The sequence below is a fragment of the Pseudomonas syringae KCTC 12500 genome (genome assembly GCF_000507185.2).
Lineage (GTDB): Bacteria > Pseudomonadota > Gammaproteobacteria > Pseudomonadales > Pseudomonadaceae > Aquipseudomonas > Aquipseudomonas syringae.
This window is the reverse complement of the sequence record NZ_AYTM02000002.1, coordinates 4081444-4138015: the sequence shown is the minus strand read 5'-3', so window position 1 is coordinate 4138015 and position 56572 is coordinate 4081444. Positions and strand designations below refer to the sequence as shown.

The 56572-nt window shown below is 57.5% G+C and carries 55 protein-coding genes, 3 tRNA genes and 2 pseudogenes (1 of these 60 cut by a window edge); 22 read left to right on the top strand and 38 right to left on the bottom strand.

The features are described from left to right. Nucleotides 1-299: 299 nt before the first annotated feature. Nucleotides 300-1154, top strand: coding sequence for an oxidoreductase (locus V476_RS18855; RefSeq protein ID WP_024960235.1), 855 nt, complete (start codon nt 300-302; stop codon nt 1152-1154). A 73-nt stretch (nt 1155-1227) separates the two neighbouring features. Here V476_RS18855 and V476_RS18850 read toward each other — a convergent pair whose 3' ends face one another. The 4 genes from V476_RS18850 to V476_RS27500 form a co-directional block, all read right to left on the bottom strand. Then, entirely contained in the window at nt 1228-2553 is a 1326-nt protein-coding gene (locus V476_RS18850) for a hypothetical protein (protein WP_024960236.1), read from the bottom strand. A gap of 115 nt (nt 2554-2668) precedes the next feature. Further along, on the bottom strand, nt 2669-3250 hold the full coding sequence (locus tag V476_RS18845; protein WP_024960237.1) for a DedA family protein: 582 nt from the start codon (nt 3248-3250) through the stop codon (nt 2669-2671). Nucleotides 3251-3304: 54 nt separating this feature from the next. Next, a complete protein-coding gene (locus tag V476_RS18840; RefSeq protein WP_003345526.1) occupies nt 3305-3571 on the bottom strand; it encodes a cupin domain-containing protein in 267 nt (88 codons plus the stop codon). 243 nt (nt 3572-3814) lie between these two features. Next, nucleotides 3815-4486, bottom strand: a complete 672-nt coding sequence (locus V476_RS27500; RefSeq protein WP_024960238.1) for a Crp/Fnr family transcriptional regulator — start codon at nt 4484-4486, stop codon at nt 3815-3817. 93 nt (nt 4487-4579) lie between these two features. On the opposite strand from V476_RS27500, the gene V476_RS18830 reads away from it, so the two are divergent. After that, nucleotides 4580-5263: a hypothetical protein gene (locus tag V476_RS18830; RefSeq protein ID WP_024648310.1), complete on the top strand. Its 684-nt coding sequence runs from the start codon at nt 4580-4582 to the stop codon at nt 5261-5263. Between the two features lie 68 nt (nt 5264-5331). On the opposite strand, the gene V476_RS29410 is transcribed toward V476_RS18830, so the two are convergent. The 19 genes and pseudogenes from V476_RS29410 to V476_RS18740 form a co-directional block, all read right to left on the bottom strand. Then, on the bottom strand, nt 5332-6162 hold the full coding sequence (locus V476_RS29410) for a methyl-accepting chemotaxis protein (RefSeq protein ID WP_371834348.1): 831 nt from the start codon (nt 6160-6162) through the stop codon (nt 5332-5334). Between the two features lie 27 nt (nt 6163-6189). Further along, a pseudogene (locus tag V476_RS29405) lies at nt 6190-7152 on the bottom strand (methyl-accepting chemotaxis protein); the annotation flags it as partial. A 958-nt stretch (nt 7153-8110) separates the two neighbouring features. Then, nucleotides 8111-8186, bottom strand: a tRNA-Lys gene (locus V476_RS18820). 63 nt (nt 8187-8249) lie between these two features. Then, on the bottom strand, nt 8250-8939 hold the full coding sequence (gene queC / locus V476_RS18815; protein ID WP_003422119.1) for a 7-cyano-7-deazaguanine synthase QueC: 690 nt from the start codon (nt 8937-8939) through the stop codon (nt 8250-8252). Between the two features lies 1 nt (nt 8940). Next, nucleotides 8941-9588 carry a 7-carboxy-7-deazaguanine synthase QueE gene (queE, locus tag V476_RS18810; protein ID WP_011267001.1) on the bottom strand — a complete coding sequence of 216 codons (648 nt, stop codon included), beginning with the start codon at nt 9586-9588 and terminating at the stop codon, nt 8941-8943. 171 nt (nt 9589-9759) lie between these two features. After that, nucleotides 9760-10578 (bottom strand): tol-pal system protein YbgF, encoded by an 819-nt coding sequence (gene ybgF / locus V476_RS18805; protein ID WP_004418664.1) that lies wholly within the window; start codon nt 10576-10578, stop codon nt 9760-9762. A gap of 6 nt (nt 10579-10584) precedes the next feature. Further along, complete coding sequence (gene pal, locus V476_RS18800) at nt 10585-11088, bottom strand: peptidoglycan-associated lipoprotein Pal (RefSeq protein ID WP_003314369.1); 504 nt, start codon at nt 11086-11088, stop codon at nt 10585-10587. A 52-nt stretch (nt 11089-11140) separates the two neighbouring features. Beyond that, nucleotides 11141-12391: a Tol-Pal system beta propeller repeat protein TolB gene (gene tolB, locus V476_RS18795; protein WP_217997604.1), complete on the bottom strand. Its 1251-nt coding sequence runs from the start codon at nt 12389-12391 to the stop codon at nt 11141-11143. Between the two features lie 47 nt (nt 12392-12438). Next, the gene (tolA, locus tag V476_RS18790) at nt 12439-13509 is read right to left on the bottom strand and encodes a cell envelope integrity protein TolA (protein WP_003314366.1); all 1071 of its coding nucleotides are present in this window, start codon (nt 13507-13509) and stop codon (nt 12439-12441) included. Further along, a complete protein-coding gene (tolR, locus tag V476_RS18785) occupies nt 13509-13973 on the bottom strand; it encodes a protein TolR (RefSeq protein ID WP_002554654.1) in 465 nt (154 codons plus the stop codon). Before tolR ends, tolA begins: the two co-directional genes overlap by 1 nt. Nucleotides 13974-13987: 14 nt before the next feature. After that, nucleotides 13988-14683: a protein TolQ gene (gene tolQ / locus V476_RS18780; RefSeq protein ID WP_002554655.1), complete on the bottom strand. Its 696-nt coding sequence runs from the start codon at nt 14681-14683 to the stop codon at nt 13988-13990. Further along, entirely contained in the window at nt 14673-15140 is a 468-nt protein-coding gene (ybgC, locus tag V476_RS18775; protein ID WP_024960241.1) for a tol-pal system-associated acyl-CoA thioesterase, read from the bottom strand. The genes tolQ and ybgC overlap by 11 nt, the downstream gene beginning before the upstream one ends. 134 nt (nt 15141-15274) lie before the next feature. Further along, complete coding sequence (gene ruvB / locus V476_RS18770; RefSeq protein WP_003409396.1) at nt 15275-16336, bottom strand: Holliday junction branch migration DNA helicase RuvB; 1062 nt, start codon at nt 16334-16336, stop codon at nt 15275-15277. Continuing rightward, nucleotides 16337-16945 carry a Holliday junction branch migration protein RuvA gene (gene ruvA, locus V476_RS18765; protein WP_003364731.1) on the bottom strand — a complete coding sequence of 203 codons (609 nt, stop codon included), beginning with the start codon at nt 16943-16945 and terminating at the stop codon, nt 16337-16339. Nucleotides 16946-17031: 86 nt separating this feature from the next. After that, on the bottom strand, nt 17032-17556 hold the full coding sequence (gene ruvC, locus V476_RS18760; RefSeq protein WP_003314361.1) for a crossover junction endodeoxyribonuclease RuvC: 525 nt from the start codon (nt 17554-17556) through the stop codon (nt 17032-17034). Between the two features lie 130 nt (nt 17557-17686). Next, nucleotides 17687-18433 (bottom strand): YebC/PmpR family DNA-binding transcriptional regulator, encoded by a 747-nt coding sequence (locus V476_RS18755; protein WP_003339485.1) that lies wholly within the window; start codon nt 18431-18433, stop codon nt 17687-17689. A 116-nt stretch (nt 18434-18549) separates the two neighbouring features. Beyond that, the gene (aspS, locus tag V476_RS18750) at nt 18550-20325 is read right to left on the bottom strand and encodes an aspartate--tRNA ligase (protein WP_002554661.1); all 1776 of its coding nucleotides are present in this window, start codon (nt 20323-20325) and stop codon (nt 18550-18552) included. Nucleotides 20326-20617: 292 nt separating this feature from the next. After that, nucleotides 20618-20962, bottom strand: a complete 345-nt coding sequence (locus V476_RS18745) for a ribbon-helix-helix domain-containing protein (protein WP_003314357.1) — start codon at nt 20960-20962, stop codon at nt 20618-20620. A 341-nt stretch (nt 20963-21303) separates the two neighbouring features. Further along, nucleotides 21304-21777 (bottom strand): Dps family protein, encoded by a 474-nt coding sequence (locus V476_RS18740; protein ID WP_003314356.1) that lies wholly within the window; start codon nt 21775-21777, stop codon nt 21304-21306. A gap of 481 nt (nt 21778-22258) precedes the next feature. Between V476_RS18740 and V476_RS29095 the strand changes: the two genes are divergently transcribed. Continuing rightward, nucleotides 22259-22867, top strand: a complete 609-nt coding sequence (locus V476_RS29095; protein ID WP_024960242.1) for a cold-shock protein — start codon at nt 22259-22261, stop codon at nt 22865-22867. A gap of 65 nt (nt 22868-22932) precedes the next feature. On the opposite strand, the gene V476_RS18730 is transcribed toward V476_RS29095, so the two are convergent. Next, entirely contained in the window at nt 22933-23139 is a 207-nt protein-coding gene (locus V476_RS18730; RefSeq protein WP_003304583.1) for a SlyX family protein, read from the bottom strand. Continuing rightward, the gene (locus V476_RS18725) at nt 23136-23567 is read right to left on the bottom strand and encodes an HIT family protein (protein WP_016567431.1); all 432 of its coding nucleotides are present in this window, start codon (nt 23565-23567) and stop codon (nt 23136-23138) included. Before V476_RS18725 ends, V476_RS18730 begins: the two co-directional genes overlap by 4 nt. A 413-nt stretch (nt 23568-23980) precedes the next feature. Between V476_RS18725 and V476_RS27485 the strand changes: the two genes are divergently transcribed. The 4 genes from V476_RS27485 to V476_RS18710 all read left to right on the top strand — a co-directional run bounded on the left by V476_RS27485 (nt 23981) and on the right by V476_RS18710 (nt 28680). After that, nucleotides 23981-24280, top strand: a complete 300-nt coding sequence (locus tag V476_RS27485; protein ID WP_162839170.1) for a hypothetical protein — start codon at nt 23981-23983, stop codon at nt 24278-24280. Between the two features lie 144 nt (nt 24281-24424). Further along, nucleotides 24425-25771, top strand: a complete 1347-nt coding sequence (locus V476_RS18720) for an OprD family porin (protein WP_024639923.1) — start codon at nt 24425-24427, stop codon at nt 25769-25771. A 171-nt stretch (nt 25772-25942) separates the two neighbouring features. Continuing rightward, nucleotides 25943-27658, top strand: a complete 1716-nt coding sequence (locus V476_RS18715; RefSeq protein ID WP_016567429.1) for a proline--tRNA ligase — start codon at nt 25943-25945, stop codon at nt 27656-27658. A 65-nt stretch (nt 27659-27723) separates the two neighbouring features. Then, nucleotides 27724-28680 (top strand): lipoprotein, encoded by a 957-nt coding sequence (locus V476_RS18710; protein ID WP_003390980.1) that lies wholly within the window; start codon nt 27724-27726, stop codon nt 28678-28680. 48 nt (nt 28681-28728) lie between these two features. On the opposite strand, the gene dinB is transcribed toward V476_RS18710, so the two are convergent. After that, nucleotides 28729-29790, bottom strand: a complete 1062-nt coding sequence (gene dinB, locus V476_RS18705) for a DNA polymerase IV (protein WP_003364753.1) — start codon at nt 29788-29790, stop codon at nt 28729-28731. 261 nt (nt 29791-30051) lie between these two features. Here dinB and V476_RS18700 point away from each other — a divergent pair. The 4 genes and pseudogenes from V476_RS18700 to V476_RS18680 all read left to right on the top strand — a co-directional run bounded on the left by V476_RS18700 (nt 30052) and on the right by V476_RS18680 (nt 34833). Further along, nucleotides 30052-30128, top strand: a tRNA-Met gene (locus tag V476_RS18700). A gap of 302 nt (nt 30129-30430) precedes the next feature. Further along, nucleotides 30431-30507 (top strand) — tRNA-Met (locus V476_RS18690). A gap of 374 nt (nt 30508-30881) precedes the next feature. Next, a pseudogene (gene mprF, locus V476_RS18685) lies at nt 30882-33499 on the top strand (bifunctional lysylphosphatidylglycerol flippase/synthetase MprF). Continuing rightward, the gene (locus tag V476_RS18680; protein ID WP_024664742.1) at nt 33499-34833 is read left to right on the top strand and encodes a virulence factor family protein; all 1335 of its coding nucleotides are present in this window, start codon (nt 33499-33501) and stop codon (nt 34831-34833) included. The pseudogene mprF and the gene V476_RS18680 overlap by 1 nt, the downstream one beginning before the upstream one ends. Before the next feature lie 86 nt (nt 34834-34919). Here the strand turns inward: V476_RS18680 and V476_RS18675 are convergent, their stop codons facing one another. Further along, nucleotides 34920-36815 (bottom strand): potassium transporter Kup, encoded by a 1896-nt coding sequence (locus V476_RS18675; RefSeq protein WP_003390988.1) that lies wholly within the window; start codon nt 36813-36815, stop codon nt 34920-34922. A 333-nt stretch (nt 36816-37148) separates the two neighbouring features. On the opposite strand from V476_RS18675, the gene V476_RS18670 reads away from it, so the two are divergent. From V476_RS18670 to tsaA, 6 genes are all read left to right on the top strand, one after another. Further along, a complete protein-coding gene (locus V476_RS18670) occupies nt 37149-38240 on the top strand; it encodes a catalase family protein (protein WP_003390991.1) in 1092 nt (363 codons plus the stop codon). Nucleotides 38241-38551: 311 nt separating this feature from the next. Further along, on the top strand, nt 38552-39895 hold the full coding sequence (gene rimO / locus V476_RS18665; RefSeq protein ID WP_017278892.1) for a 30S ribosomal protein S12 methylthiotransferase RimO: 1344 nt from the start codon (nt 38552-38554) through the stop codon (nt 39893-39895). 102 nt (nt 39896-39997) lie between these two features. Next, the gene (locus tag V476_RS18660) at nt 39998-40438 is read left to right on the top strand and encodes a GNAT family N-acetyltransferase (RefSeq protein WP_003390997.1); all 441 of its coding nucleotides are present in this window, start codon (nt 39998-40000) and stop codon (nt 40436-40438) included. 92 nt (nt 40439-40530) lie between these two features. Then, nucleotides 40531-41241 carry an rRNA pseudouridine synthase gene (locus V476_RS18655; RefSeq protein WP_003339519.1) on the top strand — a complete coding sequence of 237 codons (711 nt, stop codon included), beginning with the start codon at nt 40531-40533 and terminating at the stop codon, nt 41239-41241. 79 nt (nt 41242-41320) lie between these two features. Continuing rightward, nucleotides 41321-41782, top strand: coding sequence for a YehS family protein (locus V476_RS18650; RefSeq protein WP_024960243.1), 462 nt, complete (start codon nt 41321-41323; stop codon nt 41780-41782). Between the two features lie 10 nt (nt 41783-41792). Beyond that, the gene (tsaA, locus tag V476_RS18645) at nt 41793-42485 is read left to right on the top strand and encodes a tRNA (N6-threonylcarbamoyladenosine(37)-N6)-methyltransferase TrmO (RefSeq protein ID WP_024960244.1); all 693 of its coding nucleotides are present in this window, start codon (nt 41793-41795) and stop codon (nt 42483-42485) included. Nucleotides 42486-42581: 96 nt separating this feature from the next. Here tsaA and fpr read toward each other — a convergent pair whose 3' ends face one another. Further along, nucleotides 42582-43361, bottom strand: coding sequence for a ferredoxin-NADP reductase (gene fpr, locus V476_RS18640; protein WP_002554680.1), 780 nt, complete (start codon nt 43359-43361; stop codon nt 42582-42584). 123 nt (nt 43362-43484) lie between these two features. Between fpr and V476_RS18635 the strand changes: the two genes are divergently transcribed. Continuing rightward, nucleotides 43485-44411, top strand: coding sequence for a LysR family transcriptional regulator (locus tag V476_RS18635; RefSeq protein ID WP_003339525.1), 927 nt, complete (start codon nt 43485-43487; stop codon nt 44409-44411). Between the two features lie 19 nt (nt 44412-44430). Here the strand turns inward: V476_RS18635 and V476_RS18630 are convergent, their stop codons facing one another. The 4 genes from V476_RS18630 to V476_RS18620 all read right to left on the bottom strand — a co-directional run bounded on the left by V476_RS18630 (nt 44431) and on the right by V476_RS18620 (nt 46482). Then, nucleotides 44431-44796 (bottom strand): diacylglycerol kinase, encoded by a 366-nt coding sequence (locus tag V476_RS18630; protein ID WP_003314336.1) that lies wholly within the window; start codon nt 44794-44796, stop codon nt 44431-44433. A gap of 83 nt (nt 44797-44879) precedes the next feature. After that, a complete protein-coding gene (gene erdR, locus V476_RS18625) occupies nt 44880-45527 on the bottom strand; it encodes a response regulator transcription factor ErdR (protein WP_024960245.1) in 648 nt (215 codons plus the stop codon). 15 nt (nt 45528-45542) lie between these two features. Further along, nucleotides 45543-45725, bottom strand: coding sequence for a hypothetical protein (locus V476_RS28630; RefSeq protein ID WP_004418676.1), 183 nt, complete (start codon nt 45723-45725; stop codon nt 45543-45545). Nucleotides 45726-45771: 46 nt separating this feature from the next. After that, nucleotides 45772-46482, bottom strand: coding sequence for a tRNA-uridine aminocarboxypropyltransferase (locus V476_RS18620; RefSeq protein WP_024960246.1), 711 nt, complete (start codon nt 46480-46482; stop codon nt 45772-45774). Nucleotides 46483-46736: 254 nt separating this feature from the next. Here V476_RS18620 and V476_RS18615 point away from each other — a divergent pair, with 254 nt between their 5' ends. Both V476_RS18615 and V476_RS18610 read left to right on the top strand, forming a co-directional pair. Then, nucleotides 46737-47153: a quorum-sensing-regulated virulence factor family protein gene (locus V476_RS18615; protein ID WP_003314332.1), complete on the top strand. Its 417-nt coding sequence runs from the start codon at nt 46737-46739 to the stop codon at nt 47151-47153. Between the two features lie 193 nt (nt 47154-47346). Further along, on the top strand, nt 47347-48459 hold the full coding sequence (locus tag V476_RS18610) for an LOG family protein (RefSeq protein WP_024960247.1): 1113 nt from the start codon (nt 47347-47349) through the stop codon (nt 48457-48459). Nucleotides 48460-48472: 13 nt separating this feature from the next. Here V476_RS18610 and recX read toward each other — a convergent pair whose 3' ends face one another. The 4 genes from recX to V476_RS28295 all read right to left on the bottom strand — a co-directional run bounded on the left by recX (nt 48473) and on the right by V476_RS28295 (nt 50938). After that, a complete protein-coding gene (recX, locus tag V476_RS18605; RefSeq protein ID WP_003339537.1) occupies nt 48473-48940 on the bottom strand; it encodes a recombination regulator RecX in 468 nt (155 codons plus the stop codon). A gap of 5 nt (nt 48941-48945) precedes the next feature. After that, complete coding sequence (gene recA / locus V476_RS18600) at nt 48946-50010, bottom strand: recombinase RecA (RefSeq protein WP_002554688.1); 1065 nt, start codon at nt 50008-50010, stop codon at nt 48946-48948. Between the two features lie 93 nt (nt 50011-50103). Further along, nucleotides 50104-50604 (bottom strand): CinA family protein, encoded by a 501-nt coding sequence (locus tag V476_RS18595; protein ID WP_024650261.1) that lies wholly within the window; start codon nt 50602-50604, stop codon nt 50104-50106. A 91-nt stretch (nt 50605-50695) separates the two neighbouring features. Further along, complete coding sequence (locus V476_RS28295; RefSeq protein WP_154232064.1) at nt 50696-50938, bottom strand: damage-inducible protein CinA; 243 nt, start codon at nt 50936-50938, stop codon at nt 50696-50698. A 153-nt stretch (nt 50939-51091) separates the two neighbouring features. On the opposite strand from V476_RS28295, the gene mutS reads away from it, so the two are divergent. Next, complete coding sequence (mutS, locus tag V476_RS18590; protein WP_161420914.1) at nt 51092-53659, top strand: DNA mismatch repair protein MutS; 2568 nt, start codon at nt 51092-51094, stop codon at nt 53657-53659. Between the two features lie 259 nt (nt 53660-53918). After that, a complete protein-coding gene (fdxA, locus tag V476_RS18585) occupies nt 53919-54242 on the top strand; it encodes a ferredoxin FdxA (protein WP_003339547.1) in 324 nt (107 codons plus the stop codon). A 544-nt stretch (nt 54243-54786) separates the two neighbouring features. On the opposite strand, the gene rpoS is transcribed toward fdxA, so the two are convergent. Beyond that, a complete protein-coding gene (rpoS, locus tag V476_RS18580) occupies nt 54787-55794 on the bottom strand; it encodes an RNA polymerase sigma factor RpoS (RefSeq protein ID WP_003314325.1) in 1008 nt (335 codons plus the stop codon). Nucleotides 55795-55897: 103 nt separating this feature from the next. Continuing rightward, nucleotides 55898-56572, bottom strand: partial view of a peptidoglycan DD-metalloendopeptidase family protein gene (locus tag V476_RS18575; protein ID WP_003391034.1) — the 3' portion only. Its footprint extends 192 nt past the window's final position; only the last 675 of its 867 coding nucleotides appear in the window; its start codon lies off the right edge, out of view — the gene reads right to left on this strand; it ends in the stop codon at nt 55898-55900.

The following is a 56572-nucleotide window of genomic DNA, read 5'->3' as shown; positions in this document are numbered from 1 at the left end:
TGCGCGAAAGGCAAGTTTACACCCGAAATACAGGCAATAAAAAAAGCCTGACAGAGGCTGCGCCATCTGCACAAAGGCTTATGGCTGATATCCGGTGGATATCGGCCAGACTTCTTAAGGCGCGCCGATTCTAGCGCCAAAAAACTGATTTAACAGCTGTTTCTGGCTCAGCAGGCAGCGATGAGAAGCGTTCCTGAAAACCCGCTTGCCGAGGCGTGATTCCGACCGGCGACTCAATGAAACGACACCTGTTATGCCCTGTCACAAGCATCAGTCCCCCTTATGAAGGAGAAAATGACATGGCAAGCGAATCGACCAATACCCCGGTGTGGCTCATCACCGGCTGCTCAACCGGCTTCGGCCGCGAACTGGCCAAACTCGTCATCGCTCGCGGCTGGCGTCTCGTCGCAACGGCCAGGGACAAGTCGCGAGTCGCTGACCTGGCCGAGGGCACGCAAGGCCAGGTCCTGGCTGTCGACCTCGACGTCAGCAAGGCAGACCAGATAGAAGCCGCCGTGGCCGCCGCGAAGTCGCAGTTCGGCAAAATCGACGTGCTGGTCAACAACGCAGGTTACGGTTATCAGAGCTCGATCGAAGAAGGCGAAGACGCTGAAATCCGTGCCCAGTTCGATGCCAACGTGTTTGGTCTGTTCGCCATCACCCGCGCCGTGCTGCCGATCATGCGTGAGCAACGCAGCGGCCACATCATCAATATCACTTCGGTTGCCGGCCTGATCGGCTTTCCAGGATCAGGCTACTACGCAGCCTCCAAGCACGCCGTCGAAGGTTTTTCCGACGCGCTGCTCGCGGAGGTCAAGCCACTGGGGATTTCCGTCACGTGCGTAGAGCCGGGGCCGTTTCGCACCGACTGGGCGGGACGCTCACTACGCCAGACGCCATCGCGTATCGACGACTACAAGGACACTGCCACCAAGCGCCTGCAGTCGACCAGGCAATCGAGCGGCAATCAGGCCGGGGATCCGGTACGCGCCGCAGAGGCGATGATCGCCCTGACCCAAAAAGCCGATGCGCCGCGTCATCTTGTATTGGGCAGCTGGGGATATGACGCCGTGGTGGCTGATCGTCAGGCACGCTTGAAGCAGATCGAGCAGGTTCGCGACATCAGCATCGGCGCGGACTTTCCGAAAGAGTGAGGTGCTGAGCACTGCACGGCTGCCAGGCAGGGACGATGATGCTGTCAGGCACGCATCGCCCGCCCGCCCGTTCTCAAACTTTGGTCCAGGCCCTTAAATCGCCAGCCCGCAGTTGAGAATTGATGTCCTGCAACTGATGCAAAGGAAGTGCTCCCAGAGGCTTCCCCTTTGCCTGCTCGGCCACTTGAGCTGCCAGGTTTTGCCGAAATGCCTGTATTTGTTGCGCGTCCAGATACTGAGCTTTTTCGCTTTTTTGGCCTTTAACACGCACGACTATATTGGCAGCCAATTCAAAGCCCTTGACTGCGCACCCCAGGCACAATGTGGCGAAATCACCCAGGCTACGCACCTCCACTTCTTTCAGTTTTCCACCATTCTCCGGACTTCCGGCAAGTGGGTGCTCGGTATCCTGATAAGCGTGCTGTGTGGTTTTTGAGCGTAATTTGATTTCATGCGTAGACAGGTTGTTGATTTTCTCGAAACCGAACACCAGTGGAACAATAGCTCCCCTGTTCAACAAACCCAGGTAGGGGGCCTTGCCATTTTCCAGAGAACGCTGCAGTTCACTCGCTGCCTGATGATAAAAGCGATTCAGCTCTTCGCCCCGTAACTTCTTTACCTGCCCATCGACTCTCAACTCAATCGAGCCCGGTAACTTCAGTGTGTCCAGATGCTCGCCCAGTGGGGCATTGATGAATGGGAGCCCGCCTAATTTATTGATATACCCGGCATGCAGTAAACGCTGCAGCCACGCAGCACCTTCGATATGCAGCGTCTCTGGGCTGCTCACTTCAATCGATGGCGCGAGTTCATTGGTGGAGAGCGATCTGCCGTTGTCCAGCGCATGCAGGATCACTTGTGCCATGCGGTGTTGCTGAGCGCGCGAGTACGCGTTGCTGGGATGCATCCCCTCACCTTTCGCATAGACTCGGGGCTTGCTGCGCAAGTCTGCACGAGTGGTTTCAGCGCTCGCACTTTCCCGCGTTCGATCAGAGAAAAACACCTTGCCTTCAAGAGACTGGGTTCCACCCTTTGCATCATTGACACCGCCCCTGAGCGCTCCCGATTGCAGGATTTCCAGACCCCAGGGCGTTCCGTGCAGAGCCTCGGGCTTGGTATAGCCCAGTGGCGCGGTGGGGTTGAGTGACTGCAGTAATGCCATGCGCAGACTGGAACGGCTGCGCTCGTCGATATCGCGCATGGTGTCGAGGACGTCCAGAGGCGAGTGCCCTTGTGCGTCCAGTTTATTGGCGCGCGCGCCCTCATTGCGCAGGCGTGCTACGGCCTTGCTGTCGCGACTGACCACTGCAGAATGCAGCGCAGTGCCAGACGATGGCGCTTGAGTTGCTGTCGAATGAGCGGGCGGGATGAAAGACGGAGAATTACGAATCGGGTTCATGGCGGGTCTCATGGCTAAACCCCATTGGTGGACCCGACGCAGACCGCGGTTCCAATACAGGCAAGCCTCTGTCCGTCACTGAAGGGTGTCTTGCTGTTACGCCGACTCCACCACCTCAATCATGCGTCGCCCTGGATCGGCGGCGCAGATACCGCACCAACGCCGCAACAGTCACCAGTGCTACCACCGCGAGGAAGATCGGCAGTCGATAGGGCTTCAGGTCGCCGAATAAATGCTGTAACGCTTCTCCGGCCCAATAGCCGGCGCAGACGAACAGGGTCGCCCAGACTGCCGCGCTCAGCACATTGATCAGCGCGAAACGCCAAGGCGACAGGCGACTTGCACCTATCACCATAGGCCCCACCAGGCGCATGCCGTAGAGAAAGCGAACAGCGAATACCGAGGTCGTGGGGTAACGCTGGATAAGACCCTTGACCCGCTTAATGGCAGATTGGTGACGCTTGAGCTTGGGCAGCAGACGCTCCCCGGAATAACGCCCGGTCCAGAATAGCAACTGATCGCCGAGCATACCGCCCAACGTGGCCAAGCCGATCACTTGCAGCAACTGCAGAGCACCTTGGTGCGCCGCCATACCGCCAAGGATCAACACTGTTTCGCCTTCCAGCAAACAGCCCAGGAAAATCACCCAATAGCCGTAGGCGGCGATCAGCGCGTTGAGGTCGAGATGTTCGAACATGGTCTTTCCTGTACGTCTGACATCACTTGAATCCAGGCTGAAATGCCAGCTTCGTCACTTTCTTCCCACCAGGTACCGTACGCCATGCTCACCAAACACTTCCGAATGGGGTTGGTTACATTCCAGGTGAAAAATATCTCCTGAGTTGTAGGTGAAATCGCCATCGGATTTACGGATGACCAGACTACCGTGCAGAACCAGCGCCATCGCCTCGAAGTTATGGGCGTGCGAATCGAGCGTACCAAACGCTTCGCGCTCAACTTCAACAACGGTGCCGAACCCTTCGGCAGCAAGCAGTTGCAAAAAAGCCTCTTTTTCCATTTCCACTTTTCCTGAATCTTTTGATGGGGTGGTGAACCCAATTGGCACCCGGAATGGCGGCGCCGTGACCACCCACTACGACAATGAATACAGCCTCGCAACATTCAAAAACGCCGCCTCTATAGATCACTCCTTGAGAGCAACATTCAATAAGTTTTCCAGCGCTTGGAACGCGTGCCTAAGATCAGCCCAACCTGCCCTGTCGCTGGGGTAATCCGCCGGTAATTAGTCTTTGCCGCCAGGCTAATCCCCTCGTGCTGCATTGCTGAGTTTTTGCAGATCGAGAATTGTGACGGCACCGTATCGAACGACCAACAGGCCTTCGGCTTCCCACATTTTCAGCTGGCGGTTGACGCTCTGACGAGAAACACCCAGTTGTTGGGCGATATTTTCCTGGCTTATCTTCAGGTATGCCGCTTCTTCGATACCTGGACGTTTGACCAAGGCAATGAGTCGGTTAGCCAATCTGACAGGCAGAGGATTCAGGATCGTGTTCCCGGCCCACTCGAGCGCCATTCGAAATCTGCCACACACCAAACGAGTAATGGCTAGCAGAACATCCGGTCGGTGCTCAATGATTTGCCAGAATGCGCTTGCCGGAAGAACTGCAATACGCGCTTGCGAGGCGGCTCGAACGTCATACGTCCTGGGTAAGCCATCTAAAAGTGGCACTTCTCCGAACCAATCTCCGGACACCAGTTGAGTAAGAAAGAGTTGGCGTCCGTTAACGCCCAGGCTACTCACTCGCAAAGTGCCTTGAATCAGACGAAACATTCCCAGTGGTTCAGAGCCTTGAGGGAAGACTGCCTCTGATTTTACCAACGTCCTGACCCGCGAGGCCTCAAGCAAAATCGCGTCCACATCCGGGGGGAGGGAAAAGGATGAGGGAATAGCTTTAGCAGACAACTCAGACATTGCCAAAACCCGACAATCTTGGTTTGAAGGCTCGGATAGTATCAGACGCATCTGGCCTGTAGACGACAGGCATACCTGAATCAGGAACGTAGAATGTACGTAGGTCACTTCGCCATAGGCCTGGCAATCAAGGCACGCTATCCAAGGATCCCCGCGCTCCCCATCATGATGGGAGTCGGCTTCCTGGATCTGCTGGATGGGATATTCATCATTCTTGGCTTCAACACCGTCACCCCGAATTTAAACAGCGGGCCGTATCTGTTCTTTGATCTGACCTTTATCGACTGGGATCACTCATTGCTTGCCGCTGTGTTCTGGTCAGTGCTTTGGGGACTGCTTTTCGTAAAGCATCGACCAGTAGCCATTGTGGCAGCGCTGGCAGCTTTCTCTCACTTCATCGCCGACTGGCCGATGCACAACAGCGATCTGGCGCTTTATCCCCGCGCAGTTGAGCATTACGGTTATGGCCTATGGGGCAAGCTGGGGACTGCCTCCTGGATTCTCGAAGGCGCTTTTTCAGCCGTGCTGGCAGCCTATGCATGGCGGCTAAGTAGGCAACGTGGCGTGAGTTTGACCTGGCCTTGTGTGGTGCTGCTTGTCTTGTTCTTGCAGCTATCCCCGTTCGCTTCGCCCATGAAGTTTGTTGCCACTCTCGATGAACCTCTGACGCATATACTTCACGGGGTTCTGGTCTCGTCAGGCTTCCTGATTCCAGGGCTGCTGATGTCATGGTTGTTGAATAGAAGTGAGCGTTTACGAGGACAGCGGGGGCAATGAAGCGGTCGTTGGGTCATTGAATTTGAGGCCTGACCCAAGCTGCAAACACATTGGGCCAGACCTTCAGGCTAGACTTTAAATCGGTTGGTCATCTCCTGCAGCCTGGCGCTGACTCTGGCCAATTCAACACTTGATGTCGCTGTCTCTTCACTGGCGGAAGCCGTTTGGTCTGAAATGTCCCTGACATTTGTGACGCCCCTGCCTATTTCTTCACCGACGTTAGTTTGCTGCTCAGTAGCAACGGCGATCTGTTCGTTCATCACCTCAATCTCATGAACAGATGCGGTAATACTCTGCAGCACCTCACTGGCTTGCGTGGACAGTTCGACACTGCTGTCCGTCAGTGCCAGATTTTGCTCTAGAACCTGGCCCATATGATCGGTACTGGTTTGCAGTTCGTTTATAAGCAGCGCGATCTCGTCTGTCGACGTGCGGGTGCGCACGGCCAGGCCTCTTACCTCGTCCGCGACGACAGCGAAACCACGTCCTGCCTCCCCGGCACGCGCAGCTTCAATGGCCGCGTTCAACGCCAGAAGGTTCGTCTGATCAGCCACCGTCTTTATCACATCCAGTACGCCACCGATGCTCTGAGTATTCCCTCTAAGCGCCGCCATCGCCGTCCTGGTCATGTTCATCTCACGCGCCAGGGTCTCTATCTGGGTGCGAGTCCTGTCAACGACTTGCCCACCTTTTTGGGCCAGCTGACTGGCGATTTGCGCAGTATTTACGGCTTGAGCTGCATTACGAGATACCTCATGAGTAGTGGCTGTCATCTGCTGCATCGCAGTGGCAATCTGCTCAGTCTCCAGTTTCTGCGCGTTCACGCCCGCACTGGTCTGCTCCGTTACGGCTGAAAGCTGCTCTGCCGCGCTTGCCACCTGCACGATTCCGTCTTTCATTTCCCCAATCAAGCTTCGAAGCCCGGACGTCATGCGCAACATGCTGCCCTGCAACGCGCCAAGTTCATCGTTTCGAGTCACTTCTGTTCTGTACGTAAAGTCTCCCTCTGCAACGACTTCAACGATTTCAACAGTCTCTTTGAGAGGATGAACAATTGATCGGGTGATCAACCAGGCAGCAAGAACACCCAACAGGGCAGAGAGGGCCAGCCAGAGCAAAATCTTCTCCTGTGCTTTCTCTGCATCGGAGGCACGAAGCTCGTTCTGGATAGCGGTCATCTTGTCCGTAATGCCAAGAATGGTAGCGATCGACGTTGTGATACCGCCTTGAGCCTCATCAACTTTGGCTTGAGCGGCGACTAATGTTTCCAGTTGCCCGCTATAGGTGGCCATTCCTGCGGCCAACGCTTGAACGTCAGCACTGGGCAAACGGGTATTTTTGAGCATGTCGATACTGGCCACGACCTGCGCTATCGCCTGACGAACAGTGTCTTCCCCGCTTTTACTCGGGGATGCCGTATAAGAGCGAAACGCGGTACGCATCTTCTGGACCGAGATAAACAGTGCCGGCAGTTTCTGACGATCCGCTGCATTCCCGCTCTCGTCGTTGGCAGCGTCTGCGATCTTCAGCAACAAACCGTTAATCGTTTCGCCCGAAGCGCCGGCCAGTGTCCGCAGTTGCTCACGCTCTCGAGTAGCCTCGACTGATCGAGTATAGAACCCACGGTAAAGCTGCATCGTCGTTTGGGCTTCTTTGAGCAGCGCGATGTTATTGGCTGTTTTGAAACGTGGCGAGATGCTCACCAGCTGACGCTCCGTCCGCTCGAGTGCCTCCAACCACTTTGAAGCCTGTGCATCATCCGCTTTTAAAAAATAAACCAAACGCTCGATACGCATGTCTCGTGCGATTGAACTGAACTGAGCAATGTCTCCAGACAAATCAGCTCGACGCTTCAATGTATCGGTGGCGTCCTTTCCCGTGTAAGCCATTAACAGAATCATTAAAATCAACAGTCCGAAACCCACCAATAGCTTCGCCCGAACCGTCATATTACTTAACACACCAGATGTTGCGCTGGACATATATCTTTACTCATTGATTTTTTTGAAAACAAAAGTCCGCCGGACAGGTAGCGGAACATAGAGTCCGATACGCATCAGGATGAATTGATAATGTGAACCTGCTGAAACCCTCGACACGCTCGGTAAAAAGGTCACGTCACAGATCTGAACTCACTGCGGCGTCATCCGGAGGGCCATTGAAGTACTTGAGTAAATACTCGAACTGTAGGTGTTTTCTGGACAAAGAGGTGCCGAGGCAGGATAAACCTGTTCATAACCGAGGATCTCGAATTAAAGATGAAAGGCCGGTCCATGGCTATAAGCCATTATGTCGTCACACTTTTCATTTTCTATAATTTTTTTGAGGCATGTCGACGAACGGACGAATAAAATTCGTCTCGGCACATGCATCTCAATGCTGAAAGCCACAGCTCATGATAATAATGAGTTACACAGAGAGGCAGCGACAATTAACTTTATTATCAAACAAACAGTTTGCATTATTGCCATCGCTGGCGCACTCATTTTAAAAAGACGTAAGGAACGCTGCTGTCGTTTGGCACGCTCGCCGTTGGCTTTGGCAAGACTATCAGCGCCCACGACACCAAAGCTCGGGCATTGAGTTTGATATCGGAGGGATCAGAAACGGCAATTGACATCACCGCTTGCCGGCGCATGTTTCGCGACAGGTGGCTGCGTTTCTGAACGGGTCTCACGCTTGAACGGCCTTACCTGCCTTCCGCTTCGAAAGACCTGTCAGGCGCTTTACAGATCGCTGCATCAACCCCATGACGGAAGCACAGAGTAGCTATCCGAACATGACAATCCGCAACGCAAAAAAAAACCTGGAAATCCGCATTTTCATGGGCCTTCCAGATTTTCGAAATGGTGGGTCGTGTGGGATTCGAACCTACGACCAATTGGTTAAAAGCCAACTGCTCTACCAACTGAGCTAACGACCCTCTGTTGTGTGGCGCGTATATTACTGATTTTTATCAGTAATTCAACACCTTTTTTAAAAAACTTTAAAAATAACGAGTCGGGTCTGCGATACCGGCTGCAGTAAAGCCCTCTGCGCGCAAGCGACAGCTGTCGCATTTGCCACAGGCACGGCCGTGGTCGTCAGCCTGGTAGCAGGAGACCGTCAGCGAGTAATCGACTCCCAACGCAGTGCCTGCCTTGACGATGTCCGACTTGCTCAGATTCTGCAGCGGCGCTCTGATAGTGAAGCCCTGCCCTTCCACACCGGCCTTGGTAGCCAGATTGGCCATGCGCTCGAATGACTCTACAAACTCGGGGCGGCAATCCGGGTAGCCCGAGTAATCCACGGCATTGACGCCAATGAAGATATCCCGCGCCCCCAGGACCTCTGCCCAGCCAAGGGCGAGCGAGAGGAAGACGGTGTTGCGTGCCGGTACGTAGGTGACCGGAATGCCTTCAGAAGGCGACTCAGGCACGGCAATGGAGCTGTCGGTCAATGCCGAGCCGCCAATACCGTTGAGGTTCAGGCCGATGACCTTGTGCTCCACGGCACCGAGATCACCAGCAACGCGTGCAGCGGCATCCAGCTCGGCGCGATGACGCTGGCCGTAATCGAAGCTCATGGTGTAACAGACGTAACCCTCGGCACGGGCCATGGCTACGACGGTCGCAGAGTCCAGACCACCTGACAGGAGGATCACGGCTCTTTTTTCAGTCTTGGTCAATTCACTCATATCAGCGCCCCGGCTCGTCATCCCAAAGAATTTTATGCAGCTGCATCTGCAGGCGTACCGGCAGGTTGTCAGCCACGATCCAGTCCGCCAGATCGCGACCCTTGAGCTCGTGGTGACTGGCCGAGAACAGAACTTCGCCCGCACGACGATCGAGGCCGTACTGAATCAGCTTGGAAACGGCCCAGTCGTAATCCTCACGCGAGCAGATCACGAATTTGACCTGATCGTTGGCCGTCAGCAGTTCCATGTTCTCGTAACGATTACGCGAGACCTCTTTTGACCCTGGGGTCTTGAGGTCGACTACGCGACTGACACGAGGATCCACCGCCGAGATATCCAAAGCACCACTGGTTTCCAGAGACACTTCATAGCCCGCGTCGCAAAGACGCTTCAGCAATGCAATGGCATTGGGCTGGGCGAGCGGCTCGCCGCCGGTGACGCAAACGTACCGAGGGCGATAGGAAGCCACTTGCCCAAGAATGTCGTCCAGCGTCTGAATGGTGCCGCCGCTGAACGCGTAGGCACTGTCGCAGTACTGACAGCGCAACGGGCAGCCGGTAAGGCGAACAAATACGGTGGGCAGGCCAGCCGTACGGGTTTCACCCTGCAACGAGTGAAAGATTTCGGTGATGCGTAATGTGTCTTGCATATCAGCCACGGGCGTAACAGCTAAACAGGCCGTCCGCCTCCGTCAGGCACTTCAAGGGACTCGGCAATCGCGGAATCCAGAAAAGCGTAAGGTGTACCGGAATTTCGGGTGCGAGATTCTAACGAAAAAAGCCGCGACTAGCGCGGCTTTCTTGATCAGCGGGTCAGAACATCAAAGGCGCTGGAGATCTCGTTGCGCCAATTGTGCAGCTGAAGTGCCCGGATACTGGGCAACGACCTGCTGCAATATGCCTTTTACCTTATCGGTATGACCCAGACGGCGTTCGACATCAGCCAGCTTGTACAGCGAATCAGGCACCTTGGCATGCTTGGGATACTGCTGACTGACTTTGGCGAACGCCTGACCAGCGCCCTGAAGGTCGCCTTTGGCCAGGTTTACTTCACCCAGCCAGTATTGGGCGTTGCCCGCATACGAGCTGTTTGGGTATTTGCGCAGGAAAGCGGTGAAGGCCTGACTGGCCTTGTCGAAATCCTTTGCCTTGATCAAATCGAAGGCTGCTTCGTAATAAAGCTTTTCCTTCGCCGGATCAGGAGGCTCAGTGCCTGCTGCCGGTGCCTGCTGAGCCGCTGAGGCCGAAGGCGTCCCGCCGGCGTCGATAGCGCCACCAGCAGGTTGGGAATTATTGGTAGCCGGAGCGGCTGCGCCACTGGCTATACGTTGATCGAGTTCCTGATAACGCTCCAGAGCTTCCTGCTTCATGCGCTGGATGTCATTTTGCTGGACCTCGACAACACCGCGCAAACGCGCGATTTCGTCCTGCATTTGCTGCAACTGCATGAACAGCTGACCTTGTGCCGAGGCAGGGGCCGTAACCCCTCCCCCGGCATAGGCGCCGGACGTGCCATAACCCGCTGGCGGATAACTGCTGCTGCCAGAGCCAGAATTGTTATCGACCACAGGTGCCGCACCCAACGCTGAAAGCGGAAGGGCGAGGGCCAAAACGGTTAGAGCACGTCGGCACGTTCGCATGTCAAATTACTTACGCAGTTCGACGCGACGGTTTTGAGCCCAGGACTGCTCGTCGTTGCCGGTAGCAACTGGACGCTCTTCGCCGTAGGAAACCAGTTCCAGCTGAGCTGGGGAAACACCTTGCAGTACCAGGTAGCGCTGAACGGCTTTCGCACGACGCTCGCCCAGTGCCATGTTGTACTCGCGAGTACCACGTTCGTCGGTGTTGCCTTCCAGAACAACGCGAGCGCCGTTAGCTTTCAGGTCTTTGGCGTGCACGTCCAGGGAGCGCATGGCTTCTGGCTTCAGGTCCGAACTGTCGTATTCGAAGTAGAAGGTGGTGATTGCGCGCAGAGCAGCTTCTTCGCTCAGGGAGCCGTCAACAGCACCCGAGTTGGCGCCGTAACCAGCGTTAGGATCAACAGCAGCACCGCCTGCACCGGCATTGTCGCCGCCTTTGGACGAGCAACCTACAGCTACAGCCATGGCCAGAGCCAGCGCAGCAAATTTACCAAACTTCAGCATTTCCATCTTGAAACTCCTAATGAACCCCAGTGTGTTAAGCAAATCGTGTAGCGCCGCGTCAGTTCAGGTAAGGGGACCAGGAAGGTTCTCTGACTTCGCCTTGAGCGGTAGGAAGCGGGAGCCTTACGCGTCCGTTAATGGACACGAGCATCAAGACTCCCCGGCCCTGCTGGCGGGTGGCGTAGATTACCATGGTGCCGTTGGGCGCAACAGTAGGCGACTCATCAAGGTTGCTATCTGTGAGGATTTTTACGCTACCGCGGGCCAAATCCTGCACTGCTACCTTGAAATTAGTGAAGCCGTCCTGCCGGTGAATCATTACCAGCGTCTTTTCATCGGCTGACAATTTCGGGTTGGCGTTGTAGTTACCCACGAACGTTACACGTTCGGCACCGCCGCCATTGATATTGGTCTTGTAGATCTGTGGCTTGCCGCCACGGTCCGACGTGAAGTATAGCGTAGACCCGTCCTTGCCGAAGAAAGGTTCAGTATCAATCGAAGAATCGTTGGTGACGCGGCTCAATTGACGCGACGCCAGATTGATCACATAGATCTCCGGGTTGCCATCCTTGGACAGCACGAACGCCAGCTTGCTGCCATCCGGCGACCAGGCAGGCGCGCCGTTCAGACCTTCGAAGTTGGTGATCTGTTCGCGACGACCGGTGTCGATGTGCTGAACAAAGATGCGTGGACGCTTCTGTTCGAACGAGACATACGCAATACGCTTGCCGTCCGGCGCAAAACGCGGCGACAGGATTGGCTCACGGGATTGCAACAGGGTTACCGCACGAGCACCGTCGTAATCCGAACGCTGCAGGGTGTAACGCGTGTTGTTCTCCGAGAAGCGTTCGGCCGTCACGTAAAGCATACGAGTGGAAAACGCACCCTTGATACCGGTGAGCTTCTCGAACGACTGGTCTGCAATGTAGTGCGCCATGTCGCGCAGCTGATCATTGGTACCCGACACGTTGCCGGTCAGCACTTGCTGCTCGGTGGCCACGTTGAACAGTGCGTACTGGATCTGCAGACGTCCGCCAGCAGGCGTGATGTTGCCGACCATGACGTACTGGGCACCCAGCGCTTTCCAGTCACGGAAAATGACTTCACTGGCCTGGGTCGGCAAGCTGATCATGTTCTGCTTCGGGATCGGCGCGTAGTAGCCGGAGTTGCGCAGATCGTTGCTTATGATTTCGGCCATGTCCTCAGGCAGGACGTTACCGACCTGCCATCCGAAAGGCACAACAGCGATGGGCGCTGCACGGTCACTGCCGCTGGTGACCAGAATGTTCTTTTCTTCTGCCGACACCATTGCGGATGCGAAACAGAGAACGACCAGCAGTCCTCGAAAAAGGTTGATCACAAGGCTAGATCTCCAGGTGTGAATGTCATCTTGAATGAACGATAGGGCGCGAAGTCAGCCGGCTTCAGACCCTGCATTTCTGTCAAACGTCCAATGTTCTTCACCGCAGCAACCGCAGAGCTGTCAAACGGTCCGTCGCCACTGGATTTGGCAATCGATACAGAGGCAATCGTACCGTCGGGCAACATCCCGATCTGCAACGTTACCGACATGTTGTTACGTGCCGATGGTGGACGACTCCAGCCTTCGGAAGCCCTGACACGAATCAGGTCATCGAAACTGCCAGCCGTTTCATCGCCCCGCTCGTCAGCCAAAGCCTGTTGCCGCTCCGGTTTGTCGGACAGCAAATCGGCCAGTGCCTGCGCCTTCTTGTCTTCAGCGGATTTGCGAGCTGCTTCCTGCGCCTTCTTGGCGGAATCGGCAGCGGCTTTTTTCTTCGCGTCCTCGGCAGCCTTTTTCTTGGCGTCTTCTGCGGCCTTTTTCTTGGCCTCATCAGCAGCCTGTTTCTTGGCTTCCTCGGCAGCAGCTTTCTTGGCGTCTTCTTCGGCTTTTTTCTTCGCCTCTTCTTCGGCCTTTTTCTTGGCTATATCAGCCTGTTGCTTATCTTCAAGCTTTTTGGCGTCGGCAACCTTCTTGGCTTCATCGGCTTTCTTGGCATCGTCAGCCTTTTTGGCCTCCTCTGCTTTCTGTTCGGCCTTTTTGGCTTCGTCGGCAGCTTTCTGCTCTTCGGCTTTTTGAGCAGACTCTTCTTTCTTTTGTTCCGCAGCTTTTACAGCTTCCTGTTTTTGCTGCTCGATCTTTTTCTGCTCCAGCTGTTCGACTTCTGTTTGTCGCGCAGCGGTTTTCTTCGCCTCACCGGCAATCTTCTGGTTGGTCTGGGTAGTGGCCTGGCTCTTGGACTTGAGCTGATAGAGCGTTGCCTGAACGATAGGCTTGGCTTCGGGCAGATCCGGAGTCATGGCAAAGCTGACGAACAGCATGCCGAAAATCAGAATATGCAATGCCACGGCCCAGACACTGGGCCAGAAGTAGCTTTCCGAGGCGGACGGCTCTCGAATCGGCTGCATCAGGGTGCCTCGGTAATCAAGCCAACATTCCCGACCCCAGCCTTCTGCAGCCCGCCCATCGTGCCCATGACCGAGCCGTAATCGACGGTCTTGTCACCACGAATGAAAACCTGCGTCTGCTTGCCTGCGTCACGACCGGCGGCGACGATCTTGGTCACTGCGGCGGTCAGCTGTGGCAGGGTCATTGCCTTGTCCATCTGCTTGTCGGTATCGACTTCGCTGCCAAGGTTCCAGTAATAGGTCTTGTCAGCCTTGATCGAAATGGTCAGGACCTGATTGTTGTTGTCTTGCGGCAAAGCCTCGCTGGAGACCTTGGGCAAGTCGACTTTCACGCCCTGGTTGATCATGGGAGCCGTGACCATGAAAATCACGAGCAACACCAGCATCACGTCGATGTAGGGCACTACGTTCATTTCGGCGACCGGCTTGCGTTTTCTGCGACGATCTCGAGCGATTAAAGCCATGGGGAATTACCTGCTCACTCTTCGCTGGTGTGCACTTTACGGTGCAGGATGGCCTGGAACTCGTCAGCAAACGTGTAATAACGGCTGATCAAGGTCTCACTGCGTGCGGCGAAACGGTTGTAGGCAATAACGGCCGGAATGGCTGCAAACAGGCCGATGGCCGTTGCAATCAGTGCTTCGGCAATGCCCGGTGCCACGGTAGCCAGCGTTGCCTGCTGCGCAGTCGCCAGACCGCGGAAGGAGTTCATGATCCCCCAGACAGTACCGAACAGACCGACATAAGGACTGGTAGAACCGACGGTCGCCAGATACGGCAGACCAGCTTCGAGTTTCTCTTCCTCGCGGGAGATGGCAACACGCATGGCGCGCGCCACACCTTCCATGACCGCATCAGGATCGACGCCGGACTGCTGACGCAGACGCGAGAACTCCTTGAAACCGGCACGGAAGATCTGCTCGACGCCCGAGTCCGGATCGGGATTGCTGCCCGCCTGACGGTACAGCTTGGACAGATCGATGCCCGACCAGAAACGCTCTTCAAAGCTGTCCAATGCACGTCGACCTGCGCGCAGCATATTGCTGCGCTGAAAAATCACGATCCACGAAGTGACCGAAGCAGCTACCAGAATCAGCATTACCAACTGAACAACAATGCTGGCATTGCTGACCAAACTCCACATGGAGGAATGGTCGACGACGTTAGCTTCCACGCTTTATCTCCTGCTCTGAATGTATGCCCGCGCCGCCCTGGTCGGCGAAGGCCGCTCGCAGAGCTTCGGGAATGGCCCGGGGTTTAAAACTATCGGCGCGTACACACGCCACCAGAAACTGCCCTTCACAGAGCAGCGTTGCATCCGACGCCCGCCTGATCTGCTGTTTAAAGCGCAGGCTGACGCGATTCAATTCGATTACTTCTGCACTGACGAGCAGCTCGTCATCCAGCCGCGCCGGCTTGTGATAACGAGCCTCACTGGAGTGCACGACAAATAAAAGGTTTTCCTGCGCCAGTTCGGATTGGGCAAAGCCCAATTCCCGTAGCCGCTCGGTACGAGCCCGCTCCATGAATTTCAGATAATTGACGTAGTAGACGATGCCGCCGGCATCGGTGTCCTCGTAATAAACGCGACAGCGATGTGCGAACGACTGAACCCCGTTTTGCGCGCGCATACTCTAGAGCTTACTCCTCAGGTTGCCAATCGGGTCAGGCAACTGTTTTTCAACGTTTTGCCACTTAGTTACAGGTATCGGCGGCAGGACTGGCAATGTGACCACGCAGACTGCAAATAAATTGCAAAGCATCGCTATAAATCCACAGGCTCGTCGCCAAAATCATCCGGTACCGGTATCTCGCCCATCCTCGACGGGATATTCAGGCCGAAATGCAGATACGCATGCCGGGTCACCACACGCCCTCGAGGTGTGCGCATGATATAGCCTTGCTGGATCAAATAGGGCTCGAGTACGTCTTCGATGGTATGACGCTCCTCGCTGATGGCCGCCGCCAGGCTGTCCACGCCCACCGGACCACCGTCGAACTTCTCGATCATGGTCAGCAGCAAACGCCGGTCCTGATGATCGAAGCCGTGCTCGTCGACGTCCAGCAGGTTGAGGGCCTTGTCGGCTGTCTGCCGGGTAATCTGCCCATTGCCACGAACCTCGGCAAAATCCCGTACGCGACGCAACAGGCGGTTGGCGATACGCGGCGTGCCACGGGCGCGCCTGGCAATTTCGAAAGCGCCCTGCGGCTCGATGACCAAGCCCAGAATGCCTGCCGAGCGCGAGACAATCGTCGAAAGATCGGCGATGTTGTAAAACTCGAGTCGCTGCACGATGCCGAAGCGGTCGCGCAACGGATTGGTCAGCATGCCGGCACGAGTGGTCGCGCCGACCAGCGTGAACGGCGGCAGATCAAGCTTGATCGAACGCGCTGCCGGACCCTCACCGATCATGATGTCGAGCTGGAAGTCTTCCATTGCCGGGTACAGCACTTCCTCGACGATCGGCGACAGACGATGGATCTCGTCGATGAACAGCACGTCATTGGGTTCGAGATTGGTCAGGATCGCGGCCAGATCGCCGGGCCGCTCGAGGACCGGGCCGGACGTACTCTTGATCGACACGCCCATTTCCTGGGCGATGATGTTGGCGAGCGTGGTCTTGCCCAGGCCGGGCGGACCGAAGATCAGCGTGTGGTCCAGCGCTTCGCTGCGACCACGGGCAGCCTGGATGAACAACTCCATCTGCTCGCGTACAGTCGGCTGGCCGATGTAGTCCGCGAGGCTCAGTGGCCGAATCGCGCGGTCCATCTGTTCATCACGATCACGGCCACCCGTGGCGGTTATCAGGCGGTCGGCGTCTATCACTTAACCCATCCCCTTCAACGCACGGCGAATCAGATCCGCACTGCTCAAATCTTTTTCCTTGATGGCGGAGACAGCCTTGCTCGCCTCCTGAGGTTTGTAGCCCAGCGAAATCAGTGCGCTGACCGCATCGGATTCTGCCGACGCTACAGGCTCAGCCTGATTGGGGCCATTGGAAACCAGCGTAAAGGTGCCTGGCAAGGACTCCCAGGCCTTGAAACGATCCTTGAGCTCGACCAGCAGACGCTCGGCGGTCTTCTTGCCCACGCCGGGAATGCGCGTCAGCGCCGACGTGTCCTGCGCCTGCACGCAACGCACCAGCTCATCGACTTCCAGACCGGACATCAGCGCCAGTGCCAGCTTGGGGCCGACGCCATTGAGCCGGATCAGCTCACGAAACAGCTCGCGCTCGCGCTTTTCGTAGAAGCCGTACAAAAGGTGCGCGTCCTCGCGGACCACCAGGTGGGTGTGCAACGTCACCGTCTCGCCAACATGCGGCAACCGGTACAGGGTGGTCATCGGCACTTCCACCTCATAGCCGACACCGTTGACATCCAGCACCAGATGCGGAGGCTGCTTTTCGGCGAGAGAGCCGCGTAAACGTCCAATCACGTTTCAGATCCTTTCGTGTTGCCTGTCGCTCGCGCGAAGAAGTTGAACACCGTCATCATAGAAAATATGCGGACACATAATGCCAGTCAGAGCCGCAAGCGGCCGCCGCGACTGCGCGCAGTGGCCAACCCGTGAGGAATCAGACTGGAGCGCGTATGCGCGTGGCACAGGGCGATGGCAAGGGCATCGGACGCATCGATTTGCGGCTTTTGGGTCAGCTTGAGCAGATGCATGACCATCATCATCACCTGCTCTTTATTGGCACCGCCGGTTCCTGCAACGGCCTGCTTGACCTGGGTTGCGGTGTATTCGGCAATTTCCAGCGCTTCTTCGGCACCCGCCACGATGGCTGCGCCCCTGGCCTGCCCCAGCTTCAATGCCGAATCGGCGTTACGCGCCATGAAAACCTTCTCGATGCCCATCGTCACCGGTCCGTAGGTCTTGATGACCTCCCGCACACCGCGATAAACGATCTGTAAACGCTCGTGCAGCTCGCCGCTGCCAGTGCGGATGCAGCCCGACGCAACATAGACACAGCCGCGTCCGGTGTCGCGTACCACGCCATAGCCGGTGATTCGCGAACCGGGATCGATACCAAGAATAAGAGTCATAACGCCTGCAGCTTGAGAAGGTCACGCAAAACAATAGGTGCAGCATAAAGGCAGAAGCCGGGGGCCGATAGCTGCGTGTTGCTCACAGCTTCGTTCCCCCGGCTTCCGACCTGGTGTTGCCTGTGAGCGATCAGCCCAGCTGTTCCATCACTTCGTCCGGGATTTCCGCGTTTGAATAGACGTTCTGCACGTCATCCAGGTCTTCAAGCATATCAATCAGCTTGAGTACCTTTTCAGCGGTTTCCAGATCAAGCACAGCGCTGGTGGTCGGCAGCATGACGATCTCTGCATCTGCAGCCTTGAAGCCTGCTGCCTCCAATGCGTTACGCACCGCATAAAACCCGGAGAACGAGGTGAACACATCGATCGAGCCGTCTTCGTTGGTCACGACATCGTCAGCATCGGCCTCCATGGCAGCCTCGATCAGCGAATCCTCATCGACACCGGCAGCGAAGGAGATCTGGCCCTTGCGATCGAACAGGTACGCAACAGAACCGTCGGTGCCGAGATTGCCGCCGCACTTGGTGAACGCATGGCGTACAGCCGCCGCGGTACGATTGCGGTTATCGGTCATGGTTTCGACCATAATCGCCACGCCGCCCGGACCGTAGCCCTCGTACCCTAGTTCTTCGACATCATCACCGTCGGAGGCCCCTACCCCTCGCGCCACCGCACGATCAATGGTGTCACGGGTCATGTTCGCACCAAGCGCCTTGTCCAGCGCCAGCCGCAGACGCGGGTTGGAACCGGGATCACCGCCACCTTGACGCGCGGCAACGGTCAGCTCACGGATCCACTTGGTGAAAATCTTGCCTTTCTTGGCATCCTGACGCTCTTTGCGGTGCTTGATGTTCGCCCACTTAGAATGACCTGCCATTTTTCGCTCCAGATTCTTTTTGAAACACCTTCACCTTTCGCCCTGAAGGACCGGGCAAAAAGCTTCACTCAATAAGGGCAGATGCAGGGCGTATCGACGATACGCCCTGCCCGGCATCACTCGGCCTTCGGCTGCTCGCGCAGACGGATGTGCAGCTCGCGCAACGCTTTGGCATCGACAACGCCAGGCGCCTGGGTCATGACATCGGCCGCGCTCTGGGTTTTCGGGAACGCAATCACTTCACGAATCGATTGCGCGCCGGTCATCAGCATTACCAGACGGTCCAGACCGAAAGCCAGACCACCGTGCGGTGGCGCGCCGTATTTCAAGGCATCGAGCAGGAAGCCGAACTTCTCCTGCTGCTCGTCTTCGGCAATGCCCAGCAGACGGAAGACCGCCTGTTGCATTTCCTTGCGATGGATACGGATCGAACCGCCGCCCAGCTCGGTGCCGTTGAGCACCATGTCGTAGGCACGGGACAGCGCGGTCGCCGGGTTGGCTTCCAGCTCTTCAGGCGTGCACTTGGGTGCCGTGAAGGGGTGGTGCAACGCGGTGAAGCTGCCGTCGTCGTTTTCTTCGAACATCGGGAAGTCAACGACCCACATCGGTGCCCACTCGCAAGTGTGCAGCTTGAGGTCATTGCCGATCTTGATACGCAGCGCACCAAGGGCCTCGCTGACGATCTTGAACTTGTCCGCACCGAAGAAAACGATGTCGCCATCAACCGCACCAACGCGATCGAGGATGACGTTCAGGTTGTCTTCCGGAATGAACTTGACGATCGGCGACTGCAAGCCTTCCGGCCCCTTCGCGCGCTCGTTGACCTTGATGTAGGCCAGACCCTTGGCACCATAGATGCTGACGAACTTGGTGTAGTCGTCGATCTGGCTGCGCGCCATGCTGGCGGCGCCCGGTACACGCAGTGCGGCAACGCGTCCCTTGGGATCGTTGGCCGGGCCGCTGAACACCTTGAATTCCACGCCGGTGAGCTGATCGGCAACATCCACCAGTTCCAGCGGGTTGCGCAGGTCCGGCTTGTCGGAACCGTAGCGGCGCATGGCCTCTTCGAAGGTCATGTGCGGGAAATCACCGAACTCTAGGTCCAGAACTTCCTTGAACAGCTGACGAACCATCTTCTCGGTCAGACCGATGATGTCCTCTTCGTTGAGGAAGCTGGTTTCGATGTCGATCTGGGTGAATTCCGGCTGACGGTCAGCACGCAGGTCTTCGTCGCGGAAGCATTTGGCGATCTGGTAGTAACGGTCGAAGCCAGCCACCATCAGCAGTTGCTTGAACAGCTGAGGCGATTGCGGCAGGGCGAAGAAGCTGCCCGGGTGTGTGCGGCTTGGCACCAGATAGTCGCGAGCGCCTTCCGGGGTGGCGCGGGTCAGGATCGGCGTCTCGACGTCGAGGAAGCCGTTGTCATCCAGATAGCGACGGATACTGGTAGTGATGCGCGAACGCAGACGCAGCTTCTCGGCCATTTCCGGACGGCGAAGATCGATGAAGCGATAACGCAGGCGTGTTTCCTCGCCGACGTCGGAATACTCGTTCAGCGGGAACGGCGGCGTTTCGGACTCGTTCAACACCTCGAGCTCGTAACCCAGAACCTCGATCGCGCCTGACGCCATGTTCGCGTTCACGGCACCTGCCGGACGAGCACGAACCTTGCCCACGACCTTGACCACGTACTCGCTGCGCACGCGATCAGCGGCAGCGAAGCTGTCGGCACGATCCGGGTCGAACACGACTTGAGCCATGCCTTCACGGTCGCGGATATCGAGGAAGATAACGCCCCCGTGGTCACGACGACGGTGGACCCATCCGCAAAGGGTAATTTCCTGGCCTTCCAGACTCTCGTTCAGTTGGCCGCAATAATGGCTGCGCATCATGATGGTGTTTTCACTTCTCGTAATTCGAATTCGGTGGCGATTTCGCTCCTGGCTTGCGCTCAGAGGTACAAGGCACCGGCACAAGGCTAAAGCCGGCCCTGGCCCACGCAGAGTCACGCCCGCTAGCAAGACGGAGGATTATATAGAGTTAATTGGCACCGTGCAGCCGGACGAACCTATTAACGACCGGATAAGCTCATGATCCCCCCGCGCAGCCGAGCCGTTCGCTCGCGCTGCGGGGGAAAGCGCAGGCCCACCTGAGCGAGCCCACAGGAATGAGGATAAAGCCACGCTAGACGTGAGAATTTTCCAGGCAGTCGCCCTTCAAAAGATGCGCCACACAGACAACACGAATCAAACCACTGAAATTCTTCACGCCCCCGTACCGTAAGTGAACCTCCCGATCAATGTAGGACAGCACCGCATTGACGGAGCACTCATTACTACTGGCGATACCTGAAAGAATGTTCCAGTACACTTTCTCCAGACGCAGGCACGTCGCCAGGCCGTTAAGTCGAACGGATTTTGAGTGCGGCTGCGCCAGCGTCATATTGAAATCCTCGACAAAAGGATCATGGCGTATTTCCACCTCTCGGTGGAGCAACTTAAGCTCTCGCTCAGCACTTCGTAACATCATAACTGCCACCTTCGAATCATTGAATTTTAAACACCAAAAGAAATATTCAAAAACAAATAAATGTCCCGATGTATAAAACATGATTGGCGATTTTATAGCCAGAAGCCCCTACACGTTATCACTGTAGGAGATGGCTACAGGAAACAACGGAATATCGTTATTAACCTTGAAGGGGGCGCCAATAAAAGCGAGGAAAACTGCAGAGCAGCGCGCGACTGTTGGGCCTCGGCTTGCCCGAGCAATTGCGCAATGAAAGCAGGTGCAGGAAGTGACAGGTGTGACGGGCGAAGAACAACTCAGGAACGGGACGAGTGGCACTTGAAGCCACTCGTCCCTGGCCGTTACTTGGACTCGAGCATCGAGCGCAGCATCCAGGCGGTTTTTTCGTGCACCTGCATGCGTTGCGTCAGTAGGTCAGCCGTCGGCTCATCACTAACCTTATCCAGAAGAGGAAAGATACTACGAGCAGTACGGACAACAGCCTCTTGACCCTGCACCAGACTTTTGATCATATCTTCAGCACTGGGCACGCCTTCTTCTTCCTTGATGGAAGACAGGCGCGCATATGTCGAATAAGTACCCGGCGCCGGGAAGCCCAGAGCACGAATACGCTCGGCAATTGAATCAACCGCCAGTGCCAGCTCGTTATATTGTTCTTCGAACATCAAATGCAGCGTGCGAAACATCGGCCCGCTGACATTCCAGTGAAAGTTGTGAGTCTTGAGGTAAAGCACATAAGTATCCGACAGCAGATGCGACAGACCGTCCACGATCGATTTGCGATCCTCTTCACTGATACCGATATCGATTGCCATGTTTCATGCCCTTTTGGTGAGGATTGAAAAGCAGTAAAGACGACTACTCTATCAAGAGAACCCGAATGGCGCAGCTTTCCGTTGGCAGGATGCTATCTGCTGGCAGCGAACTACGCCTCTGCCAGGGCTATTCACACGGGGCTGCAGCGGGCGTCCGGGCCAGAAAATACCTGCGTGCCTGAAGGAGTCGTCAGCAAAATCCGTGAGACGCTCTGTTTCGCGCATCTACAGAGCTAGCGGCAGAGCGACTAAAGGACAGCGGGCTGCCAGCGTCGGACAGGCACGCGCACCATTATCGATTGCTGATTTGAGTAGGATCAGGCTTTGCTGTTAAATACACGCCGTGTCGCCAACGAGTTGTGATCCAGCGCTGGCACATAGGCCGGCCCAGCGTCCGTGCATCACGCCTCATCTTTTTCAGAAGCGTACCGGGCGTTACCAGCTATTTCTTGTAATCCTTCTTGCATGTGAGCTTTTTAAAATGTTGAAAATTGTCCATTTGGTAACGGGAGCAGCAGCCCTGTTGCTTTCTTTCATACCGAGCCTGCGTAGTGAAGCGGCATCTCTCTACCTGCAAAATCCTGACGCGATCTGCCTGGCTTTTCTAGGGCTGCTTAACTTGATACTCGCTCCGGTCATTCCTTACTGGAATAGAGGTCCGCGTCATAATCTGCAAAATCTGGTCAGTGCATTGCTTGTCATTGCGGTAATCGTACAAACGCTAACCTTGCTTGTTCCTCTACCCGGCATCGCCGGTCAACCGGCTATTCTGGCGAGTCTGGCTGTCGCCATCGTAGCCGTCGCCCTGCACCTGAGCGTCAGCTTCTACAGGTCTTACACCCCTTCGTCCGCGCCACAAAGCCACGACATGGGAAATCGTGATACTGGCACCGTAAAGTGGTTCAACACCTCCAAGGGCTTCGGCTTCATCTCCCGGGATTCCGGCGACGATATTTTTGTGCATTTCCGAGCCATTCGCGGTGAGGGTCATCGCGTACTGGTCGAAGGACAGCGCGTCGAGTTTTCCGTAATGAACCGTGACAAAGGCCTGCAGGCCGAAGATGTCATTGCAGCCCTGCCCCGCCGCTGATTGTTTCAAGCAACAAAAAAACCGCGACCTCCTGACGGAGGTCGCGGTTTTTTTATGGCAGCCCATCAATAATGAGGTGGCGGAGCATCTTCCTCGAAGGTCTCGAACTGACTGCCCATTTCCTCCTGACGCTTGAGCATCGCCGCCATCTGCAGTTGCAGATGATCAAGCTCGCGCTGCTGCTTTACCAGCACGTCATTGAGTGCCTGAATCGTATCGTCCTGAAAGGCCATACGGCTTTCAAGCTCCATGACTCGCTCTTCAAGGCTCATGATTGCTCCTCCTCAAATCGAAAATCATTTGTCAGTACCGGCTTCAGTTGTCGACGGATTGCCGAGAGCTGTTCGTCAGTATAAGCGATGGCAGCATGCTTGCCCCACACAGGCGCAGGCCAGGCGGCATCGTCACGCTTGCGCACGATGACGTGCATATGCAGCTGGCTCACCACGTTACCCAACGCGGCAACGTTGATTTTATCCGCATCGAAGAGCTCGTTCAGCACCTTGGCCAACGCACTCGTCTCCTGCCAAAACTGCATCTGGTCTGCTGCACTCAGCTGAAAGACTTCGGTGATATCTGCGCGGCGCGGCACCAGAATGAACCAAGGGTAGTGGCTGTCGTTGGAGAGCAGCAACCGGCACAGCGGAAAGTCGCCAATCGGCAAGGTGTCTTGTTGAAGACGAGAATCCAGAACGAACACGATAAATAGCTCCTGACTGCCAGGTGAATGCACCTGCCCTGTCGGTAACAGGGTGCTGCGATAGGCAGTCAGGATACTAGGCTTCGCGCAAGGCTTCACCTGTGCACCAGAATGCATCCACTGCAACGGTCGCCGCACCGATTTGACGCCACTGACTGACCGCGGATCCCGCTGTAAACAGCCTCACCTTAAACCACCGCCTTACAATTGCCTGCCTCGCGTACATGAAAATGAAACATTCATTGCCTCACCATGACCGCCGGCCAGAGCAGTGCTCCAGGTTCAGGCAAGCTCAATGGGGACTGCACCAAAATCACACACTGCTGTTGCGACAGCAACACAGCAGATTCGTTTTCTACTCAACGCAAGCCGATACCGGTAACGTTTTTGGGCGATAAGGGCAGCACCCACTCTTGACGAAGAAAAGCGAGAGGTATTTTAAAAAAATAAAAATAGTCAATAAAAACAGTCAGATGGAGCAAAAAGGCGATCCTGATTCTGATTTTTCACAAAGTTTTTTCATTTTCGGAAACTTTGTGCACGCTTGTTGCTTTATCACCCATATGATGACGGCAACCCTGGCGGAAAACAGGGGTACCAGAATCAAGGGAAACAAGGCTTGCGACCCCGGGGGACGCTGTGACGGACCGCGCGTTGACCTGTCGGACAATGCGCAAAATGCCACTACAGGCCAGCCCGGCAGCGCGTCGTAAAGATTCTGAAAGGATAAGGCTGTAGCTATAGCAACCCAAGTCAGCGTGATATAGATTCCGCCGACAAAAATAGAAAGAGCCGCCCAGATAAAAAAACAGGTGGGACGGCAGACAAATCTTCTAAAAACCAAAGGAGCAATCACGATGAGAGTGATGAAGTGGAGCGCAATCGCACTGGCCGTTACGGCAGCCAGCGCCCAAATGGCAACAGCCGCACCTTTCGTCAGCGATCAGGCTGATGCCAAGGGCTTTGTGGAAGGCAGCACGCTTGACCTGAAGTTGCGCAATTACTATTACAACCGTGACAAGAAAAACAACCCTGCTCCAGGCGGCCGCAGTGACAAAGACTGGACCCAGGGCATCTGGGCCAACTTCAGCACCGGCTACACTCAAGGCACCATCGGTGTAGGCGTTGAGGCATTCGGCTATGGAGGCCTCAGGCTTTGGGGTCTCGACAAATACTCAGGCTCTGGAAACCTGGTCACTGACGCCAATGGTGATAACGAGGCTACGCAGGGCAAGCTGGGCGGCGCTGTAAAATTCCGCGTATCGAAGACTGAATTGAAAATCGGTGACATGCAGCCTACCAGTCCAGTATTTGCGGTTGGCGGATCACGCCTGCTACCTCAAACCGCTAGTGGTCTAAGCCTGCAAAGCAGTGAGATTGCAGGTCTTGATCTTGAAGCAGGACACTTCTACTCGGGCACAAGCCAGGATGACACCAGTCACGACGGCAGCATCTGGGCAACTTACGCAAATGGCTTCAACGGCCTGAAAGCCAGCAGCGCAGATTTTGTTGGCGGCAAGTACGCAGTGACCGACGGTTTGGGCGTAGCTTTCTATGCAGCCAAACTCGAAGACATCTGGGATCAGTACTACGGTAACGTGAACTACGCATTACCTTTGGGGAATGATCAGTCACTGGCTTTCGACGTCAACCTGTACCGCACCCTTGACGAAGGCAGCGCTAAAGCCGGGTCGATTAACAACACCACTTACTCGGCATCGGCAGCCTATTCATTCCTGGCAGCGCATACCATTACCGTTGCGTACCAGAAAGTCGACGGCGATACACCGTTCGACTACATCGGTATAGGCGACAACAATCGTGGCGGCGACTCGATTTTCCTGGCCAACTCCGTTCAGTACTCCGACTTCAACGGTCCAGGCGAGAAATCGTGGCAAGTGCGCTACGACCTGAACATGACGCCTTACGGCGTTCCTGGCCTGAGCTTCATGACCCGCTACCTCAACGGTGACAACATTGATGGCACCAAAGTAGATGCGTCCAGTGCCTATGCCAACATGTATGGAGCTGACGGCAAGCACCACGAAACCAACCTTGAAGCCAAATACGTTGTACAGACTGGCCCGGCCAAAGACCTGTCCTTCCGTATGCGTCAGGCATGGCACCGTGGTAACGATGCCCAGGCAGATGGCGACGTCAACGAGTTCCGCCTGATTGTCGATTACCCTATCTCGATCCTGTAATCACCGCTCAGCACTCGTTAATAGAAGAAGCCCGGCATATGCCGGGCTTTTTCATGAGCCCATGAAAGCGCTTCAACGCCACCTGCAAGCCAGCCGCGCCCTGTACGCGACCGGCACAGCGCCGTACAATGCCAGGTCATTTCCTGTCTCAGCAACCGACAACGGCCAACCATGCGCACCAGTCAATTTTTGCTCGCCACACAGAAAGAAACCCCTTCCGATGCGGTCGTGGTCAGCCATCAGCTGATGCTGCGCGCCGGCATGATTCGCAAGCTGGCCTCCGGCCTCTACACCTGGCTGCCCATGGGCCTGCGCGTACTGCGCAAGGTCGAAGCCATCGTTCGTGAAGAAATGGACGCCGCAGGCGCACTCGAAATTCTGATGCCCGGCATTCAACCCGCAGAACTGTGGCAGGAATCCGGACGCTGGGAGCAGTATGGCCCGGAGCTGATGCGTCTGGTCGACCGCCACAACCGTGAGTTCTGCCTGGGCCCGACCCACGAAGAAGTCATCACCGATCTGGCACGCAATGAGCTCAACAGCTATAAACAGCTGCCGATCAACCTGTACCAGATCCAGACCAAATTCCGTGACGAGATCCGCCCGCGCTTCGGCCTGATGCGTGGACGCGAGTTCGTCATGAAAGACGCCTACTCGTTCCACGCCGATCACGAATCGCTGCAGGTCACCTACGACCGCATGCATCTGGCGTACAGCAACATCTTCACCCGACTGGGCCTGAAGTTCCGCCCGGTCGAAGCGGATAACGGCTCGATTGGTGGCGCCGGCTCGCACGAATTCCACGTACTGGCCGAATCCGGCGAAGACGATATCGTGTTCAGCGACGGCTCTGATTACGCAGCCAACATCGAAAAGGCCGAGGCGATTCCTCGCGAGAAGACGCGCCCTGCCGCGACCGAAGAGCTGCGTCTGATCGACACGCCGAACGCCAAGACCATCGCCCAACTGGTCGAAGGTTTCGGTCTGCCCATCGAGAAAACCGTCAAGACGCTGGTGGTGCATGCTGCCGAAGAAGGCAAGCTGATCGCCCTGATCATCCGTGGCGATCACGAGCTCAATGAAATCAAGGCCAGTCAGCTGGAACAGGTCGCCAATCCGCTGGTCATGGCGTCCGAAGCCGAGCTGCGCGACGCCATAGGCGCAGGCGCGGGCTCACTGGGCCCATTGAACCTGCCACTGCCGTGCATCATCGACCGCTCTGTCGAGCTGATGAGCGACTTCAGCGTCGGTGCCAACATCGACGACAAGCACTATTTCGGCGTCAACTGGGAGCGCGATCTGCCGGTTCCGACCGTTGCCGACCTGCGCAACGTGGTTGCGGGCGACCCAAGCCCGGACGGCAAGGGCACGCTGGAAATCAAGCGCGGCATCGAAGTGGGTCACATCTTCCAGCTGGGCACCAAGTACAGCGAAGCGATGAAGTGCCAGGTGCTGGGTGAAAACGGCAAGCCGGTCAATCTGGCGATGGGTTGCTATGGCATCGGTGTTTCCCGAGTGGTTGCAGCTGCCATCGAACAGAACAGCGACGAAAACGGCATCATCTGGAATGACACCCTCGCGCCGTTCCAGATTGCGCTGGTCCCGCTGCGCTACGAGACAGACGCCGTTCGTGAAGCGACGGACAAACTGTACGCCGACCTGACGGCTGCCGGTTTTGAAGTATTGCTCGACGACCGCGACAAGAAGACCAGCCCGGGCATCAAGTTCGCCGACATGGAACTGATCGGTATCCCGCACCGCATCGTGGTGAGCGACCGAGGCCTGGCCGAAGGCAATCTGGAATACAAGAGCCGTACCGAATCGCAACCGCAAGCCATTGCGGTCGCGGACGTGCTGTCGTTCATCCAGGGCAAAGTGAACCGCTGAGTCAAAAGGCGCACCTGCTCGCAGGTGCGCCGCTCTTCACTCGCCCAATCCGCATCAGAGATCCCATGCTCAAACGAAGCACCTTAAGCCTCGGCAGCGCCGTTCTGTGCGGCTCATTTCTCGTCGGCGGCTGTGCCAACCAGCTCTCTCAGCGCAGCGAGCACGAGGAGCGAGTCGAACGCAAACTGCTCGAACATACCCTGCAAGTCGATATCGGCGAACCCAAGACACTGGAGTTGCCGCAACGCCGCGTGCGGATTCACGAGCACAAATCGTTCGAGGTCACCGACTTTGAAGTCACCCGCCACTATGACCGCTACACGCCTTACCAACCGTGGCGGGAGGTCTACGAGATCCCGCTCGGCGCAGTCGCTGTTGTCGCAGGTGTCGGGGCCAACGTGGTCAACGTGTTTGCGCTGGGCAATTTGCCGGAAAGCATGACCAAGGACTGGATTCACTATGGCGTGGCAGGTCTCAACCCGTTCATGAATGCCCCGTCCCACGGTCGCGCCGAGCAGAATCTGGCGAGCATCGACGAGGTTCAGAAAGACAAGCGAATCGAGAACTCCACCCTGCCCTGGAATGAACGCCCGGTGATGGTCAAGGCCGGCAATGAAACTCACGAAATGAGCACTGACCGCAACGGCATCCTGCGCCTGAACCTGCTGGACAGTCCGTTTGCCGAACAGGACCTCAGCCGCATCACTCGCATTTATATCAACGTCGAAGACGATCAGGACAGCGCGCACACGAGCGCCAGTTTGCCCATCAGCCATTCGCTACGCGGCAAGCTGCTGGAGGCGCACGCCCTGATCTACGACGACCTTGAAGATGATGAGGTCAGCCAGTGGGTGCATCGCGTCAAGCGTCTTTCTGATATGGGGCTGGAAGAAGAAGCCAGCGAGCTGGAACAGAACCTGATCGAACTGACGCGCAACGATCCACAGTTGCAGGGTGAATTTCTCAAGTCACTCGCCAGAGACGCTGGCCGCCTGGTCGCCGTTCCTGCCCAGAGCCAGTAACAAGTGCCTGTAACATGAAAGGCCGCGGCGTATAACCGCGGCCAGTCATTATCGAGAGAACAATTCCAGCTGTTCATGGGCTGCACGCAGATCGTGCAGACGCACGCCTATGCCCAGCAATCGCACCGGCTTGCCACCGCGGGCGAACGCCTGAGCCAGCAGCTGCTCATAACTGCCCAGATCCCTTCCGGCCCCGGATTGTTCGAGAGTCGTCTGCGTAAAGTCGTGAAACTTCACTTTGACGAACGGCTTGCCGGGCCGGTACTGCCCTTCCATTCTGGCCATACGGCCACTCAGGGTTTCCAGCAGGTCGGGCAGTTTTTCCAGGCAGGCCGCCAGATCGGGCAGATCCGTATCGTAAGTATTTTCAACGCTGACTGACTGACGTCGGCTGTCATTCTGCACCGGTCGGTCATCGATCCCGTGAGCCAGACTCCAGAGGCGCTCGCCAAAGCTGCCGAATTCCCGAACCAGCGCGAGCTTGCTGCGGCTTCGCAGGTCGGCGCAGTCGACGATACCCAGCCGGCCGAGCTTGTCTGCGGTGACCTTTCCTACGCCATGAAGCTTGGTGACCGGCAAGGAAGCGACGAAATCCTCGACCTGATCCGGCGTGATGACGAACAAGCCGTTGGGCTTTTTCCAGTCGCTGGCGATCTTGGCGAGAAACTTGTTGGGCGCAACGCCCGCCGACACGGTGATGTGCAACTGATTCGAGACCCGACGACGGATGTCCTGCGCGATGCGCGTGGCGCTGCCGGAAAAGTGCCCGGCCTCGGACACGTCCAGAAAGGCCTCATCCAGAGACAACGGCTCTATAAGGTCGGTGTAATCCCGAAAGATCGTGTGAATTTCCCGCGACGCTTCTTTATAAGCATCCATGCGCGGCTTGACGATGGTCAGGTCCGGGCAGAGCTTGAGCGCATGCCGGGAGGACATGGCCGAGCGCACGCCATACGCGCGCGCCTCGTAATTACAGGTCGCAATCACCCCGCGTCGCTCCGCAGAGCCGCCTACCGCCAGCGGCTTGCCAGCGAGGTCGGGCTCGTCACGCATTTCAATGGCTGCATAAAAGCAGTCACAGTCGATGTGGATGATTTTGCGCTGCGTCATGACCTGATGGGATTTTGCAATCAATGGCCGCGCAGTATCTCATTCGTACCGCCAAGTAACATCCAATGATGCGAAAGGTCGCCATGAAAAGTAGTCAAACGCCCATCATGCATGACCGAAACAGCTGCAAAGCCCCGTCATGCAAGCGCCAATACCATGCAGACCGATCATCTGGATCCGCTAAGCGTTTGAAGAAAAAGCACTTTTTTGAAACTAACCATTGACACCTCGTCATCTCTCTGTAGAATGCCGCCACACAGACGCGGGATGGAGCAGTCTGGTAGCTCGTCGGGCTCATAACCCGAAGGTCGTCGGTTCAAATCCGGCTCCCGCAACCAAACATCAAAAAAGGCTACTCGAAAGAGTGGCCTTTTTTGTGCGCGCCTGAAAAGCACCCTTCCCAAGCCCGGACATCGGGCCATGCCTCGCGCAGATATACAGCGCTCTCCGGCACCCTGCGGCGAATCCTGACGGCCTGGCCGTACGCTTTCCTGATAATGCTCCACGCAGGCATGCTGCTCTGAAAACCGGTCACCCGACCCCAAGCGTGCAAAATCTGCAAAATCCGCTACTCATTTGCATACTTTGCGGATTAAGGGTTGACACTTCAGCGTTCGGCTGTAGAATGCCGCCACACAGACGCGGGATGGAGCAGTCTGGTAGCTCGTCGGGCTCATAACCCGAAGGTCGTCGGTTCAAATCCGGCTCCCGCAACCAAACATCAAGAAAGGCTACTCGAAAGAGTGGCCTTTTTTGTTTCCGGTAAAAAAGCAATGCGGACAACGACTAACTGTCTGACAAAAAAGACTATTTCCAAAGTCCTTTGAAACCCTATCATCACATCTGTAACGTAATACGTGCATTTACGACAGTTTTTGCGTGCGCTGCCGATAGGTGTTACTAAGCTGAATCACGACTGAACCGTAGCTGAACAGCATCACCCGGCTCGATTCGCTATTCGCTCGTTAGACGTTGACGCGCTAACATCCTGAAATATTTTCTGCGTAGGGATTGGTAACTTGGCTGCATACCTCCATCCTGTCGCGCACGATCCAAGGAGTGATTGATGCGCGACAACATGTCCGATTCCAATGAAACCATTGATGCAGAGCAACCCGTCAGCCCACCGCGCCATAACTGGCGGGAGCTGCTGAGCAAATACCGACAGCCCATAGGGCTGGCGGTGATGCTGCTGTTGTTCAGCCTGGCCCTTATAGCCTGCCGCCACATGCTGGTCGAAATGGACTGGTATGCGCTGCACGATTCGCTGTTCGCAGTCCCCCTGCCCGCCTTGGGCGGTGCGCTGCTCGCGGCAATCGTCGGCTATATCATCCTGATGGGCTATGAACTGTCCGCCAGTCGGTACGCCAATGTCGACCTGCCAATCAAGACGCTGCTTCTAGGCGGCTTCACCTCATTTGCCATCGGCAATGCGGTCGGCCTGTCGATGCTGTCCGGTGGCTCGGTGCGCTACAGGCTTTATTCACGCCATGGCGTAGGCGCAATCGAAATCGCCCGCATGACCGTGTTCGCCAGCCTGTCACTGGGTTGTGCGTTGCCTCCACTGGCTGCACTGGCCACGTTGAGCAACCTGTCAGGCGCGTCACTGGCACTCAAACTTCCCGTGGACGTGCTGGCTGTAGTCGCTACAGCGGTGTTGATCGGAAGTCTGTTGCTGGCGGTGTTCGTCTACCGTCGCCGCCTGCCGGAACAGGACATCCCGCACAATATTCTGGTTCGCCTCGGTCGTCGCACCTTGCGCCTGCCAGATTTGAAGCTGACGCTGATTCAGCTGGTGATCACCGCGCTGGACGTCGCCGCCGCAGCGATGGTGTTGTACCTGCTGCTGCCGCATGCGCCGCCGCTGGGTGCATTCATCCTTATATACCTGCTGGCGCTCGCGGCCGGCGTGCTCAGCCATGTGCCTGGCGGCGTCGGCGTGTTCGAGGCGATTCTGCTTGCGGCCTTTGCCAACGAGCTGGGTGCCGCCCCGCTCGCCGCTGCGCTGCTGCTATATCGCCTGATCTACGTGATCCTGCCGCTGCTGCTGGCCTGCCTTACCCTGCTGTTTACCGAGGCCCAGCGCCTGCTGCCGACCCGGCAGGCCATGCGCGTCGCTTCAGGGCTGGCGGCACCGATTCTGGCACTACTGGTTTTCTTGTCGGGGGTGGTGCTGCTCTTCTCTGGTGCCACCCCTGAAATCGACACCCGTCTGGAAAACGTCGGCTTCATGATCCCGCATCGGCTGATCGATGCGTCGCACTTCGGGGCCAGTCTGGTGGGTGTGCTGTGCCTGCTGCTCGCCCAAGGCCTGCGTCGTCGACTGTCGGCTGCATGGATGCTGACCTCTATTTTGCTGCTGGTCGGTGCAGTGCTGTCGATACTCAAGGGCTTCGACTGGGAAGAAGCCAGCATGCTGCTGCTGACCGCCTGCCTGCTGCTGACCTTCCGCCGTTCGTTCTACCGTCCAAGTCGCCTGCTGGAGCTGCCGTTCTCGCCGGTCTACCTGATTGCCAGCATCTGTGTGGTCGGTGCCTCGATCTGGCTGCTGCTGTTCGCCTATCAGGACGTGCCCTACAGTCATCAGTTGTGGTGGCAGTTTACCCTCGATGCAGACGCCCCGCGCGGCCTGCGTTCGGCGCTGGGCAGCGCAGTGCTGCTGGTCGTGGTTTCGCTGACCTGGTTGCTGCGTACCGCCAGACCGGTCATCAAGCTGCCCGACGCGGCAGACCTGGACAAGGCAGCCGAGATCCTCAAAGCATCCAAACAGCCGGATGGCGGCCTGGTGCTGACCGGCGACAAGGCAATCCTGTTCCATCCGGCCGGCAATGCGTTCCTGATGTACTCGCATCGCGGCCGCAGCCTGGTAGCGCTTTACGACCCGATCGGCCCCACACAGCAGCGTGCCGAGCTGATCTGGCAATTCCGCGACCTGTGCGACGTGCACCATGCGCGTCCGGTGTTCTACCAGGTACGTGCAGAAAACCTGCCGTTCTACATGGACATCGGTCTCACGGCCATCAAGCTGGGTGAAGAAGCGCGCGTCGACCTGCGTCGCTTCGACATCGACGCCAAGGGCAAGGAGATGAAAGACCTGCGTTACACCTGGAACCGGGGTGGCCGCGACGGTCTTTCGCTGGAAATCTACGAACCGGGCCAGGCGCCGATCGACGAGCTGAAAGTGATTTCCGACGCCTGGCTGACGGGCAAGAATGTCCGTGAAAAAGGCTTCTCGCTGGGCCGCTTCAGTACTGAGTACCTGAAGTACTTCCGCATTGCCATCGTGCACTTCCAGGGCAAGCCGGTCGCGTTCTCTAACCTGTTGGAAACCACCAGCCCGGAACTGGCCAGCCTGGACCTGATGCGCTCTCACCCGGATGCACCCAAGCTGACCATGGAGTTCATGATGGTCGGCCTGATCCTGCATTACAAAGCCCAAGGCTACGCGCGCTTCAGCCTGGGCATGGTGCCTTTGTCGGGCCTGCAGCCACGACGCGGCGCACCCATCACCCAGCGTCTGGGTTCGATGATCTTCCGCCGTGGCGAACAGCTGTACAACTTCCAGGGGCTGCGTCGCTTCAAGGACAAGTTTCAGCCCGATTGGGAACCTCGTTATATGGCCGTGCCTGCCGGACTCGATCCGCTTGTGGCACTGGCTGACACCGCCGCCCTGATTGCGGGCGGCCTGACTGGATTGGTGAAACGCTGATGATTCGACGCTCCTGGCGCCTTTTGCTCGCAGCTCTGGTAATTGTTCTTTTAATCGTGGCGCTGGGAGTCTGGGTCTGGACCCGCCCCGCTCCGCCCGCATCACTGGAACACTCTAACCTTGACGGTGGCGCGCCGCTGACCAGCGTAACGCCGGCCACCAGCATCAAAACCCGTATCGCACTGGCCGTCACCGCTGAAGACATGCTGACCGACAAGCAATTGCTGGCGATCAGCAAGGATGCGTCGGCACGCATCATTCAGGTGGTGTTGCCCAAGGACGACTGCGTCCTGCAGCAGAAGACCTTTCAGGACGCTCTGACGAAGCTCGACGGCCCTGCAAAGGTCGTCGGTGGCATAGGCCCTGGCGCGACACTGGCCTGGCGCTGGCTGGCCGGACAGACCGATGACAAGGCGCAGGCCATTTCAGTAGATTTCGCGCTCGAGCATGCCTCGAACCCACCGCCCGTTTTGGAAGAAGACGAAAAGCCGCCACAGATCTGCGACGTACCGCTGCCACAAAAGGCTGCGCACGGGCACTGGCTGGCCGCCTGGAACGACGCGCCGGATGATCCGAGCGCAGCCTTCGTGCGCGACCAGACCAACGCCGACACCAGCATCAGCGACTACGACATTCCGCTGCCTCAGGTGCTCAACACCGAACTTCGTCATCTGCTGCTCGGCGAAAATGACAGTGGCGGACTGGGCATACCGACGGTCGAAGTCCCGGCCAGCCAGCCTTCCGACACCGTGACGCTGTTCATGTCCGGTGACGGCGGATGGCGCGACCTGGACAAAGTCGTGGCCGGCGACATGGCCAAGATGGGTTACCCGGTGGTAGGCATTGACGTACTGCGCTACTACTGGGAACACAAGACGCCGGAACAGACCGCCGTCGACCTCACCGACCTGATGAACCACTACCGTCAGAAATGGGGCACCAAGCGCTTCATCCTGGCGGGCTATTCGTTCGGTGCGGACGTCATGCCGGCGATCTACAATCGCCTGGCCGCAGACGATCAGAACCGGGTGGACGCGATCATTCTGCTGGCCTTTGCGCGCACCGGCAGCTTCGAGATTCACGTTGACGGCTGGCTCGGCAACGCGGGCAAGGAAGCCACCACAGGACAGGAAATGGCCAAGCTGCCAGCCGCCAAGGTGTTCTGCGTTTACGGCGTCGAAGAGAAGAAAGACAGCGGTTGCACTGACACTACCGCCGTCGGCGAAGCGGTTCAGTTGCCAGGCGGTCATCACTTCGACGAGGACTATCCGGCGCTGGCCAAACGCCTGATCGACGCGATCAACAAGCGTCAGGGCAAGACTGCCGCTCAATAACGCTGCAGTTTGCTACCAAAAAAATCCCGGCACCGTGAGGTTGCCGGGATTTTTTTATCTGCGCTGCCGGACAGCCCGGTCAACGTTTACATCTCCACTTGGGTACCCAGCTCGATCACCCGATTGAACGGCAGCTTGAAGAAGCGCAGGTTGCCGTTGGCGTTCTTGAGCATGAAGGCGAACAACGCTTCACGCCAGCGCGCCATGCCATCCATCTTGGACGGGATCACCGTCTCGCGGCTGAGAAAGTACGTGGTGCGCATCGGACTGAAGTCCAGCTCCGGCAAATGACACAAGGCCAGTGCAGCCGGTACATCGGGCTCATCGATAAAGCCGAAGTGCAGGATCACCCGATAGAAGCCTTCGCCATAGGATTCGACTTCGAAGCGCTGAGCGGACGGCACACGCGGCGAGTCTTCATACACCACCGTCAACAGCACCACTTGCTCGTGCAACACCTGGTTGTGCAGCATATTGTGCAGCAGCGCGTGGGGCACGGCATCCGAACGTGCAGTCAGGAACACCGCCGTGCCCTGTACCCGATGCGGCGGCTGGACGCGAATACTGCCGATGAAGATCGGCAATGGCAGGCCGCCCTCGTCGATTCGCTCCGCGAGCAATTGCTTGCCGCGCTTCCAGGTGGTCATGAGGATAAACAGCACCGCGCCCGCCAGTACCGGGAAAGCCCCGCCCTGGAAGATCTTCGGCACGTTGGCCGCGAAGAACAGACCGTCCACCAGCAGCAGGCAGATCAGCAGCGGAACGGCCAGCAACGGCGGCCATTTCCAGAGCATCAGCATGACCGTGGACACCAGAATGGTGGTGCAGAGCATGGTCCCGGTCACCGCGACGCCGTAGGCAGACGCCAGCGCGCCAGACGATTCGAAGCCGATTACCAGCAGAATCACACCCGCCATCAGCGCCCAGTTGACGGCACCGATGTAGATCTGGCCTTGCGCGTCGCTGGAGGTGTGCTGGATGTGCATGCGCGGAATGTAGCCCAGCTGGATCGCCTGCAGTGTCATCGAGAAGGCACCGGAGATCACCGCTTGCGAGGCAATGATGGTCGCCATCGTCGACAGACCGATCAGTGGCAGCAGCGCCCAACCCGGCGCCAGCAGGTAGAACGGGTTACGAACCGCTTCAGGGTTGCCCAGCACCAGCGCACCCTGACCGAAATAGTTGAGCAGCAGCGCAGGCAGCACGAGGATGAACCAGGCACGCGAAATCGGCTTGCGGCCGAAGTGGCCCATGTCGGCGTACAGCGCCTCGGCCCCTGTCAGGGCAAGCACCACAGCACCCAGAATGGCCACACCGATGCCCGGATGGATGATGAAAAAATTCACACCCCATGCCGGGTTCACCGCTTTCAGCACTTCCGGCGACTGCATGATGCCGTAGACACCCAGCGCGCCGAGCACCAGAAACCAGATCACCATCACCGGGCCGAACAGCACGCCGATGCGCGCGGTGCCATGACGCTGAATCAGAAACAGGCCCACCAGCACAACCAGCGCCATGGGCACGATCCAGTGATCGAGGCCATCGAACGCCAGTTCCAGCCCTTCCATCGCCGACAAGACCGAAACTGCCGGGGTGATCATGCTGTCACCGTAGAACAACGCGGCACCGAACAGTCCGAACACCACCATCATCATTTGCAGCCGGGGATGTTTGGCCGACGCTCGCCGCGCCAGGGCCATCAGCGCCATGATGCCGCCCTCGCCCTGGTTATCGGCACGCAGTACGAACGCCATGTATTTGAAGGAAACCACCCAGATCAGCGACCAGAAGATCAGCGACAGCACGCCGAGAATCGCGTCATGGGTCACGTCCACACCGTAACCACCCTGAAACACCTCCTTGAGGGTGTACAGCGGACTGGTGCCGATGTCGCCATAAACCACCCCTACCGCGGCGATCAGCAACCCGATGGGCTTGGCAGCGCCGCCGGCCTCCGCATGACTGTTTGCTTGACTCATCCACTACTCCCGGAAACCAGACATGAGGTTCAACACTGAGAACATCACAAGGCGTAACAATTCAGATTCAGCCAGGCATTGACATGCCTCGGCGCGATGGCGCGAAGCATAACGCAGCACTCGTCGTAATTCTTGGTGAAACGCAGATCATCGCAACGATCCGGCCTGCCTCCCTACCTTGATCACTGCCTGTTGAGGGAGTTTTTCGAGGCAACGTTTCTCATGGAACGACAAAAATATCGGCCGGTCATTAGTTAAGCCTGCCGCATCAGGGGTCTACAAGAACCGCATCGACGCCCGGGCACCCTGATTACCTCTGACCGAGATGCCCTGATGACCACACAAAACCTGACTGTCCAGCCGTTGCCCTTCCAGCCCTCATTTGAAGTCGTCCCGGACGATGAAGCGCAGACCAGCAAAGAGCTGGTCGAAGCCATGCACTCCATCCTGGAGACCACGTATCAAGACACAGGGCACGCCATTCGCAGTGTGCACGCCAAGGCCCATGGCTTGCTCCACGGTCAGATTCAGGTTTACGACGACCTGCCCGAGCCGTTGGCCCAGGGTGCCTTTGCCAGGCCCGGCAACTTCCCGGTGGTCATGCGCTTCTCGACCAACCCGGGCGACATTCTCGACGATAAGGTGTCCACGCCCAGAGGCCTGGCCATCAAACTGGTCGGCGTCGAAGGCCCGCGCTTGCCTGGCAGCGCAGAGGCAACCACTCAGGATTTCGTCATGCAAAACGCCAAGGCCTTTACCGCCAAGGACCCCAAGGCCTTCCTGAAGACCTTGAAGCTGCTGGCCAAGACGACCGACAAGGCGCCGAGCATGAAACGCGCGCTGTCTGCCGTCCTGCGCGGCATCGAGTCGGTGATCGAGGCTGCCGGGGGCGAAAGTGGCACACTGAGAAGTCTCGGCGGGCATCCGATGACCCACATCCTGGGCGAGACATTCTACACCGTCGTACCGTTTCTATACGGCCCCTACTACGCCAAGCTCAGCGTCGTGCCCGTCTCCGCCGAGCTGATTGCGCTGACCGACAAGGCTGTGGACCTGAAAGACAACCCTGACGGTCTGCGCGAAGCGGTCAAAGCGTTCTTTATTGAACACGATGCCAGTTGGGAAGTCCGCGTCCAGTTGGCCACGGACCTGGAGAAAATGCCGATCGAGGACGCCTCGGCGATCTGGCCGGAAGACCTCAGCCCTTACGTAACCGTCGCTCGAATCGATGTGCCCCGCCAGTCATCGTGGTCGGAGCAAAACATCCAGGAAATCGACGAAGCCATGGCATTCAGCCCATGGCATGGCCTTGAGGCGCATCGTCCGTTGGGCGGCGTCATGCGCGTGCGCAAACCGGCCTATGAACACTCGGCGGGCTTTCGCAGTCAGCACAACGGTTGCCCGATGCATGAGCCGCGCCGCTGAGAGCATGTGAAAGTCAGTTCAGGCCTGCACAGGTGGGCCTGGACTTCATTCAAAATGTCACCGTCACCCGTTGCAACATCGGCCATCCTCCTCGATACACTGCGTGTAACCGACTTATTGTCGGTGGTGATGCAATCGGCCAAGCACGCGCTGGCCCCGGCTGCCTCTCGCGTACGTCGTAATTCTCATGCAAACGCTGGTCATCCTGCCCACTCGCCGCTAGAATTGCGCACTTTTTGATCAGAGGCGCAGCAAGCGCCCAGTCAGCGCCTGCGCTTCGCGCCCGGGCGCCCTTCACGCCGAGGTTTGCCATGTCCACCGTCACCACGCCGTCCGCCCCCAAGGTTGGATTCGTTTCACTGGGCTGCCCAAAGGCACTCGTTGACTCTGAACGCATCCTGACCCAGCTGCGCATGGAAGGTTACGAAGTCGTTGCGACCTACGAGGACGCAGACGTAGTGGTGGTCAACACCTGTGGCTTCATCGATACGGCCAAGGCCGAGTCGCTGGAAGTGATCGGCGAAGCCATCAAGGAAAACGGCAAGGTCATCGTGACCGGCTGCATGGGCGTCGATGCGAGTGTCATTCGCAATGTGCATCCGAGCGTGCTGTCGGTGACCGGCCCGCAGCAGTACGAGCAGGTGGTCAACGCGGTGCACGACGTAGTGCCGCCCCGCAAGGATCACAATCCGTTGATCGACCTGGTGCCGCCACAAGGCGTCAAGCTGACCCCGCGTCACTACGCGTATCTGAAAATTTCCGAAGGCTGCAACCACAGTTGCAGCTTCTGCATCATCCCGTCGATGCGCGGCAAACTGGTCAGCCGCCCGGTGGGTGATGTGCTGGACGAGGCCAAGCGCCTGGTCAAATCCGGTGTGAAGGAACTGCTGGTTATTTCCCAGGACACCAGTGCCTATGGCGTTGACGTCAAATACCGCACCGGTTTCTGGGACGGCCAGCCGGTCAAAACCCGCATGACCGAGCTGTGCCAGGCGCTGGGCTCGATGGGTGTCTGGGTGCGTCTGCACTACGTCTACCCGTACCCGCACGTCGACGAGCTGATCCCGTTGATGGCCGCTGGCAAGATCCTGCCGTACCTGGACATCCCGTTCCAGCACGCCAGCCCGAAAATCCTCAAGCTTATGAAACGTCCGGCCTTCGAAGACAAGACCCTGGCACGCATCAAGAACTGGCGTGAGCAGTGCCCTGACCTGATCATCCGTTCGACCTTCATCGTCGGCTTTCCCGGCGAAACCGAAGAAGACTTTCAGTACCTGCTGGACTGGTTGACCGAAGCGCAGCTGGACCGGGTTGGCTGCTTCCAGTACTCGCCGGTTGAGGGCGCGCCTGCCAATCTGCTGGACGCGGCCATCGTGCCGGACGACGTCAAGCAGGATCGCTGGGATCGTTTCATGGCTCATCAACAGGCAATCAGCGCTGCTCGCCTGCAGATGAAGATCGGCAAGGAGATCGAAGTGCTGATCGACGAAGTCGACGATCGTGGTGCCGTGGGCCGCTGCTTCTTCGACGCCCCGGAAATCGACGGCAACGTGTTCATCGGCCTGGAAGACGGCAGCACCGTTCAGCCCGGCGACAAGATCATGTGCCGGGTGACCGATGCCGACGAATACGACCTGTGGGCCGAGGTGCTCTAAGCACTCTCCCTGGTCGCAAGCGAAAGCCCTGCCCTTTAACCGGCAGGGCTTTTTCGTCTCTGGCTGCTGTCTATCCAGGACAAGCTGAAAGGAGGACACGAGATGCCGTTGTATACGCCGGATACCCACGATTACCCGGAATTGACCGAGGTATGGGAACGCTCGGTGCGCGCGACCCATGACTTTCTGCCAGACGCCTACATCACCCGGCTCAAGGTGCTGCTGCCGCAATATCTGGGCAGTGTGACCCTGTTCTGTACCCGGGATGAGCAGCTCAACATCACCGGCTTTGCAGGCACGCGTAACAGCCGTCTGGATATTCTGTTCATCGAACCTGACCATCGCGGCCAGAAGCTGGGCACACAGCTGCTGAATCATGCAATCGAGCAGTTCAATATCCGTGAACTGGACGTCAACGAGCAGAATACGCAGGCGTTGGGGTTTTACCGCAGGCATGGTTTCGAGGTTGTCAGCCGCTCTGAAGTCGATGGTCTGGGCCAGCCTTACCCCATGCTCAGAATGCGCCTGACCGGCCGTCACTGACACCGATTGCAGCGCAAATGCAATGTTGCCGCGATTAACCGTCGCCGGGCGGTTACAATGGCGACTTTATTTTAGCAAACGGCTTTTTTGTCATGACAGACCCCATTCGCCTTTCCAAACGCCTTATCGAGCTGGTCGGTTGCTCCCGCCGGGAGGCCGAACTGTTTATCGAGGGTGGCTGGGTCACTGTGGACGGCGAGGTCATCGAAGAGCCGCACTTCAAGGTCAGCACCCAGAAAATCGAGCTCAGCCCGGACGCCAAGGCAGACTCCCCGGAGCCTGTGACGATCATCCTGCACAAACCCGCCTCGGCAAGCGCAGAAGAGGCTTTGCAGATGATTACGCCGGGCACGCTCTCCGTAGAGCACAGCTACAGCAAGCGTCCGCTCAAGGGTCATTTCATGCGCCTTGAGGCGATTTCAAGCCTGCAGGCCAATGCCAGCGGCTTGATGGTGTTCAGCCAGGACTGGAAGATCCTGCGCAAGCTCACCGATGACCGCAGCAAGATCGAGCAGGAATACGTGGTGGAGATCTCGGGCGAGATGGTTGCTCATGGCCTCAACCGGCTGAACCACGGTCTGACCTACAAAGGCAAGGAGCTGCCAGCCGTGAAAGCCAGCTGGCAGAACGAGAACCGCCTGCGTTTTGCGATGAAAAATCCGCAGCCCGGCATCATCGCCCTGCTGTGCGAGGCCGTCGGCCTGAAGATCGTCGCCATTCGCCGCATCCGCATCGGCGGCGTGTCCATGGGCAAACTGCCCGAGGGCCAGTGGCGCTACATGACGGCCAAGGAAAAGTTCTGACCCTCGCGCCAACCACCTTATTACAGCGCGCATGACCACCGTCATGCGCTGCCCTACGACTTATCAGGAAATACGCCTCATGATGAACAACGATGTACTGCGCAGCGTGCGCTACATGCTCGATATCAGCGACAGCAAGGTTGTCGAGATCACCGCACTGACCGGTTTTGAAGTGTCGAAGAGCGATGTCGTCGCTTTCATGAAAAAAGAGGAAGAAGAAGGCTACCTGGATTGCAGCGATGAAATCATGGCGCACTTCCTCGATGGCCTGGTCTACTTCAAGCGTGGCAAGGACGAAAGCCGTCCGCCACAGGCGATCGATTTGCCGATCACCAACAATATCGTCCTGAAAAAACTGCGCGTGGCGTTCGAACTGAAAGAAGACGATATGCACGCCATCCTCAAATCGGTCGACTTCCCGGTTTCCAAACCAGAACTAAGCGCTCTGTTCCGCAAGGTCGGACACACCAACTATCGCGCCTGTGGCGATCAACTGCTGCGCAATTTCCTCAAGGGCCTGACCCTGCGCGTGCGCGGCTGAACCAGCCTCGATGAGCTACAACGTTTCCCCTGTCGGCTTCGTGCGCTCCTGCTTCAAGGAGAAATTCGCCATCCCGCGCCAGCCACAGCTGGCCCCGGCGGCACGCGGGGTGCTGGAGCTGTTGGCCCCTTTCGATCAGGGTGAAGCGGTTCAGGGGCTGGAACAAGTCAGTCACGTCTGGCTGCTGTTTCTGTTCCACCTGGCGCTGGAAGACAAGCCCCGCCTGAAGGTGCGCCCGCCGCGCCTGGGTGGCAACCAGTCGATGGGTGTGTTCGCCACCCGCGCAACCCATCGCCCCAATGGCATCGGCCAGTCGGTGGTTAGGCTGGACAAGGTCGAGCCTGGGCGACTCTGGCTGTCCGGCATCGACCTGCTGGATGGCACGCCGGTGCTGGACATCAAGCCCTACGTACCCTACGCCGATGCAATTGGCGATGCGACCAATCACATCGCCAGTGCTGCGCCAGCCCTGATACCGGTGCACTGGCAAAACGCCGCGCTGCAACAGGCTCGTGAACACGCGCTGCGCCTGAATGAGCCGCTGGTCGAACTGATCGAGCAGTGTCTGGCCCAAGACCCGCGCCCGGCCTACCAGCTACCCACGCCGGAACGTCGCTATGGCGCTCAGTTCTGGGATCTGGACGTGCGCTGGCACTACCCGCAAGCGGGTGTGATTTGCGTGCTGGAAGTACTGCTCGCCTGAAGCTGCTGCTGGTCTGAACTGATTGGGGCGAAAAAATCCGCGCAACAAAAACCCGCCTGATCCACTCAAGGACGAGGCGGGTCTTGTGCAGCCGGCTTACTTCTCGACGAACGCACGCTCGATCAGATAGTCGCCCGGCTCACGCATACGCGGCGAAACGGTAAGGCCGAAGCTGTTGAGCACTTCGCTGGTCTCGTCGAGCATGCTCGGGCTGCCGCACAACATCGCACGGTCATCCTGCGGGTTGATCGGCGGCAGGCCGATGTCGCTGAACAGCTTGCCACTGCGCATCAGGTCGGTCAGACGACCTTCGTTCTCGAAGGGCTCGCGGGTGACGGTCGGGTAGTAGATCAGCTTGTCACGCAGCGCTTCACCGAAGAACTCATTCTGCGGCAGATGCTCGGTGATGAACTCGCGATAGGCGACTTCGTTCACGTAACGCACGCCGTGGCAGAGGATGACTTTCTCGAAACGCTCATAGGTCTCGGGATCCTGGATGACGCTCATGAACGGCGCAAGGCCGGTACCGGTGCTCAGCAGGTAAAGATGCTTGCCCGGCTTGAGATCGTCCAGCACCAGCGTACCCGTAGGCTTCTTGCTGATGATGATCTCATCGCCTTCCTTGAGGTGCTGCAACTGGGAGGTCAGCGGGCCGTCAGGCACCTTGATGCTGAAGAATTCCAGATGCTCTTCCCAGTTCGGGCTGGCAATCGAATAAGCACGCATGAGCGGACGACCGTTTGGCTGCTGCAGACCGATCATCACGAACTGACCGTTCTCGAAACGCAAACCAGGGTCGCGGGTGCACTTGAAACTGAAGAGGGTGTCGTTCCAGTGGTGGACGCTGAGGACACGCTCGTGGTTCATGTTGCTCATGTACGTGAGGACTCCTGAAAAAAAAGTGCGCGCAGAAGCACTGCGCTATTGCGCGACATTCTAGTGGCAGACACAATATCTGTTAAATGAATTATCAAGATATAGGTTATCGGTTATATAGATATGCGATTTACTCTCCGTCAGCTCCAGGTATTTGTGGCCGTCGCCCGGCAGGAAAGCGTCTCCAAAGCCGCGGTACTGCTTTCGCTTTCGCAGTCGGCTGCCAGCACCTCCATCACCGAGCTGGAGCGCCAGTCGAGCTGCCAGCTGTTTGACCGCGCCGGCAAGCGCCTCAGCCTCAACGCCACCGGCAGGCAATTGCTGCCGCAAGCTGTCGCGCTGCTCGATCAGGCCAAGGAAATCGAAGACCTGCTCAATGGTAAATCAGGCTTCGGCTCGCTGGCGGTCGGGGCGACGCTGACGATCGGCAATTACCTGGCGACCCTGCTGATCGGCGGCTACATGCAGCGCCACCCGGAAAGCCAGGTCAAGCTGCATGTCCAGAACACCGCGCATATCGTGCAACAGGTTGCGCACTACGAGATCGATCTGGGCCTCATCGAAGGCGATTGCAGCCACCCGGACATCGAAGTGCAATCCTGGGTCGAAGACGAACTTGTGGTGTTCTGCGCCCCGCAGCATCCGCTGGCCAAGCGCGCCCAGGTAACCCTGGAAGAGCTGACCCATGAAGCCTGGATTCTCCGGGAACAGGGCTCCGGCACACGCCTGACCTTCGACCAGGCGATGCGTCATCATCGTAACGGGCTAAATGTCCGACTGGAGCTCGAGCACACCGAAGCCATCAAACGCGCAGTCGAGTCCGGGCTGGGCATTGGCTGCATCTCCAGACTGGCGCTACGCGATGCCTTTCGTCGCGGCAATCTGGTGGAACTGGCCACGCCGGAGCTGGACCTGGCCAGGCAGTTCTACTTCATTTGGCACAAACAGAAATACCAGACCTCGGCCATGCGCGAGTTTCTCGAGCTGTGCCGCGCGTTCACCGCCGGGGTGCAGCGCAGCGACGAGATCGTGCTGCCCAGCCTGTATTGACGAGTCTGTATGAAAGGCGTCAGCCCAGCAGAATGATCGCCCACACCAGACCGATCATGCTCAAGGCGATGAACTGGGCAGCACTGCCCATGTCCTTGGCGTTCTTGGACAGCGGGTGCAAGTCCAGGGAGATACGGTCAATGGCCGCCTCTACGGCCGAGTTAAGCAGCTCGACGATCAGCGCCAGCAGGCACACGGCAACCAGCAGGGCATGCTCGCCCTTGCTGACGTGCAGGAAAAACGACAGCGGAATCAGGACCACGTTGAGCAGTACCAACTGGCGGAAGGCCGCTTCACCTTTGAAGGCTGCGCGCATACCGTCCAGTGAGTAACCAGCGGCGTTAAGAATACGTTTCAGACCGGTTTGGCCTTTGAAGGGCGACATAGAGAGGCTGCTGTGTAAAAAAGATGAGGAAAGCTAAGGCAATAAAGGTCAAAAAAGCGTGAATACTCGCAACCTGAAAGCCGTCAGCTGGACGAAATGGACTCAAGCTGCTGTAACAACAATGCTGCCTGGGTACGCGTGCGTACGCCAAGCTTGCGGAAAATCGCCGTGACATGTGCCTTGATGGTGGCTTCGGACACGCTGAGCTCGGAAGCGATCTGCTTGTTCAGCAAGCCTTCACAGACCATCGTCAACACTCGAAACTGCTGCGGCGTCAGGCTGGCAAGGCCTGCGCTGGCAGCCTTTGCTTCGTCTGAAACACTGATCACTTCATTGACCTGCGGCGGCCACCAGACGTCACCATCAAGCACCGTGCGTACCGCCTGCTGAATGACTTCCAGCGAGCTGGATTTGGGAATGAAGCCGCTGGCACCAAACTCTCTGGAGCGCACCACGATAGAGGCTTCTTCCTGCGCCGAGACCATCACCACCGGTATCTGCGGGTACTGGCCACGCAACAGGACCAGCCCTGAGAAACCATAGGCACCAGGCATGTTCAGGTTCAGCAGAACCAGATCCCAATCAGCTTTTTCCCCCAGCCGCGACTCGAGCTGAGCAATGCTTTCTGCCTCGACCAGCCTTGCGTCAGGCCCCAGGCCGATGCTCAGCGCCTGATGCAGCGCACTGCGAAACAGGGGATGATCATCAGCGATCAGGATGTCGTAGGTCATGTAATGATCCTGTTTTTATAGTGAGGGGCCGAAGAATCGGCCGCCCAGCGAGGCTGGCGAACGCTCGGCGCGAAACCCGTAGCGGGCTCCGGCGCACTGCCAGACCAGATGAATCGGCTTCCAGGCGGCGCCAAGCATGCCCAGCATGGCCATGACGGTCAAGCGCGAAGCGTCGATACCCGGGAACATAGATGGCAATTAGCCAAACCCGCGCAGTTCGACCGCCACTGGTTATGAACAGCCTTCAAATGAAGGCCTTCAAATGGGTATGCGCCACGTCGTCGGGATCAATCGGGTTCTGATACTTGGCGCCCAGATAATGAGCGCTGAACACGTCCAGATAAGCATCCAGCACGCCGCTGGCACTGGCGTCACCAGCCAGCTCCAGACAGAGGGCGGCCACTTCCGCCGTGCAGAAGTGGTCGTCGCGCCTGGATCGACGCAAACGGTAGCGCGAGATCTGCTCGGGTTCCAGACTCAAGACCGGAAACCGCTCCAGATAAGGACTCTTGCGAAACATCTTGCGCGCTTCGGTCCAGGTAGCATCCAGCAGAATGAACAACGGGCGCCTGCCATCCAGGCGCGAGACCTTATTGACCACGCGCTCCTCGGCGACAAATTCTCCTGGAAAGACGATGTAGGGCTGCCAATGCGGGTCGTCCAGCAAGGCGAGCAATTGTTCATCGACCTCTATCCGCGACCAGAGGAAGGCATGAGTGTCCTGGATGACATCGGCAATCAGCCAACCGGTGTTGGTCGGCTTCAAGGGCTCAGTGTCATACATCAGCAGGCAGATACCTGAGTCGGCAGCGACGCTGGGTCGCCATTCGCACAGACAATAGCTGGAGATAACCCGACATTCCGGACAGCGCGGCGCGCGCGAGCCACGGGCAATAAAAGGCCTGGTACTGCGGGCCAGACGCTCATCGCGCAGGCGGGAAACGGCATGGCTCATTACAGGACACGCCTGCGGGGGAAAGACATCGACACCACAAAGACTCGGCAGGATTAAAGTCCGCGCAGTTTATCAGAGGCCCGGCACTTCAACGCGCTTTCGGTACCGAGGCCTCTTTTCGCACAGAGCCTAGGCCCGATCAAGGCTCCTGCTCTATACTGCTGCGCCACAGCACCCCGCGCTATCGGCGGGCTGCCCGGAACGCACTTTGAAGTCGCTGGTCCAACGGCCAGTGACTTAATCAGGAGAGTTTAATGCTGCGCCTTATCGTACCCACCCTTACGCTTTTGCTCGTTGCTCCACTGTGCGCCCAAGCGGCGTCGAAACAGGAGTTCGAACTCAGCAAGATGCTGGAAAAAGTCGCTAAGGAAAGCAGTGTCGGCACGCCGCGAGCGATCAACGAAGACATCCTCGATCAGGGCTATACCGTCAGCGGCAACCAGTTGATCAACCACCTGAGCGTTCGTGAAGGCCAGGCTCAGCAGATGCGCGCCAATCCGGACGTGATGCGCAACCAGTTGGGTAATAGCGTTTGCCACAACAATGGTTTCCGCCAGTTGATGACCAAGGGGGCCGTACTCAAGTATCAGTTCACCGAGTACAAGACCAACCGCCCGGTTGTGACGCAGACCTTTCAGGCTTCCGACTGCACTGTAAAGCCCAAGCAATAAGCCACGCCCGACATGTAGCCGCCCCCCGCGCGCCTGTCCCTCAGGCGCGTCAGTCGATCAATACTCAAGACATCCTGCAACTAATCCACCCTGGCAATGAACAGGCAATGGGTAGCCTTTCTCTGCAAACCGGGACATCATCGGTTCAACACGCCCCACTGGGCCATTGATCCTGCAGGAGGAAAAATCCCGAATGCCGTATGTACCTGACGATCTTCTATCCCGACACTTTCAAAGCGACGGTCTCGACCTGACCAGCAAGATTGAAGAGCACATCAATGAGGTGGCTCCGGGCACGAAAAACCTGCCGCTGTACCGCGACATGATGCTCACGGTGCTGCGCATGGCCCAGGATGACCGCAACCGCTGGGACGTCAAGATAACGCTGCAAACCCTGCGCGAACTGGACAAAGCCTTTCGGGTGCTTGAGCGCTTCAAGGGCCGCCGCAAAGTCACTGTGTTCGGCTCCGCCCGTACACCAATGGAACATCCGCTGTACGCACAAGCCACAGAGCTGGGTGAAAAACTGGCCCGCGCCGACATGATGGTCATCACCGGCGCAGGCGGCGGCATCATGGCGGCAGCCCATGCCGGTGCAGGCTTGAAACACAGCCTCGGGTTCAACATTACCCTGCCTTTCGAACAGCACGCCAACCCGACGGTAGAAGGCAGCGAAAACCTGCTGCCCTTCCACTTCTTCTTCACGCGCAAGCTGTTCTTCGTCAAGGAAGCCGACGCGCTGGTGCTATGCCCAGGCGGGTTCGGAACTCTGGATGAAGCCCTGGAAGTGCTGACGCTGATACAAACCGGCAAAAGCCCATTGGTGCCTGTTGTATTGCTGGATACGCCTGGCGGGAGTTTCTGGCAAGGTGCGCTGAACTTCATCAAGCATCAGTTGCAGGACAATCACTACATTCTGCCAGCCGACATGAAGCTGATGAGGCTGGTTTACAGCGCCGACGAAGCGGTGGAAGAGATCAACCGGTTTTACGCCAACTTCCATTCCAGCCGCTGGTTGAAAAACAAGTTCGTGATCCGTATGCATCATGCGCTGAACGAACAGGCCCTGGAGCACATGCAGGAAGCGTTCGCTGACCTGTGCATCAATGAAAACTTTCATCAGCACAGTTATCAGGGCGAAGAGCACGATGAAGCGCAATTCAGTCACCTGACACGACTGGCGTTCACCTTCACAGGGCGCAATCAGGGCAGACTTCGGGAACTGGTGGATTACATCAATAAACAGGAAAACTGGGAAGACGCTTCAGCGATAAGGGACGCAGCTCGGAACCGGACGCCACAGTAAGCCCCCGGATATATCAGTCATCTCCGCCACGGCCGCTTAACAAGCGGCCGATCATTTCCAGCGGATAGCCGCGATAACTCAGAAAACGCCCCTGCTTGGCTCGCTCGCGCGCATCGACAGGCAAAGCACCGGCAAACTTGCGCTGCCAGAGCTCGTGAAGCTTCTCCTGCCAATCAACGCCGCACTCCCTTAGAGCCTGCTCAATGTCGGCACGTTGCAAGCCACGCTGACCAAGCTCTTCGCGAATACGAACGGGACCGTAGCCCGAACGTGCCCGGTAAGAAACGAAGCTTTCGAGGTAACGGGATTCAGAGAGCAGACCTTCCTCGACCAGACGATCAAGGGCTGCATCGATAAGCTCGGGGGGAGCGCCGCGCTGACGCAGTTTACGCGTCAGCTCGACTCGACCGTGCTCGCGACGTGCGAGCAGGTCCATTGCAGTGCGCCTGACGGCGACGGGTGTATCGAGCACGGCAGGCATGGCTATCAGATATCGACATCTGCTTCAGACATATCATCGGCAGCCACTGCTTCACGGGAGCCGACAGCCTTGGTATCGACGCCAGGGGTCAGCAGCTTGTCGCGGATCTGCTTCTCGAGCGCTTTACAGATTTCCGGGTTATCTGCCAGGAACTTGGCCGAGTTGGCCTTACCCTGACCAATCTTGCTGCCCTGGTAGCTGTACCAGGCGCCGGACTTCTCGACAAAACCATGCAGAACAGCCAGATCGACGATTTCACCGTTCAGGTAGATACCCTTACCGTAAAGAATCTGGAACTCGGCCTGACGGAACGGCGGAGCTACCTTGTTCTTCACAACCTTGACGCGGGTTTCGCTGCCGACAACTTCATCGCCTTCCTTGACCGCGCCTGTACGGCGGATGTCCAGACGTACCGAAGCGTAGAATTTCAGCGCGTTACCACCGGTGGTGGTTTCAGGGCTGCCGAACATCACGCCGATCTTCATGCGGATCTGGTTGATGAAGATCACCAGGCAGTTGGCGTTCTTGATGTTGCCGGTGATCTTGCGCAGCGCCTGCGACATCAGACGCGCCTGCAGACCCACGTGCATGTCACCCATTTCGCCTTCGATCTCTGCCTTGGGCACCAGCGCAGCAACGGAGTCGACTACGATCACGTCAATGGCATTGGAACGCACCAGCATGTCGGTGATTTCCAGCGCCTGCTCACCGGTGTCCGGCTGCGAAACCAGCAGGTCGTCGACGTTGACGCCCAGCTTGCCGGCGTATTCCGGATCCAGTGCGTGCTCGGCGTCGACAAAGGCGCAGGTAGCACCCATTTTCTGGGCCTGAGCGATGACCGACAGTGTCAGCGTGGTTTTACCGGAAGACTCAGGACCGTAGATTTCCACGATTCGGCCTTTCGGCAGACCACCAATACCGAGAGCGATATCCAGACCCAGCGAACCGGTGGAGATGGCAGGAATCGCCTGGCGATCATGATCGCCCATGCGCATCACGGCACCTTTACCGAACTGACGCTCGATCTGACCCAAGGCCGCAGCCAAGGCTTTCTTCTTGTTGTCGTCCATTGAAGTCCTCACGTAATCAAATTCAATTAGGGCCTTGATGGCCACAACACCTGTATAAGTAGACAGTATTATTCCACAGCAGTGAGCGCGCGCCTACCCCTGTTTTGGCATTTCTCCGCGTGCAAGCTGTATCAGCCCGTGCAGCGCGGCTTCAACCGTCTGTCGACGGACCTGATCACGGTCGCCATCGAAGTGGCAACGCCGGGCGATCAGCGCATCATCCTTGCCCCAGCACAGCCACACGGTACCGACCGGTTTGTCCGGCGAACCGCCGCCGGGCCCTGCGACACCGCTGACCGCAACGGCGAATCGTGCACCACTTTCACGCTGTGCGCCTCGCACCATAGCTTCGACAACCGCCTGGCTGACCGCCCCGACCTGTTCGAACAACATCTCGGGCACTCCCAGCTGGCGGGTCTTCTGGGCATTCGAATAGGTCACGTAGCCCGCTTCGAACCACGCCGAGCTGCCGGCAATGCGCGTGATCGCTTCAGCGATTCCGCCCCCCGTACAGGATTCGGCAGTAGTCACCTGCGCGTTCATTGCACCCAGAAGCCTGCCAAGCGTATCGGCAAGCCCGGTTATCTCATTCACGGTGTAATCATTCATGCTGGAAAGCCTGTAAAGGTGAATCCTGAGGCGGCGCACCTGCCGCGCAACAGGGCTGAGCATGCTGCTTTACTTGTCATTTTTCCTGCGCCCGGGCTTTTTGACCGTTTCCACCGTGGTTTCTCTCGGCCTTTTTCTGGCTTCTTCCAAAGGGATGAAGCGCCCGCTGACAGAATCCCTTGCTCTTTTGTTCTTCATATAAAAGTCCTTTTTTATAAGTTACCGCCCGGTGATCGAGTGGCAGCGATGAAAGTCTATACGGCAAATCGAGATGCATGGCTGTCTGGAAACGCCCAGTCACCAATACGCGGGAAGCCACGCTGTCACTGCACCACCCGGTCGAGCGTGATAACCTTGCCGCCATCGCACATACCCGGCAGACGCCCCTTGCTTCAGACAAGGGCCACCCGTCGCGTCTCAAGGTTGCCTCACTCCTCTCAAGAACTTGCCTAAGCCACTGATGAATAAAGCAATTTCCGACCTCTCCGCACACACTCCGATGATGCAGCAGTACTGGAAACTCAAAAACCAGCACCTGGATCAACTGATGTTTTATCGCATGGGCGATTTCTACGAGATCTTCTACGAAGACGCGAAGAAAGCCGCCAAGCTGCTGGACATAACCCTGACCGCACGCGGCCAGTCGGCAGGTCAGAGCATTCCCATGTGCGGGATTCCCTACCACGCAGCCGAGGGTTATCTGGCCAAGCTGGTGAAACTGGGCGAATCGGTGGTGATCTGCGAGCAGATCGGCGACCCCGCCACCAGCAAGGGGCCGGTGGATCGTCAGGTGGTACGGATCATCACGCCAGGGACCATCAGCGATGAGGCCCTGCTCGACGAGCGCCGCGATAACCTGATCGCCGCCGTGCTGGGTGACGAACGCCTGTTCGGCCTGGCGGTATTGGATATCACCAGTGGCAACTTCAGTGTGCTGGAGATCAAGGGCTGGGAGAACCTGCTGGCCGAGCTCGAGCGCATCAACCCGGTCGAGTTGCTGATTCCGGATGACTGGCCACAAGGTCTGCCTGCCGAGAAGCGCCGCGGTTCTCGACGTCGCGCGCCCTGGGATTTCGAGCGCGACTCAGCCCATAAAAGTCTGTGTCAGCAGTTTGCAACCCAGGACCTCAAGGGTTTCGGTTGCGAAAACCTGACACTGGCCATCGGTGCTGCCGGCTGCCTGCTCAGCTATGCCAAGGAAACCCAGCGCACCGCCCTGCCCCATTTACGCAGCCTGCGTCACGAACGTCTCGACGATACCGTGATCCTCGATGCAGCCAGTCGCCGTAACCTGGAACTGGACACCAACCTGTCCGGGGGCCGTGACAACACCCTGCAATCGGTGATGGACCGCTGCCAGACCGCAATGGGGACACGGTTGCTGACCCGCTGGCTGAACCGGCCATTGCGCGACCTGACCATCCTTCAGGCACGCCAGACGTCAATCACCTGCTTTCTGGAACGCTATCGCTTCGAAAACCTGCAACCACAGCTCAAGGAAATCGGCGACATCGAGCGGATTCTGGCGCGTATCGGCCTGCGTAACGCGCGGCCACGTGACCTCGCCCGCCTGCGCGACGCCCTGAGCGCCCTGCCCGAACTGCAACAGGCGATGACCGATCTGGACGCGCCGCACCTGCAGCAACTTGCGCAGACTGCCAGCACCTATCCCGAGCTGGCCGACCTGCTGCAGCGCGCGATCATCGACAATCCGCCTGCGGTCATCCGTGACGGCGGTGTCTTGAAGACCGGCTACGACGCTGAACTGGATGATCTGCAGTCGCTGAGTGAAAACGCCGGTCAGTTCCTGATCGACCTGGAAGCCCGCGAAAAAGCCCGCACCGGCCTCGGCAACCTGAAAGTTGGCTACAACCGCGTGCATGGCTATTTTATCGAGCTGCCAAGCAAGCAGGCCGAGCAGGCGCCGGCTGATTACATACGCCGCCAGACCCTGAAGGGTGCCGAACGCTTTATCACACCCGAGCTCAAGGAGTTCGAAGACAAGGCGTTGTCGGCCAAGAGCCGCGCGCTGGCTCGGGAAAAGATGCTCTACGAAACACTGCTCGAAGACCTGATCGGTCATCTTGCGCCGCTTCAGGACACAGCGGCGGCGCTGGCCGAACTGGACGTGCTGAGCAACCTTGCGGAGCGCGCGCTGAACCTGGACCTCAATTGCCCACGCTTTGTCGCCGAACCTTGCATGCGCATCGAGCAGGGCCGCCATCCGGTCGTGGAACAGGTGCTGAGTACGCCTTTCGTTGCCAACGACCTGGCGCTGGACGACAGCACGCGCATGCTGGTCATCACCGGCCCGAACATGGGCGGTAAATCGACTTATATGCGTCAGACGGCGCTGATCGTGCTGCTGGCCCATATCGGCAGCTTCGTCCCCGCTGCCAGCTGCGAACTGTCGCTGGTCGACCGGATCTTCACCCGCATCGGCTCCAGCGACGACCTGGCGGGCGGACGCTCGACATTCATGGTGGAAATGAGCGAAACGGCAAACATTCTGCACAACGCGACCGATAAAAGTCTGGTGCTGATGGACGAAGTCGGGCGCGGCACCAGTACTTTCGACGGCCTTTCGCTGGCCTGGGCGGCGGCTGAGTGCCTCGCACAACTGCGCGCCTACACACTGTTCGCCACGCACTATTTCGAACTGACGGTGTTGCCGGAAAGCGAGCCGCTGGTGACCAACGTGCACCTCAACGCCACCGAGCATAATGAGCGCATCGTGTTCCTGCACCGCGTCCTGCCAGGGCCTGCGAGCCAGAGCTACGGTCTGGCCGTGGCGCAACTGGCCGGCGTGCCGGGCAAGGTCATCAGCCGCGCCAAGGAGCATTTGCAGCGTCTGGAAACCACCAGCCTGCCGCACGAGCAGCCGCGCGCCAAACCCGGCAAGCCCGCAGTCCCGCAACAGAGCGATATGTTCGCAAGTCTGCCGCACCCGGTGCTCGACGAGCTGTCGAAGGTCAAGGTCGACGATATGACCCCGCGGCAGGCGCTGGATTTGCTATACACATTGCAAACTCGCCTGTGACGCGAAGCGTTACATACTGTTAGAATCCCGCGCGGTTTGGGACGCTCTCGGCTTTTAGCCTGGTCGAGGCGTTTTTCGAGCCGCGTGAAAATGCAGCGAACCGACGGTAGGTAGCAGGGACAGGTAGTAGACGACGCAGTCTTACTGCCTCAAGGCCACCCACCAAAAGCACGTGTTTTCATAGGGCCGGGAAACCTCCCGAACCTTGCACCCCTGTCTGGAAGGGCTCTGCCGCAGCCGCCTGAGGAGAAAATTAGAAATGACCTTCGTCGTCACCGACAACTGCATCAAGTGCAAGTACACCGACTGCGTAGAAGTCTGTCCGGTGGACTGCTTTTACGAAGGCCCGAATTTCCTGGTGATCCACCCGGACGAGTGCATCGACTGCGCGCTCTGCGAGCCAGAGTGCCCTGCCGTAGCCATTTACTCGGAAGATGAGATCCCTGCCGGCATGGAAAACTTCATCGAGCTCAATGCCGAGCTTGCCGAAGTCTGGCCCAACATCACCGAAAAGAAAGACGCTATGCCGGATGCGGCAGAGTGGGATGGCAAAACCGGCAAGATCGCTGAACTGGAACGCTAGATTCCACGCAGACAAAAGGCCCCCAAGAGGGCCTTTTTTGTTGGATACGCTTTTCTGCAGACAAAAAAAGGGGCGGTATGAACCGCCCACATTTTTCCTTGATCCCTGTATTCCCTTGTCATCATCCTGATGAATCGCATCCCGCGATGTCCTTGGTCGTCATCCTTGATAGCCTGTGCCGGTCCGTTGGCACAGCTCCGATATTAGAGATATCACGCTGGAGAGCAACACCCGAAACGCTCCAGAATATTTCCTGGACAATTGCCTTTCAGAATTAAAATCCATTCTAAAACAATATCTTGCGATAAAAAAACCGATGAATTGGCGACAAGCCTCACTCCGGTTACCTGAATGACTTACAGCAAGCGTGCGCAATGACTTACAGGCTTTGAGCTCTCTGAGTACAAGCATGCCGCTGCCGTCCAAGCAGAACTGCGTTGGCTGGCAGAGTGCTCAGCAACGTTGAGATGACGAAAGACATATAAAAAGGCCGATATACACGCACTGTGTTATATCGGCCCTGGATGGATGCTGAGGAAGGGTACTACTGGAAGAGAGACTCGCTGGACAGACCGTTTTTCTCGAGGATCTCGCGCAGGCGCTTGAGTCCTTCGACCTGAATCTGCCTTACACGCTCACGCGTCAGACCGATTTCAAGCCCTACATCTTCAAGCGTGCTGCTTTCATGCCCGCGCAAGCCAAAGCGGCGAATCACTACCTCGCGCTGCTTCTCGGTCAGTTCAGACAACCATTGATCGATGCTCTGTGAGAGATCGTCGTCCTGCAGCAGCTCACAGGGGTCTGTCGGACGGTCGTCGGTCAACGTATCAAGCAGCGTCTTGTCCGAATCCGGTCCTAGCGAAACGTCCACTGACGAGACACGCTCGTTGAGGCCCAGCATGCGCTTGACCTCGCCTACCGGTTTTTCCAGCAGGTTGGCGATCTCTTCAGGAGAAGGTTCGTGATCCAGCTTCTGGGTCAGCTCTCTGGCCGCACGCAGGTAAACGTTCAGCTCCTTGACCACATGAATCGGCAGTCGGATGGTCCGTGTCTGATTCATGATAGCGCGTTCGATGGTCTGACGAATCCACCAGGTGGCGTAGGTAGAGAAACGAAAGCCGCGCTCCGGGTCGAACTTCTCGACCGCCCTGATCAACCCCAGGTTGCCCTCCTCGATCAGATCAAGCAATGACAGCCCACGATTGACATAGCGTCTGGCAATTTTCACTACCAGCCGCAGATTGCTTTCAATCATGCGTTTGCGCCCGGCCGGGTCTCCACTTTGCGACAGGCGCGCAAAATGAACTTCTTCTTCCGGGGACAATAGAGGAGAAAAACCGATTTCATTGAGGTACAGCTGGGTAGCGTCGAGCGCCCGCGTGTAGTCAATGTACTTGTGTTGTTTGAGCGATGTTGAATGCTTGACCTTGGTACGTCCCGAGACAGCGGCTGGCTGCTTCTCGTTTGACGCTTCCTTCAGGACAATGCCGGCTTCCATAAGGAGCACTTCATCATCGATGTCAAACTCCGGCGCTTCGTTGCCAAGAGCCATTGTTTTAGTCCTTTGGTGAGTTCGACCTCAAGCTCCAGCATCGCCTGATTCCATGGCAACGCTTGAGCCTGTTCCTACTACGCCAGGAACAGGCTGACAACTATCAACGACGTGGCAAGAATCCTAACGGATCTACGGGTTTCCCTTGGCGGCGAATCTCAAAATGCAGTTTCACCCGGTCAGTTCCTGTTGACCCCATTTCGGCAATCGTCTGCCCTGCCTTGACCTGTTGTCCTTCCCGTACCAAAAGCCTGCGGTTATGACCGTAGGCACTGACGTAGGTATCGCTGTGTTTGATGATGATCAATTCGCCGTAGCCCCGTAATCCACTTCCGGCGTAAACAACTGAACCATCAGACGCTGCCAAAACAGGCTGTCCCAAATCACCAGCGATATCAATTCCTTTATTCAAACTGCCGTTTGAGGAAAATTTTCCTATCAAAATGCCACTCGAAGGCCAGGTCCAACCCGTCGGAGACTTGCCGGCCGGGCCTGTCCCGGTGGTCGCCGACGGCGGTATAACCACAGGTACAACCGCAACAGGTTTGGACATGACCGTGGTTTTGACGGATCCGGAGCTGCTGGTGGTGGTCGATGTGGACGTCACTGGACGCCCGGCGCCCGACGTTGAAGCCACGCTCGGCGTTGAAGAGGAGCGCCCGTCAAAGCGAATTGTCTGACCTGGCTTGATGGTAAACGGCTCCGGGATCTGGTTGCGTGCAGCCAGCGCCTTCCAGTCCCAGCCGTATCGAAATGCAATGGAAAAAAGCGTATCGCC

What these genes read in the sequence shown, in the direction of transcription:
- V476_RS18855 (WP_024960235.1), top strand. Translation starts at nt 300, where the DNA reads ATGGCAAGCGAATCGACCAATACCCCGGTGTGGCTCATCACCGGCTGC.
- V476_RS18850 (WP_024960236.1), bottom strand. Translation starts at nt 2,553, where the DNA reads ATGAACCCGATTCGTAATTCTCCGTCTTTCATCCCGCCCGCTCATTCG.
- V476_RS18845 (WP_024960237.1), bottom strand. Translation starts at nt 3,250, where the DNA reads ATGTTCGAACATCTCGACCTCAACGCGCTGATCGCCGCCTACGGCTAT.
- V476_RS18840 (WP_003345526.1), bottom strand. Translation starts at nt 3,571, where the DNA reads ATGGAAAAAGAGGCTTTTTTGCAACTGCTTGCTGCCGAAGGGTTCGGC.
- V476_RS27500 (WP_024960238.1), bottom strand. Translation starts at nt 4,486, where the DNA reads ATGTCTGAGTTGTCTGCTAAAGCTATTCCCTCATCCTTTTCCCTCCCC.
- V476_RS18830 (WP_024648310.1), top strand. Translation starts at nt 4,580, where the DNA reads ATGTACGTAGGTCACTTCGCCATAGGCCTGGCAATCAAGGCACGCTAT.
- V476_RS29410 (WP_371834348.1), bottom strand. Translation starts at nt 6,162, where the DNA reads ATGAAAGACGGAATCGTGCAGGTGGCAAGCGCGGCAGAGCAGCTTTCA.
- queC (WP_003422119.1), bottom strand. Translation starts at nt 8,939, where the DNA reads ATGAGTGAATTGACCAAGACTGAAAAAAGAGCCGTGATCCTCCTGTCA.
- queE (WP_011267001.1), bottom strand. Translation starts at nt 9,588, where the DNA reads ATGCAAGACACATTACGCATCACCGAAATCTTTCACTCGTTGCAGGGT.
- ybgF (WP_004418664.1), bottom strand. Translation starts at nt 10,578, where the DNA reads ATGCGAACGTGCCGACGTGCTCTAACCGTTTTGGCCCTCGCCCTTCCG.
- pal (WP_003314369.1), bottom strand. Translation starts at nt 11,088, where the DNA reads ATGGAAATGCTGAAGTTTGGTAAATTTGCTGCGCTGGCTCTGGCCATG.
- tolB (WP_217997604.1), bottom strand. Translation starts at nt 12,391, where the DNA reads ATGGTGTCGGCAGAAGAAAAGAACATTCTGGTCACCAGCGGCAGTGAC.
- tolA (WP_003314366.1), bottom strand. Translation starts at nt 13,509, where the DNA reads ATGCAGCCGATTCGAGAGCCGTCCGCCTCGGAAAGCTACTTCTGGCCC.
- tolR (WP_002554654.1), bottom strand. Translation starts at nt 13,973, where the DNA reads ATGGCTTTAATCGCTCGAGATCGTCGCAGAAAACGCAAGCCGGTCGCC.
- ybgC (WP_024960241.1), bottom strand. Translation starts at nt 15,140, where the DNA reads ATGCGCGCGCAAAACGGGGTTCAGTCGTTCGCACATCGCTGTCGCGTT.
- ruvC (WP_003314361.1), bottom strand. Translation starts at nt 17,556, where the DNA reads ATGACTCTTATTCTTGGTATCGATCCCGGTTCGCGAATCACCGGCTAT.
- V476_RS18755 (WP_003339485.1), bottom strand. Translation starts at nt 18,433, where the DNA reads ATGGCAGGTCATTCTAAGTGGGCGAACATCAAGCACCGCAAAGAGCGT.
- aspS (WP_002554661.1), bottom strand. Translation starts at nt 20,325, where the DNA reads ATGATGCGCAGCCATTATTGCGGCCAACTGAACGAGAGTCTGGAAGGC.
- V476_RS18745 (WP_003314357.1), bottom strand. Translation starts at nt 20,962, where the DNA reads ATGATGTTACGAAGTGCTGAGCGAGAGCTTAAGTTGCTCCACCGAGAG.
- V476_RS18740 (WP_003314356.1), bottom strand. Translation starts at nt 21,777, where the DNA reads ATGGCAATCGATATCGGTATCAGTGAAGAGGATCGCAAATCGATCGTG.
- V476_RS29095 (WP_024960242.1), top strand. Translation starts at nt 22,259, where the DNA reads ATGTTGAAAATTGTCCATTTGGTAACGGGAGCAGCAGCCCTGTTGCTT.
- V476_RS18730 (WP_003304583.1), bottom strand. Translation starts at nt 23,139, where the DNA reads ATGAGCCTTGAAGAGCGAGTCATGGAGCTTGAAAGCCGTATGGCCTTT.
- V476_RS18720 (WP_024639923.1), top strand. Translation starts at nt 24,425, where the DNA reads ATGAGAGTGATGAAGTGGAGCGCAATCGCACTGGCCGTTACGGCAGCC.
- V476_RS18715 (WP_016567429.1), top strand. Translation starts at nt 25,943, where the DNA reads ATGCGCACCAGTCAATTTTTGCTCGCCACACAGAAAGAAACCCCTTCC.
- V476_RS18710 (WP_003390980.1), top strand. Translation starts at nt 27,724, where the DNA reads ATGCTCAAACGAAGCACCTTAAGCCTCGGCAGCGCCGTTCTGTGCGGC.
- dinB (WP_003364753.1), bottom strand. Translation starts at nt 29,790, where the DNA reads ATGACGCAGCGCAAAATCATCCACATCGACTGTGACTGCTTTTATGCA.
- V476_RS18680 (WP_024664742.1), top strand. Translation starts at nt 33,499, where the DNA reads ATGATTCGACGCTCCTGGCGCCTTTTGCTCGCAGCTCTGGTAATTGTT.
- V476_RS18675 (WP_003390988.1), bottom strand. Translation starts at nt 36,815, where the DNA reads ATGAGTCAAGCAAACAGTCATGCGGAGGCCGGCGGCGCTGCCAAGCCC.
- V476_RS18670 (WP_003390991.1), top strand. Translation starts at nt 37,149, where the DNA reads ATGACCACACAAAACCTGACTGTCCAGCCGTTGCCCTTCCAGCCCTCA.
- rimO (WP_017278892.1), top strand. Translation starts at nt 38,552, where the DNA reads ATGTCCACCGTCACCACGCCGTCCGCCCCCAAGGTTGGATTCGTTTCA.
- V476_RS18660 (WP_003390997.1), top strand. Translation starts at nt 39,998, where the DNA reads ATGCCGTTGTATACGCCGGATACCCACGATTACCCGGAATTGACCGAG.
- V476_RS18655 (WP_003339519.1), top strand. Translation starts at nt 40,531, where the DNA reads ATGACAGACCCCATTCGCCTTTCCAAACGCCTTATCGAGCTGGTCGGT.
- V476_RS18650 (WP_024960243.1), top strand. Translation starts at nt 41,321, where the DNA reads ATGATGAACAACGATGTACTGCGCAGCGTGCGCTACATGCTCGATATC.
- tsaA (WP_024960244.1), top strand. Translation starts at nt 41,793, where the DNA reads ATGAGCTACAACGTTTCCCCTGTCGGCTTCGTGCGCTCCTGCTTCAAG.
- fpr (WP_002554680.1), bottom strand. Translation starts at nt 43,361, where the DNA reads ATGAGCAACATGAACCACGAGCGTGTCCTCAGCGTCCACCACTGGAAC.
- V476_RS18635 (WP_003339525.1), top strand. Translation starts at nt 43,485, where the DNA reads ATGCGATTTACTCTCCGTCAGCTCCAGGTATTTGTGGCCGTCGCCCGG.
- V476_RS18630 (WP_003314336.1), bottom strand. Translation starts at nt 44,796, where the DNA reads ATGTCGCCCTTCAAAGGCCAAACCGGTCTGAAACGTATTCTTAACGCC.
- erdR (WP_024960245.1), bottom strand. Translation starts at nt 45,527, where the DNA reads ATGACCTACGACATCCTGATCGCTGATGATCATCCCCTGTTTCGCAGT.
- V476_RS18620 (WP_024960246.1), bottom strand. Translation starts at nt 46,482, where the DNA reads ATGAGCCATGCCGTTTCCCGCCTGCGCGATGAGCGTCTGGCCCGCAGT.
- V476_RS18615 (WP_003314332.1), top strand. Translation starts at nt 46,737, where the DNA reads ATGCTGCGCCTTATCGTACCCACCCTTACGCTTTTGCTCGTTGCTCCA.
- V476_RS18610 (WP_024960247.1), top strand. Translation starts at nt 47,347, where the DNA reads ATGCCGTATGTACCTGACGATCTTCTATCCCGACACTTTCAAAGCGAC.
- recX (WP_003339537.1), bottom strand. Translation starts at nt 48,940, where the DNA reads ATGCCTGCCGTGCTCGATACACCCGTCGCCGTCAGGCGCACTGCAATG.
- recA (WP_002554688.1), bottom strand. Translation starts at nt 50,010, where the DNA reads ATGGACGACAACAAGAAGAAAGCCTTGGCTGCGGCCTTGGGTCAGATC.
- fdxA (WP_003339547.1), top strand. Translation starts at nt 53,919, where the DNA reads ATGACCTTCGTCGTCACCGACAACTGCATCAAGTGCAAGTACACCGAC.
- rpoS (WP_003314325.1), bottom strand. Translation starts at nt 55,794, where the DNA reads ATGGCTCTTGGCAACGAAGCGCCGGAGTTTGACATCGATGATGAAGTG.